The sequence below is a fragment of the Microcoleus sp. AS-A8 genome, assembly GCA_039962225.1.
Classification (GTDB): domain Bacteria; phylum Cyanobacteriota; class Cyanobacteriia; order Cyanobacteriales; family Coleofasciculaceae; genus Allocoleopsis.
In genome coordinates this window covers 1-57671 of the sequence record JAMPKV010000018.1, presented here as the reverse complement: position 1 = coordinate 57671, position 57671 = coordinate 1, and the positions used below count along the sequence as shown (strand labels likewise).

The 57671-nt window shown below is 46.1% G+C and carries 38 protein-coding genes and 1 pseudogene (1 of these 39 running past the window's edge); 17 read left to right on the top strand and 22 right to left on the bottom strand.

Annotated elements, in window-relative coordinates; all coding sequences use genetic code 11:
* Positions 1 to 582, bottom strand: the 5' portion of a protein-coding gene (locus tag NDI48_23810) for a class I SAM-dependent methyltransferase (protein ID MEP0834195.1). The gene continues 336 nt to the left of window position 1, outside the view; 582 of the gene's 918 nt are visible here — the first part of the coding sequence; its start codon is at positions 580 to 582; the stop codon falls past the left edge of the window.
* A gap of 250 nt (positions 583 to 832) precedes the next feature.
* Here NDI48_23810 and NDI48_23805 point away from each other — a divergent pair, with 250 nt between their 5' ends.
* Complete coding sequence (locus NDI48_23805) at positions 833 to 3442, top strand: M1 family metallopeptidase (protein ID MEP0834194.1); 2610 nt, start codon at positions 833 to 835, stop codon at positions 3440 to 3442.
* Positions 3443 to 3621: 179 nt separating this feature from the next.
* On the opposite strand, the gene NDI48_23800 is transcribed toward NDI48_23805, so the two are convergent.
* The 7 genes from NDI48_23800 to NDI48_23770 all read right to left on the bottom strand — a co-directional run bounded on the left by NDI48_23800 (position 3622) and on the right by NDI48_23770 (position 15224).
* Entirely contained in the window at positions 3622 to 5754 is a 2133-nt protein-coding gene (locus tag NDI48_23800; GenBank protein MEP0834193.1) for a response regulator, read from the bottom strand.
* 18 nt (positions 5755 to 5772) lie between these two features.
* The gene (locus NDI48_23795; GenBank protein ID MEP0834192.1) at positions 5773 to 6168 is read right to left on the bottom strand and encodes a response regulator; all 396 of its coding nucleotides are present in this window, start codon (positions 6166 to 6168) and stop codon (positions 5773 to 5775) included.
* Between the two features lie 25 nt (positions 6169 to 6193).
* Positions 6194 to 8128, bottom strand: coding sequence for an ATP-binding protein (locus tag NDI48_23790; protein ID MEP0834191.1), 1935 nt, complete (start codon positions 8126 to 8128; stop codon positions 6194 to 6196).
* An 818-nt stretch (positions 8129 to 8946) separates the two neighbouring features.
* A complete protein-coding gene (locus NDI48_23785; protein ID MEP0834190.1) occupies positions 8947 to 10629 on the bottom strand; it encodes a protein kinase in 1683 nt (560 codons plus the stop codon).
* A 524-nt stretch (positions 10630 to 11153) separates the two neighbouring features.
* Positions 11154 to 11726, bottom strand: a complete 573-nt coding sequence (locus NDI48_23780; GenBank protein MEP0834189.1) for a DUF3611 family protein — start codon at positions 11724 to 11726, stop codon at positions 11154 to 11156.
* Between the two features lie 273 nt (positions 11727 to 11999).
* On the bottom strand, positions 12000 to 12770 hold the full coding sequence (locus NDI48_23775) for a Uma2 family endonuclease (protein ID MEP0834188.1): 771 nt from the start codon (positions 12768 to 12770) through the stop codon (positions 12000 to 12002).
* A 378-nt stretch (positions 12771 to 13148) separates the two neighbouring features.
* Positions 13149 to 15224: a BamA/TamA family outer membrane protein gene (locus tag NDI48_23770; protein MEP0834187.1), complete on the bottom strand. Its 2076-nt coding sequence runs from the start codon at positions 15222 to 15224 to the stop codon at positions 13149 to 13151.
* A gap of 545 nt (positions 15225 to 15769) precedes the next feature.
* Here NDI48_23770 and NDI48_23765 point away from each other — a divergent pair.
* The 3 genes from NDI48_23765 (at position 15770) to NDI48_23755 (ending at position 24496) form a co-directional block, all read left to right on the top strand.
* The gene (locus tag NDI48_23765) at positions 15770 to 17056 is read left to right on the top strand and encodes a lipid-A-disaccharide synthase-related protein (protein ID MEP0834186.1); all 1287 of its coding nucleotides are present in this window, start codon (positions 15770 to 15772) and stop codon (positions 17054 to 17056) included.
* A gap of 429 nt (positions 17057 to 17485) precedes the next feature.
* Entirely contained in the window at positions 17486 to 22957 is a 5472-nt protein-coding gene (locus NDI48_23760; protein ID MEP0834185.1) for a trifunctional serine/threonine-protein kinase/ATP-binding protein/sensor histidine kinase, read from the top strand.
* A gap of 48 nt (positions 22958 to 23005) precedes the next feature.
* On the top strand, positions 23006 to 24496 hold the full coding sequence (locus NDI48_23755; GenBank protein MEP0834184.1) for an adenylate/guanylate cyclase domain-containing response regulator: 1491 nt from the start codon (positions 23006 to 23008) through the stop codon (positions 24494 to 24496).
* A 39-nt stretch (positions 24497 to 24535) separates the two neighbouring features.
* Here the strand turns inward: NDI48_23755 and NDI48_23750 are convergent, their stop codons facing one another.
* The 4 genes and pseudogenes from NDI48_23750 to NDI48_23735 form a co-directional block, all read right to left on the bottom strand.
* Positions 24536 to 25909 carry an adenylate/guanylate cyclase domain-containing protein gene (locus tag NDI48_23750; protein ID MEP0834183.1) on the bottom strand — a complete coding sequence of 458 codons (1374 nt, stop codon included), beginning with the start codon at positions 25907 to 25909 and terminating at the stop codon, positions 24536 to 24538.
* Between the two features lie 417 nt (positions 25910 to 26326).
* A complete protein-coding gene (locus NDI48_23745; GenBank protein MEP0834182.1) occupies positions 26327 to 29104 on the bottom strand; it encodes a zinc-dependent metalloprotease in 2778 nt (925 codons plus the stop codon).
* A 132-nt stretch (positions 29105 to 29236) separates the two neighbouring features.
* Complete coding sequence (locus NDI48_23740; protein MEP0834181.1) at positions 29237 to 29590, bottom strand: hypothetical protein; 354 nt, start codon at positions 29588 to 29590, stop codon at positions 29237 to 29239.
* 106 nt (positions 29591 to 29696) lie between these two features.
* Positions 29697 to 29882: pseudogene (locus NDI48_23735) on the bottom strand (hypothetical protein).
* A 219-nt stretch (positions 29883 to 30101) separates the two neighbouring features.
* Here NDI48_23735 and NDI48_23730 point away from each other — a divergent pair.
* The 3 genes from NDI48_23730 (at position 30102) to NDI48_23720 (ending at position 35344) form a co-directional block, all read left to right on the top strand.
* Positions 30102 to 30344: a helix-turn-helix domain-containing protein gene (locus tag NDI48_23730; GenBank protein MEP0834180.1), complete on the top strand. Its 243-nt coding sequence runs from the start codon at positions 30102 to 30104 to the stop codon at positions 30342 to 30344.
* Between the two features lie 174 nt (positions 30345 to 30518).
* Positions 30519 to 34253, top strand: coding sequence for a chromosome segregation protein SMC (smc, locus tag NDI48_23725; GenBank protein MEP0834179.1), 3735 nt, complete (start codon positions 30519 to 30521; stop codon positions 34251 to 34253).
* 74 nt (positions 34254 to 34327) lie between these two features.
* Complete coding sequence (locus NDI48_23720) at positions 34328 to 35344, top strand: PRC-barrel domain-containing protein (protein MEP0834178.1); 1017 nt, start codon at positions 34328 to 34330, stop codon at positions 35342 to 35344.
* A 43-nt stretch (positions 35345 to 35387) separates the two neighbouring features.
* Here NDI48_23720 and NDI48_23715 read toward each other — a convergent pair whose 3' ends face one another.
* Together NDI48_23715 and NDI48_23710 are read right to left on the bottom strand one after the other, a co-directional pair.
* On the bottom strand, positions 35388 to 36167 hold the full coding sequence (locus tag NDI48_23715) for an anti-sigma factor (GenBank protein ID MEP0834177.1): 780 nt from the start codon (positions 36165 to 36167) through the stop codon (positions 35388 to 35390).
* A gap of 12 nt (positions 36168 to 36179) precedes the next feature.
* Positions 36180 to 36860 (bottom strand): sigma-70 family RNA polymerase sigma factor, encoded by a 681-nt coding sequence (locus NDI48_23710; protein ID MEP0834176.1) that lies wholly within the window; start codon positions 36858 to 36860, stop codon positions 36180 to 36182.
* Between the two features lie 184 nt (positions 36861 to 37044).
* Here NDI48_23710 and NDI48_23705 point away from each other — a divergent pair, with 184 nt between their 5' ends.
* From NDI48_23705 to NDI48_23695, 3 genes are all read left to right on the top strand, one after another.
* Positions 37045 to 37413 (top strand): hypothetical protein, encoded by a 369-nt coding sequence (locus tag NDI48_23705; protein ID MEP0834175.1) that lies wholly within the window; start codon positions 37045 to 37047, stop codon positions 37411 to 37413.
* 279 nt (positions 37414 to 37692) lie between these two features.
* A complete protein-coding gene (locus NDI48_23700; GenBank protein MEP0834174.1) occupies positions 37693 to 38301 on the top strand; it encodes a cytochrome b/b6 domain-containing protein in 609 nt (202 codons plus the stop codon).
* A gap of 9 nt (positions 38302 to 38310) precedes the next feature.
* The gene (locus NDI48_23695; protein ID MEP0834173.1) at positions 38311 to 39033 is read left to right on the top strand and encodes a molybdopterin-dependent oxidoreductase; all 723 of its coding nucleotides are present in this window, start codon (positions 38311 to 38313) and stop codon (positions 39031 to 39033) included.
* A 43-nt stretch (positions 39034 to 39076) separates the two neighbouring features.
* On the opposite strand, the gene NDI48_23690 is transcribed toward NDI48_23695, so the two are convergent.
* Positions 39077 to 40408, bottom strand: coding sequence for a murein transglycosylase A (locus tag NDI48_23690; GenBank protein ID MEP0834172.1), 1332 nt, complete (start codon positions 40406 to 40408; stop codon positions 39077 to 39079).
* 229 nt (positions 40409 to 40637) lie between these two features.
* Positions 40638 to 44279 carry an NB-ARC domain-containing protein gene (locus NDI48_23685; GenBank protein MEP0834171.1) on the bottom strand — a complete coding sequence of 1214 codons (3642 nt, stop codon included), beginning with the start codon at positions 44277 to 44279 and terminating at the stop codon, positions 40638 to 40640.
* Positions 44280 to 44688: 409 nt separating this feature from the next.
* Here NDI48_23685 and NDI48_23680 point away from each other — a divergent pair, with 409 nt between their 5' ends.
* From NDI48_23680 to NDI48_23665, 4 genes are all read left to right on the top strand, one after another.
* The gene (locus tag NDI48_23680; protein ID MEP0834170.1) at positions 44689 to 45120 is read left to right on the top strand and encodes a DUF2809 domain-containing protein; all 432 of its coding nucleotides are present in this window, start codon (positions 44689 to 44691) and stop codon (positions 45118 to 45120) included.
* Between the two features lie 30 nt (positions 45121 to 45150).
* Complete coding sequence (locus NDI48_23675; protein ID MEP0834169.1) at positions 45151 to 45870, top strand: transaldolase; 720 nt, start codon at positions 45151 to 45153, stop codon at positions 45868 to 45870.
* Between the two features lie 46 nt (positions 45871 to 45916).
* Complete coding sequence (locus NDI48_23670; GenBank protein MEP0834168.1) at positions 45917 to 47008, top strand: glutathione S-transferase family protein; 1092 nt, start codon at positions 45917 to 45919, stop codon at positions 47006 to 47008.
* Between the two features lie 722 nt (positions 47009 to 47730).
* Positions 47731 to 49134 (top strand): cytochrome P450, encoded by a 1404-nt coding sequence (locus NDI48_23665; GenBank protein MEP0834167.1) that lies wholly within the window; start codon positions 47731 to 47733, stop codon positions 49132 to 49134.
* Positions 49135 to 49237: 103 nt separating this feature from the next.
* Here NDI48_23665 and NDI48_23660 read toward each other — a convergent pair whose 3' ends face one another.
* Both NDI48_23660 and fetB read right to left on the bottom strand, forming a co-directional pair.
* Complete coding sequence (locus NDI48_23660) at positions 49238 to 49477, bottom strand: hypothetical protein (GenBank protein MEP0834166.1); 240 nt, start codon at positions 49475 to 49477, stop codon at positions 49238 to 49240.
* 178 nt (positions 49478 to 49655) lie between these two features.
* Positions 49656 to 50390, bottom strand: a complete 735-nt coding sequence (gene fetB, locus NDI48_23655) for an iron export ABC transporter permease subunit FetB (protein MEP0834165.1) — start codon at positions 50388 to 50390, stop codon at positions 49656 to 49658.
* 393 nt (positions 50391 to 50783) lie between these two features.
* On the opposite strand from fetB, the gene NDI48_23650 reads away from it, so the two are divergent.
* A complete protein-coding gene (locus NDI48_23650) occupies positions 50784 to 51923 on the top strand; it encodes a DegT/DnrJ/EryC1/StrS family aminotransferase (GenBank protein MEP0834164.1) in 1140 nt (379 codons plus the stop codon).
* Positions 51924 to 52007: 84 nt separating this feature from the next.
* On the opposite strand, the gene NDI48_23645 is transcribed toward NDI48_23650, so the two are convergent.
* The gene (locus NDI48_23645; protein MEP0834163.1) at positions 52008 to 52757 is read right to left on the bottom strand and encodes a DUF561 domain-containing protein; all 750 of its coding nucleotides are present in this window, start codon (positions 52755 to 52757) and stop codon (positions 52008 to 52010) included.
* A gap of 187 nt (positions 52758 to 52944) precedes the next feature.
* Between NDI48_23645 and NDI48_23640 the strand changes: the two genes are divergently transcribed.
* Positions 52945 to 54057, top strand: coding sequence for a serine/threonine protein kinase (locus tag NDI48_23640; GenBank protein ID MEP0834162.1), 1113 nt, complete (start codon positions 52945 to 52947; stop codon positions 54055 to 54057).
* Between the two features lie 256 nt (positions 54058 to 54313).
* Here NDI48_23640 and NDI48_23635 read toward each other — a convergent pair whose 3' ends face one another.
* The 3 genes from NDI48_23635 to NDI48_23625 form a co-directional block, all read right to left on the bottom strand.
* Positions 54314 to 55366 (bottom strand): fatty acid desaturase, encoded by a 1053-nt coding sequence (locus NDI48_23635; GenBank protein MEP0834161.1) that lies wholly within the window; start codon positions 55364 to 55366, stop codon positions 54314 to 54316.
* A 202-nt stretch (positions 55367 to 55568) separates the two neighbouring features.
* Entirely contained in the window at positions 55569 to 55817 is a 249-nt protein-coding gene (locus NDI48_23630) for a hypothetical protein (GenBank protein MEP0834160.1), read from the bottom strand.
* 166 nt (positions 55818 to 55983) lie between these two features.
* The gene (locus tag NDI48_23625; GenBank protein ID MEP0834159.1) at positions 55984 to 56502 is read right to left on the bottom strand and encodes an isoprenylcysteine carboxylmethyltransferase family protein; all 519 of its coding nucleotides are present in this window, start codon (positions 56500 to 56502) and stop codon (positions 55984 to 55986) included.
* Positions 56503 to 57093: 591 nt separating this feature from the next.
* On the opposite strand from NDI48_23625, the gene NDI48_23620 reads away from it, so the two are divergent.
* Positions 57094 to 57282 (top strand): helix-turn-helix domain-containing protein, encoded by a 189-nt coding sequence (locus tag NDI48_23620; GenBank protein MEP0834158.1) that lies wholly within the window; start codon positions 57094 to 57096, stop codon positions 57280 to 57282.
* Positions 57283 to 57671 lie beyond the last annotated feature (389 nt).

Here is a 57671-nt window from a genome sequence, read left to right as displayed (position 1 = left end):
AGCCCTAGCATGTTTCCAGTTAATCTTGCTATGGCGTTGGCGAGAATTGTAATTAGCAACTGCCAAAAAGTAAGGCGACAAATCTAAACCCGTAATCCTTGCCGAGGGATACAAATCTTGGAGAGCAAACGTACTCATCCCTACACTGCAACCCAAGTCTAAAATGTCTTGCGGCTGGATAGCGATTTTCTCTTTAATAATGTTGTGGTAACTCTGTCTTAGTTTAGAGTCTCCTTGCACCCCAGCCTCAGGCCAAATCCCTGCATGGACGGATTGAGCAGCCACTTCTACTTCAAAAGCTGCATCCCAACAAAGGTCTCCTTTGTCATAACCATGAAACGATCGCAGATAATAATCTGGATAACTTAACTGGGTATTCTGGACTTGAGCCATTTCACTGTCCCAGTCGTGCATCTGTAACTGTTGTACTTGCTGCCGCCAGGGAACTCCAATTTTCTCCGCTCGCTCAATCATCATCTTACGAGCTTGCAGCTTCGCTAGGTTGGCTAACGGCTTGATCGAGAGTAAGCCATTGATCAGGCGAACGGCTATGCTGGGAAAGGTGTTTACGGCAGTGGTCATAAAAAGGTAGCTTTAAATGTACTTTGAGAGTGAATCAGGATTATTGTCTCAAAGTGCTAAGCAGAAAGCAGCAGAGGAAGCAATTCTCAACCCTTGACGGTGTGGAATAGCCGATTTGAGTCGGATTTTGTGAACACAATTCCCGAAACCGCAGCCAAAGCACTCCGGCTATGGGGGTGAAATCAAATCCATAGCTAACGTCAAGGCTTCATGTAGCCAGCTACACTATTTATCTTTATAGGTTCGCTCAATGTCGCACTTCTATTTTGATTCCGAAACTAACGGTCATAAGTCATTTGAGTTACCCGGTGCTAAACCTCACTACAACCCCGATCGCCCCGGACAAGTCAAGCATATTTTCCTCGATTTGGCGCTGGATATCCCCAATCAAAGCTTCAGTGGAACTTGCACGATCGCACTGGAAGCCATTCGTAATGACACTCACCAGTTAACCTTGGATGCGGTTAACCTGAATATCCAATCCGTACAGGTAGAGGGAACACCCCAACCCTTTGACTATGACGGTGAACAACTGCATATTCGGCTGATTAACCCCACCGAGGCGGGGAAAGAAATTAAAATTGCGATCGCCTACAGTGTAGAAAAACCTCAACGGGGTCTTTACTTCATTGTCCCCAATGAACACTACCCCAACAAACCCACCCAAGTCTGGACACAGGGCGAAGATGAAGACTCTCGCTTCTGGTTCCCCTGCTTTGATTACCCCGGACAGTTGGCAACCTCGGAAATTCGGGTGAAAGTCCCCAAACCCCTAATTGCTATTTCCAACGGCGAACTGATCGCCACGGAAGAAGACGGAGAGGACAAAATTTATCATTGGTTGCAGCAGCAAGTTCATCCGACTTATTTAATGACTTTAGCTGTCGGTGACTTTGCCGAAATTCGGGATGAGTGGCGAGGCAAACCCGTTACCTATTATGTAGAAAAAGGGTACGAGGAAGACGCCCGCCGCAGCATGGGCAAAACGCCTCGCATGATGGAATTCTTCAGCGAGAAGTTTGGCTATCCTTATCCTTTTCCCAAATACGCGCAAGTGTGCGTGGATGATTTCATCTTTGGTGGGATGGAGAACACCTCTACCACCTTACTCACCGATCGCTGCTTGCTGGATGAACGCGCTGCGATCGATAATGACCGCACAGAAAGTTTAGTCGCCCACGAACTTGCTCATCAGTGGTTTGGGGATTTAGTGGTGATTAAACACTGGTCTCATGCTTGGATTAAGGAAGGATTGGCCTCTTATTCCGAAGTATTTTGGACGGATTATGAGTATGGCAACGATGATGCCGCCTATTACTTGCTAGGTGAGGCGCAGAGTTACTTAGCCGAGGACAGTTCTCGCTATCGTCGCCCGATTGTGACTCATGTGTATCGGGAAGCGATCGAACTTTATGACCGGCACCTCTATGAAAAAGGCGCTTGTGTCTATCACATGATTCGCACCGAGTTGGGTGATGAGTTGTTCTGGAAGGCAATCCAGACGTTTGTTCAAGACAATGCCCACAATACGGTAGAAACGGTTGACTTGCTCCGGGCGATCGAAAAAGCAACCGGGCGCAATTTATTATTTCTGTTTGATCAGTATGTCTTCCGAGGTGGACATCCGGATTACAAAGTTGCCTATTCCTGGGATGGAGATAGTCAGTTAACGAAAGTGACAGTTACCCAAACTCAGGCGAAGAATGACAATAATGGGAGTAATAGTGAGCTATTTGACCTGAAAATTCCGATCGCTTTTGGTTACACTCAACCCGAATCCGAGGGAGAGGCGACACATGTGTCGCCCCTACTGAAAACGTTTACGGTGAGGATTCATGAACGGGAACAGAGTTTTTACTTCCCCTTAGAGAAAAAACCTCAATTTATTAGCTTCGATCGCGGCAATAATTATCTGAAAACGGTTGCTCTGGAATATCCCATCTCGGAACTGAAAGCTCAGTTACAATCTGACCCAGACCCTATTTCCCGCATCTATGCCGCCAAGGCATTGGCGAAGAAGGGGGGTTTAGAAGCGGTGAAAGCACTTGCTGAAGCGTTGACAAATGACTCGTTTTGGGGTATTAGGGCAGAAGCGGCAAAATGCTTAGCCCAAGTGAAGCTGGATCAGGCAACAGACGCTTTAATGGCGGGTTTAAACGACAAAGATGCCCGTGTGCGTCGGTCAGTGGTACAAGCGTTGAGTAAAATCAAGACATCCCAAAGCTACGATGCCCTGAAACAGGTACTCGAAAAGGGCGATGCTAGCTACTATGTGGAAGCGACAGCCGCCAGTGCTTTGGGGAAAATGGTGTCCGCGACTCTCAAAGATAAAGAGGATGAAGTTCTGCAATTGTTGAACAACGTCCTGAGAGAGAGGGGTGGATGGAATGAAGTGGTGCGGAGTGGTGCGATCGCAGGTTTGAGTCAGATGAAGTCGTCACCGATCGCACTGGAGGTAATTTTGGAATACACCACACCTGGTAATCCTCAACCCTTGCGCCTGAGTGCAATTCGTGCATTGGGTACTATTTCCACCGGTCAGACTCCGAACAATACCGAGTGGATTTTAGAACAATTAGAAGAACTGGCTGGAGAAAGCTTCTTCCTTACTCAAGTGGCTGTTGTTGCCGCCTTGGGGCAAATGGAAACGGTTAAAGCGATCGCGGTTTTACATTCCCTTGCCGATCAAACTCCCGATGGGCGAGTCCGCCGCATGGCTGAGGAAGCGATTCAGAGAGTACAAAAGAATGTGGGTTCCGATCAAGCCGTTAAACAACTCAGGGAAGAACTCGATCAGTTGAAAAAAGAAAACCAGGAACTCAAAAGCCGTATGGAAAATCTCGAAGCGAAGTCCAAGTAGCTGATAGGATGTCCGGTTGATTCCCCTTAATCAAACCCTGTTTATAGTAGGGGCTTAACTCTGGGCGTAACGATGTGTAGGGGCACGGCATTTCAAACATTCTTCTTTAACCGGGATGTTACTGTCGCCGTGCCCCTACTGCAACTCCACATATTATGGTTCTATTGCCGGACACCTTATCAGTGATTATCTTCCAGTGTCCGAATTCCTGCCGCTTCCATCAAATCGATCAGACGATCATAACGAAAGCCTTTGATCAAGCCGACTATCGATTGGGCTAAAGGGGCATCAGCAGGAGGGATTTGCTCAATCAGCCGAAAAATTGCCTCATCATCCACCGAATTCACCGCCTCATACAGCTTATCCGTCCACTCCAGTGGCATGACTTGGAAAGAAGTAGGCTGTAGAACAAAGGATGAATCCAATTTGCTGTCTTCCAGTCCTCCAGGGACGGCAATTTGCTCGGTGCGTCCCAAAGCAGGTAACTCTTCATAGACATAACGCACACCCAGGTATTGAGCCATCTTTTCAAAAATCACTTCTTCTCGAAAGGGTTTACGCACAAAGTCGTCACAGCCTACGGATACAACCAGGTGACGTTCCTCCTCGAAGGCACTGGCGGTAAGGGCAATGATCACCGTTTTGCGGATTGGCGCTGAGGGATTGCTGAATTTTCCCTGTTTCTCTCTCTCCTTCTCCCTGGCTTTAATCTGTTGGGTGGCTTCATACCCATCCAGGATGGGCATTCGCATATCCATCCAAATCAAGTGAGGTTTAAACGTGTTCCACTGCTCCAAGGCTTCTTGCCCATTGACGGCTTCCTGCACGCAGAAGCCCAAAGCTGCTATGAGTTTAACCAGGAGCAGGCGACTTTCTGGGGCGTCGTCAACCACCAAGATGCGATAGTTGGGTTGCCCAGGTTCTAAGCCGATGACTCGACGAGTGGGTTGAAGGAAAGGAATTTCAGTGGCAAAACTGAGACTCACCTCAACCTCAAACTGAAAAATAGTTCCCTTCCCGAACATGCTACTCACGGTAATGTCCCCCCCCATCAGTTGCACAAATTTTCGGCTGATGGGTAAACCTAAGCCAGTTCCTTCCGAGGATTTCCGACCGGTTGCAGTTTGTGTAAAGGCTTCAAATATAAGATCTAGGTCTTCGGGTGCAATGCCAGGACCAGTGTCTTCTACTGCAAAATAAAGGGTTACAGGTTGAAGGTTCAAAGAGGGTGAATAACTTTCAACCTTCAACTTTTCAACTGGCAACTCATGAGAACCTTCAACCTTAAATTTCCTGCCGACTCGTAAGGTAACACTTCCGGATGCTGTAAATTTGATAGCATTGCCGAGGAGGTTGATTAAGACTTGACGTAACTTATTTTCGTCTGTTTGCACATATCGGGGAAGACTTGGGGCATAATCAAAAATTAACTGTAAGCCCTTCTTTTGAGCGGGCAACTGAAACATGGCTTCTAAACTGTCCAACAGGTGGTATAGATCAAAGCTTTGTTGATCGAGTGTTACCTTACCTACCTCGATTTTGGACATTTGCAGAACGTCATTAATGAGTTCAAGTAAATGTTCGCCACTGCGATTGATGATTTCGATCGATTGCCGTTGCTCAATAGTCAGGGAGGAGTCACGGATGAGCAATTGGGTAAAACCGAGGATGGCATTGAGGGGTGTGCGGAGTTCATGACTCATATTAGCGAGGAATTGGCTTTTGGCGCGATTGGCTCGTTCAGCAGCTTCTTTCGCCTCCTGCATCGCGGCTTCTGATTGGCGCAATTCGGTCTCGGTTTTAGCTAATTCAGCCGTGCGTTCAACGACTTTTTGTTCCAAAGAAGTGTTTAATTGTTCCAACTCCTGATTCATTTGCTGGAGTTGCATAGTTTGCTGGTCTAGTTTTTTTTCCTGAAGGTAACTATTGACGGCTTCTCGAACTGTTAATTTAAGGTCTTCAAACTGCCAGGGTTTGGCAATATAACGATATAACTTGGCATATTTAATCGCATTTCCCACAGCCTCCAAATCGGCTTGCCCTGTCAGCATAATTTTCAGGGTTTTGGGCGACAGGGCATGGATACGTTTTAATAATTCATCTCCTTTAATATAGGGCATGAGATAATCGGAAATGACTACAGGAACTTCATACTGTTCATCTAGTAATTCTTCCAATAACTCTAAAGCTTCTTCACTTCCGGCGGCGGTTTCTATCAGATATTCATCGCCCAAGCTTTTTTCCAGCTCGATTTCCAGGCTATCCAGGATTGTCTGTTCATCATCAACACATATAATAATCGGTTTCTTCATGGTTTAATCAAGAAATACTTATATCTTTTTTAGACCTGAATTAATGGCTTTAATTAATTCATCAGTCTGCCAAGGCTTATGCAAATATGTATGTAAATTAGCTTGTTGTTTGGCTCTCTTTAGGGCTTCTTCATCCGCTTGACCCGTTAGCATAATTGTAATGATTTGGGGATATTTTAGATGAATTTTTACCAGCAATTCATCTCCCTTCATTCCAGGCATCAACCAATCCGAAACAATCGCTAATATATTTACCTTGTCTTCAACCAATTCATCAATAATTTCTAAGGCTTCATTCGCACTTTCAGCAAATTCATAGAGATAAGTATCTGCAAAAGCTCTGCGGAGTTCTATCTCAAGACTCTCCAATATGACTACCTCATCGTCAACACATAAAATTGCTGGCTTAGGCATCGCTAATTTCCCTTTTATTCGTTGGTTATAGAGGTAATGATACGGTAAAAGTCGTTTTACCCGGTACCGAGTTTACTGAAATCGAACCCTGATGTTTTTCAATAATCTTCTTGACAATGTCTAATCCTAATCCGCTGCCTTCCCCTAGGGGTTTAGTCGTAAAAAATGGCTCAAATATTTTTGGCATAATCTCCGCAGAAATACCCTGACCACTATCCGTGATACTAACGATCAGATTGGTATTTTGCTTGATAGCATCAATTCTTAAAGTTCCCTTGTAGTCCATTGCTTGCAGAGCATTATGAACTAGATTAGTCCAAACTTGATTGAGTTCATCAGGATAGCACAATAACAGAGGCAATGGTTCATAGTTTCTCCTCAATTCCACACCTTGTTTAATTTGGTTATGATAGAGAGTTAATACGGTTTCAATGCCCTCTGTAATATTAGCTTGTACTTTTTCACCCGAGTAGTCATAACGAGCATAGTTTTTCAGCGCAAACACAACTTTGGCTGCACGTTCGGTTGCGGTGCTGATGGTTCGGGTACTTTTCTGGACACTCACCAAATCATAGACAGTCTTGAGAATTGTTGGGCTATTAGGGTCTTGTAACAAGGGCAAAAGAGGGTGAATCTCATCTCCCACAACACCAATATTGACCAAAATACTGGCGAGACTATCGGCATTATTTATGGCATAAATTTGGAGCTGATACTTTAATTGTTTTTTTATTTTTCGTTTTTCTTGACTTGATAAAACATCCGTTTTTTGACTTGATTTAGACACCAGATTAAAAAAATCTGGCTGACGTTCTTTAGATAGATTTTGTAAAAAAATCGGTAATTGTTCTAGGTTATTATTAAAAAAATCAGCAATATTGGCGATGGAGGAACGAATGGCTCCCAGTGGGGTATTGATTTCATGAGCAACGCCAGCGATCAATTGCCCAAGAGCTGCCATTTTTTCGGATTGAATCAATTCTTCCTGAGTCGTTCTCAGGTGCTCAAGAGCTTGTGAGAGTTCTTGGGTACGTTGCTGGACTTGAATTTCTAAGGTGCGATTATATTCAGCTAATAATTTGGCAGATTTTTTGCGTTCTGTAATGTCTTGAAAAGCCGCTATAGCATACACAACTTGACTCTGTTCATTAAAAATTGGCGTAGCCCAAACCTCCAAGGGGATAATCTTATCGCCTTGGTGGAGTTCCATATCATCGGTGGTTGTTCTTTCGCCGTTCAATGCTCGCATCAGTGGCTGTTGCTCACTAGGGTATAATTGATCGGTTCCCTCCATATAAGCTTGATAAATTTCCGGCAATTTCTCTGCCGTAGCATCGGCTGCAATTTCTTTGGCGAGTAACTGCTGAGCCGTCTGATTGGCGTAATAAGTTTTGCCACTCACATCAACTACAAACACGCCAACTGGCACCGCTTCTAAAAATTGCGTGAGCCTTTTTTCACTATCCCGTAATGCCTCTTGAACCCGTTGACGTTCGGCAACTTCTTGCTGTAAATGTTCCAATAATTCAGCTTGAGCTTGCTGAGCTAAACGCTCTTTTTGTTGCATCTCTCTCATGTGCTGCACATGTCGCAGAGTTTTGTTCGTCGTAATTTCTAAATCTTGCAAATTGAGCGGCTTCATTAAAAAGTCAAATGCACCCCGATTCATGGCCGCTCTGATATTTTCCATATCCCCATAAGCGGAAATAATAATAGAGTGGATCGTGGGATATTGTTCAGAAAGATTCGTGAGCAACGTTAGCCCATCCATTTTGGGCATATTGATATCCGTCAATACGATATCGATATCCGGTTGGGCTTCTAGCTGTAAGAGTGCTTCTAACCCATCGTGAGCAAAAAAAAATTCAATTTCTTTTTGCCGGATTTTCCGTCTAAATTTTTGGCAGATTAGGGGTTCTAAGTCTGACTCATCATCTACAACTAGTATTTTGGCTGACATAGTATTTTCCAGAGAGCGAGGTTAGCTACAAATTAAAGAGTTTGGCTGGCGATCGTCAAGTTATTTGACAGCCTCAGGAGTTACGCATCTGTCACATGCGATCGCCAACCCCATGAAGTAAGAGATATGGCGAGAAGCTCACTGCGGTAGGTATCTAGGAGTTCAACAGGACAGGCTGTGTTGATGCCATATCAAGTTTTATTAATTGTCCATTATGACAATGCTATAAAAACAAGGGTTTCAGGCATTTTTATTAAGGGTGTTTGACCGGACATGATATCAATCCCGAAACCGGACAATTTTGGATAATTGATTACCGAATCTACGACTAAATGGGGATGGCAAAAGTAAGCTATAGCCTGTGTTGGAGATGAGGCAAAGCCTTATCTACTATCAGGTTTTGCCTTTTGACACAGACTTAATGGATAGACAAAAAAAGTGAAGCTATTCCGGGAAAAAATCTCTACCGACAGAACAGAATTTGTCGTTACTAATGACTTAACTCAAGATTCGACGAATGTCGTGTAAGAGGTGTGTGCTCTTCGCGCTCAGAATTGAGGAGTTTCACAGAGAACTCAAGCCATTAACTGGCATTAAACCTTGTCAATGCCGCAAAGCTCGTATCCACAGAACTCCTCCGGTGCCCTCTGCCTTAAAACTCTCAGCCTTGTACCTCATCTAAATGCAAACCGCTATAAGCATCACTCTGGCATAAGTCAAACTGACGCTCGCGTGTGACAGTAGCGTAAGTCCTGTGCAAGTTAGATGCGCGACAGTTTAATACATAGGTTGTGGTGCAAGATATCAGGGTACTAATCTTAGTTAATACCTCCCGAAGCATCTTCTCCACTGCTGCTCTGGTTGTCACCACTAGCATTATTTGGTGCGGATTTCTTGGGCTGTACGGCTTCCGGTGGAGGTAGCGGTACTGAGTTTTCAACGGGTTTAGGTTGACTGATGGGTTCTGGTGGCAGTAGTGGTGCCTCAGATGCAGGGGCTTGGGTTTGCCCCGATGGCCTTTGGACTTGTGGCTGCGGTTCTTTAGGTGGGGACACCGGAGCCGGCTTGGATACGGGAGGATAGGATTTACGGGTAGGTTTGGACGGTGATTCTACCCGCTTGCGACGAGAACTCTGAGAACGGGAGGATGATGACGAAGCAGGTGTAGATTGCGATTCCTTTTGTGGGTCTGATTTTTGGCGGTAGGATTTTCTGGGGTAAGTTCTGCGAACGGGTTCTTCTTGAGAAGTGGTAGAGGAAGAGGAGCGATTCTGCTTCTGCTTCACAGAGGGTTGAGATTGAACCGGAGATGGCGATTTAGTAGACTTCTGCGGAGTCTCGTCATTATTAGTAGAAGTCTCGTCATTACTAGTAGAAGTCTCCTCCTTATTCGCATCCGTACTGGGAAGAGGAACGGGCGAGGCGGAAGGCTCAACAGTGGCTGTAGGTGTGGCGGTGGGGGGTTTAGGCTTAGACTGATGCTGAACAGCGCCCAAGGCGACTAAACCCGTAGCGATCGCAGCCACTCCGCCCATGGCAATACCCCGAACCCCCAAGCGATTCAATACGGGCAGATGAGGAGAAGACAGCGATTTTTTCTTTAATTGAGCCAGTTGCTGGGCATTGATCGGAGCTGTTGTGCCGGTGTGGGTGGAGCTGGAGATCGGGGTACCATTAACTTGAGCAAGCTGCGGGTTGGGTAACAGCGACAGCCATTCCTCCACATTGGCTGGTCGAAAACGCGCTTCTACAGACATGCCGCGCATAATGGCTTGATTCACCGCAGCACTCATCTGAGGTTGCAGTTCGCGGGGGGCTGGCATGGGTTGGCGATCGCGAATGACGGCGGGAGTTGGGACTTGTGCGGTTAGAAGGGCATAGAGAGTTGCCGCCAAACCGTAAACATCCGACGCCGGGGTGCGCTTTTCTTTAACTAAATACTGTTCCAACGGGGCATAGCCATCCGACACCAGATTGGTATGAGTCTGTGTTGAGTCGGTATTAAACCCCCGTGCAATCCCAAAGTCAATCAACACTACTTCCTGAGTGCCTTGACGGAGGATGATGTTGGCTGGTTTGATGTCCCGATGCAGCAAGCCCTTTTGATGCACAACCTTTAACGCTTCGCCCACTTGTCGGATATAATAAATCGCTGTCGCTTCATCCAAGGGGCGTCCTGGAAACACAAGCGCTTGCAACGTTAAGCCAGCCACATAGTCCATCACCATGTAGGGCCATTCCGCTTCCACGAAAAAATCGCTAACGCGGACAATATTAGGATGGACACACAGCGCCAAAGCTTTCGCTTCATCCTGAAATCGGTGCTGGAACCGAGGAAACTCTGGGTGTAGCTGAAGGGACTCGTTGAGGGTTTTAATCACCACTACCTGATCCAAGTAGTGATGGGTAGCTTTATACGTGACGCCGAAGCCGCCGCGTCCCAGTTCCTGCTCTAGAGTATATTTGCCACCCTGTAAGGTTTTACCGACTAACAAGTTCATACCTCTCACACCGTTTTTCCTTTTTGGTTGTTAGTTTAGCGAGAGAGTCTAACCACTAAGATATAGAAGACGCACTCGTACCTAAGTCGCAATTAAACTCTCGGTTTTGTGCACATATACTCAGCCTGTGGCAATTAACTTTTCACTCTAACTCAGAATGGAGGGAGATGTTCAAGGTTGTGTGCAGGAAGTTGGTTGATGCAAATATTGCCACTATCGAGCGACACAAAGTTGTACAAAGACTCTACAGGACTCACAAAGCCCCATCCGGCAAAGTCACCAGACAGAGCTAATTAATTTATCGGTTTTAGGGGAAGAACCTGTCCACCCGGTTCGATACTCAGCCGTTGGCACTCAATCTACACTCATAATACTGATGGACTGATTGCAGCTAGCTTGCATGGGTCGCGTTACATGGGCGATCGACACTTTAGCTGGTTGGGATTGCGTCCAGTTTCCGACACCGTAGTCGAACTCGATGAATTTACTGATGATTATGAAACTGCTGATGGATAGAAGCGCTTCTATTGATCTAACCAGTTAAACAGTCCCAGTGCAGTCACACTCCCTACAAAGTGAGCACCGATCATATTGACGTTTGCCAACACTACAAAAATATCCAACGGACGAATGAAATTTATAGAGGTATAAGCTGTCACTCCTGGAGGTACTGCTAAAGCTTTTGCTGCTACGACAGCAATGGTCACTTCCGATGCAAAAAAAGCTAACAATAGACCGATTAAACTGATGATTAATCCAGTGCTTAATACTTGAAGTATGTCCTCTTTTTTGGGATGTAATTCCCGATTAGGCAACTGTAAAAGTTTGGCTAAACGCCTGTAACGGAAAGACAAATAGAGCCTGAAGCACAGCAATAAAATTCCAATAATACCTAAAAAGACGCCAAACCCCATGACCGGATTCGTCGTTGTTTGGGCAGTGACATTACGGCTAAATATAGCCAACAACAAAGCCAAGCCAGAAACAGCCCCTAGTACTAACTGTACGGTGAAGCTAATCCGCCTTACTACGCGAAAAGTAGCTGCAAATCGTTGTTTAGTGGGTGCAGGCAAGTAGAAATTTAGCTGATTTGACATATTCGTTCTTGTTAAGGTTGAGATGGTTTGGCTGGGTAAGCCATAACTAACTTTAATCTAATTTGCTAAAGTGAAAAGCTAGTATTGATGCAAAAAATATGGGGTAAAAACTTGATAAATAGAGGCTTTGCTAACAGCCAATCTAGCGCATCCTGTCTAGGTACTAAATATTTAGCTAAGTGAAGTCAGTCTTTAGAAGGGTCTTTTTGCGCGATCGGAGTGTAGGGTATTGTGAAAGTGCAGGAACCTTGATGAGATACTTTGCGATCGCACTTACTCCAACTCGTCTGGATTAACCCCTAATTCTCGCAATCGCGCCGCTAGTCGATCTGCTCGTTGTTCTGCTGACTCTGCTCGTTGCTGTGCAGTCGTCGCTTTTTCATCGGGAGTTAAAATCAACTCTCCCTCAGCAGTAAACCAGCGCAACCACAATCGATTAATTTCACGAAAACTCCCTTGCCACAACCCCAAACTTAACTCCAACTCCGGAACCAACAAGCGTCCATCCGTTAGAGTCATCAGTTCATAGTGACCGCCAACCAGATGAAATGCTCGGAGTTCGTTGGTATAACGGCTAAAAATAAAGTAATAGGGAATCCGCAAAATCTGCTCATAAACCTGCCACTTCGTTGGTGGATTCCCGGATTTTTGCACAGTCCGACCGAAATCTTCTTCCTCCGTACCAGGAGACAATAACTCTACCACCACAAACGGATTGACCCGTTCCTGCCAAACCACATAACTCAACCGCAAGTCTCGCTCTTCATACAACCGAGACACACCCACAACCCCAAACCAATCTGGGCGCTTGTACCAGTTGGGATGAGTGACATCGTAGTAGAGATTCAAGTCACAAGCGGCAAAAACCTGCTCCGCACTCCAATTCGCAGGCCCAAACGTTAAAAACAGCAGCAGAGGTTGCAAGAAATGAAACTCGTCAGGCAATCCGGGTTCCTCCGGGTTCTCGCTCGGTAAATCATACATCGTCGGCAATGTTTGCCGGGGTGAGAGCGGCGGATCGGATTGAGCAGGAAGGCGAACCATAGCGATGCAAGGATTTTAGCTCTTAAATTCTGGATTAAGCTGACAGGCATTCAGCCTAATTTGGACACTTATAGCAGTCGCCAAGGCGACTCTTGACTCTCGTCAAATACTGAAACCTTTACCAGTCAATCTTTTCCCTTCTGTCCTCACTAAAGCTCCGGTTTGCCTTCTGCCTTCTGCCTTCTGCCTTCTGCCTTCTGCCTTCTGCCTTCTGCCTTCTGCCTTCTGCCTTCTGCCTTCTGCCTTCTGCCTTCTGCCTTCTGCCTTCTGCCTTCTGCCACATATTTAAGTTAAAAGGAGGGATTTGTCAATCCCCCCTTCCTTACTCTCCGCCAGACTACATCCGGCTACACCATCACACCACACTCCACCCAATACTTAGAACCGCTGACCCAAACCAAACTGAAGTCGGCTATCACCTTTATCCGTAAAGGCGTAGTCGGCGCGAATGATGCCCACGGGGGAGTTGACCCGCACACCAGCACCGTAACCAAAGCCTGTTCCCGGCTTACCGCGCACGACTCCTGGCTCACCGAGTACACTGCTACCTGAACCTAAGTCAGAACCAAAGTCGGCAAACAAGACGGCACCGACTGGGTTGAAAACAGGGATGCGATACTCCGCCGAGGCCAACACAAAGCTGCGACCACTGGCTACGTCACCCGTACCATAACCTCGCACCGAATTGATACCCCCCAGGTTGTAGGCCATGTATGGAGGCAAATCGCCAATGGTTGTTCCACCTTGGACGTTAAAGGCTAGCACTTGCGGGTCTTTCGTACCCAATATATTAACGGGCGTGTATTGGGAATAATTGGCCTGAACTCGGTTCATCAAGATATTGCCGCTCCCCACCGGGATTGACTGTTGAGTCGTCAAGCTGAGGAGGGAACCTTGGGTGGGATTATAGGGATTGTTCCGTTCATCTCTAGTAACTCCAGCCGTTACCGCTAGCAAGTCATCAACACCAGTCCCGCTGAAGGAAACGGGATTACCGAAGGAATCTGTGGAGATAATATTGCCATTGCGATCGCGAATGCTGGTGCGGGTGTAGTTTAAACCCAACGAGGCATCCCACTCTCCCACCGGTTTGTTCAACGAGATGCCACCGCCAATCTGTCCTTCGCGGGGTTGCTCATAATTCCCTGCTTCATTCGTTTGGTTTTGGAAATCATCATCGAACGTCTGGGATATACCACGACGCCTAAAACCATTGACGCTATATCCCGGCATATCAGGGTTGCTCGCCTGATACGGGCTAGTGAAATTGCCGTCAAACTGGAAGTCTTTAGCCCCAATCTGGGCATTCAGCCCTAGCTGTTTGTTCACGCCGCCAAAATTCTGGTCTTTGTAGTTAATCGTACCGAACAAACCAGAGCTGGGGCTGTAGCCACCGCCCACATTGACGCCACGGGCAGATCGTTCGATCAGGTCGTAAGTCACATCGACTTGTCTAGCATCGCCGTTCAGGGAGACGTTGGCATTATCGAATAGTCCCAATTTGTACAGTTGCTGCAAGTCCTGCCGCGCTACATCCACACGGAAGACTTCACCGGATTTGAGTTTCAACTCACGCTTGAGGAAATCTTCCTTAGTACGCCCCTGAGTCGGCTTACCCTCTTTATCCAAGAAGCGGAAGTTAATGTCGCCAACCATGCCTTCAGCCACATCAACAGCCAGAACCCCGTTGCGGTTGGGTTGGATGGTGGCGACTTGTGCCAAGACATAACCGTTGTCTTTATACCATTGACTTAACTGTTCAAAGCCTTGGCGCAGGGCAGTGGGACTGACCGGTTGTCCGAGTTGAGATTGGAAAATGGTGTTGGCAACGTCTGAGGTGAGAACCTGGTTACCGGAGAGTTGGAGCGATCGCACTACAACCGGTTCTACCTGAAAGACGACATTCCACCCCTCTCGGTTAACGGTTTTGCTCACACGAGCGTTGGCAAAGTAACCTGTATTGAGAATGGCCGCGACATCTTTTTCCAACTGGCTTTGATTGGTTGAACCGCCGGAACGAGTGCCAATGGTGTTCAAAACCAATTGCTGTAATTCTTCCGTAGCACCCTTAACCTCAACATCGGTGGCAGTGACGGCGAGATCGTTGCCATTGGTGGACTGGGCAACAGCGTTAGTAGGTTTTGTTGATGCCTGATTGCTGGCGCTAACCGATGTTTTCGCTGGCTGAGGAGAGGCGGATGCAGTGGGAACCGCCACCGTTTTACTGGTAGTGGCTGGGTTGGACTGGGAAAATACAGGTGTTACAGACGCTTCTGGTGAAGCAATTGCCACCGCTGACTGGGATGCTGGGGACGCCTCAACAGGAACGACATAGTTACTCGCCGTCGGTTTCGCCGTCGAATTCGGGAGGTTTGGATTGGCGATCGCTTGGTTGGTTAACTCCCCAGCCGCGAGGAGCGCTAATGTAGAAAGTAAAACGATTCTGTTTAGCATAAAATTAGCCTCATCGCTAGTCAGCTTTGTTACAATTTTCTTTGCTTTTGATTAACCAGACCGTTGCGGGAATTGACAAGTTCCAAGGGTTGTGCCACAACTCCATCTGCCACATTCAGCAACGCTGACTGAAAATTTTGGATATGGGATGATTGAGGAGTTCAATCCCATCCGGTGCGCTTGTAGGATGGGCAATGCTAGGGCGACAGAGCGCGTTTGCTCAAGCTATTGAGATTCATTTTGCTATTTGTCCCAGATTTTCCCTAAAAGCTTTGAAAACTATTCACAGAGGTTAGGTTCTGTACTTTCTTCCCTAACCCTCCGTGCAGTGTGACCGAAATAACTGACCCGCTCAACTCACGTTCTCACTCTGTGAGACCCTTTCTCTGGGGGATTTTGATGAGTGTAATTACTTAGCCACTTGCCAAGACAGACATTGATTTATTCCTAGCGATCCTGCACAATGCAGGTTTCTACAGTGGTGCAATTCCACTGCGGGTCAGGAGCCATTTTTTGTTGATACAAGGACTAACCAGATACTAATGATGCGTCTGCTCTGCCTCAGCAATGGTCATGGCGAGGATGTGATTGCCGTCCGAATTTTGCAAGAATTGCAGAAACACCCAAATGCTCCAGAACTAGCAGCATTGCCTTTAGTGGGTGAAGGACGCGCTTATAGCCAACTCGGTATCCCCATCATTGGAACCGTGCAGACGATGCCTTCCGGGGGTTTCATTTATATGGAAGGGCGTCAGCTCATGCGAGATTTGCGGGGTGGTTTACTGCAACTCACTTGGTCACAGTTTAAAGCGGTTCGTCGTTGGAGTAAACGAGGTGGTGTCATTTTGGCGGTGGGAGATATTGTTCCCCTCTTGTTTGCGGGGTTGAGTGGCGCACCTTATGGGTTTGTGGGTACGGCTAAATCTGAGTATTATGTGCGGGATGAAGCTGGAGAGTTGCCCAAGCGCTCATTTGCGGAAACTTGGTCTGGTTCGGTTTATTATCCTTGGGAACGCTGGTTGATGAGTCGTCGGCGCTGCAAGGCGGTGTTTCCCAGAGATAAGCTGACAACGGAAACTTTACAAAAGTGGTCTATTCCGGCGTTTGATTTAGGCAATCCGATGATGGATGGGATTGCTCCAGAGCATCCTGCACCCGTATTTTATGAAACGAATGCGGAGCTCAAAGAAATGCAGCGATCGCTAGTTGTGACGCTTCTACCCGGTTCTAGAGTCCCGGAAGCCTATGACAATTGGCAGCAAATTGTGCAAGCCACGGATGGATTTTTGGATACTTTCACGGAGAGAACGCTCTTGTTTCTCGGTGCGATCGCTCCGGCTGTAAGTCTCGACCTTTTAGGAAAAACTCTGCAAGGATATGGGTGGCGTCAGCAATCGTTGGCAGCGATGACATTGAACCTTGAGTTCCAGGACGAAAATGCGATCGCGTTTACGAAAAAGAATGCCACGTTGATTTTGACTCAAAATGATTACAATCTCTGCTTGCTCAAAGGCGACTGCGCCATTGCCATGGCAGGGACAGCTACAGAGCAGTTTGTCGGGTTGGGAAAACCTGCGATCGCCATGCCCGGACAAGGGCCACAATATAACCCCATCTTTGCCGAAGCTCAAACTCGCTTGTTAGGGCCATCTCTGATTTTGGTTGAACAGCCAGGGAAAGTAGCGAGTGTGCTACAGCAGTTGTTACGTGACCCAGATTGGTTACAGTTAATTGCAGATAATGGTTTTCAACGCATGGGACAACCGGGAGCAGCATGTCGCATTGCAAACTGTTTGATGGAGCGATTTGAGGGATTGAAAGCTACGGACTAACTCTATAAAAGTCCTCAATGATTCCGGAAGCATTAAACCCAGACTTCTCTAATAAGTTGGAAATAGAAATGAGTTATCAACGTATTACACGTAATATTTAGTATTACCAATAAATCTTGAAAAACTACCTCTATGAGAATAGTAAATAAAGATTAAAGTTGTATAATTCTAAACGAATAGTTGAGTTAAATGTTAGCAACGCTAGCCATACTTTGCAGGGTGCTAGCGAAGGTCAATATGGAGTACAGGAAGGATTGACGCTCCCGACTCATTGCAAAAATACACAACAAGCCTCAAAGCTCAGGCTATACCAACCTATCTTACCTGTATGGAATTAAAGAAAGTCCGCACAGGCTGATTTTGTGTATGTAGTCACCTCAAGCCGAGGCTGAATCTTTTGACAAAACAATTCTCAATCAAACCTAATTTATGATTACTCTTCCTGGATATCAAATTTGTACAAAAATATACGAAGGTACTCATTCAGAAGTTTATCAAGCTATTCGAGAACGGGATAAAAAAGCAGTAATTCTCAAAGTACTTAAAGAAGACTATCCCACACCTTCAGAACTCACCCGTTATAGGCAGGAATATGAAATTACCTGCCAGCTAAATCTAGATGGTGTGGTTAAAGCGTATGGGTTAGAACCTTATCAGAGAACTTTAGTCATTATCTTAGAGGATTTTGGCGCGTTATCTTTAAAGCAATTGATAAATGGATATAAGGGGGTAGGCACGGGGACACTACCTTTACAGGAATTTCTCAACATTGCTATTCAGATAGCTGAGATTTTGGCGGCTATTCACAGCCGCAATATTATTCACAAAGATATTAATCCAGCCAATATTGTCTATAACCCAGAAACCGGACAAGTCAAAATTATTGATTTTGGTATTGCCACCCAATTAACTCGCGAAAATCCAACGCTAAAAAATCCCAATGTTTTAGAAGGCACCTTAGCCTATATGTCGCCGGAGCAAACGGGACGGATGAACCGTTCCTTGGATTATCGCACAGACTTTTATTCCCTGGGTGTCACCTTCTACAAACTGCTTACAGGAAAGCTACCCTTTGAAACCAATGATGCACTGGAATTGGTGCATTGTCATATTGCTAAAGTGCCGATATCGCCCCATGAGGTTAATACAGAGATTCCTTTACCGGTTTCAAATATTGTAATGAAACTGATGGCGAAAACGGCTGAGGAACGATATCAAAGTGCGTTCGGAATTAAAGCGGATTTGGAATTATGTTTAACTCAGTTAAAGTCTGATGGAAAAATAGTAGAATTTCCCCTCGCCCAGAGTGATATTTCAGATAAGTTTCAAATTCCCCAAAAACTCTATGGACGTGAGGCAGAAGTTGAAACGTTACTAGCCGCATTTGAACGAGTTGCAGAGGGAACAAATGCCAACCCCCTGAAAGGTGCGGCTACACAAACGAAGTCTGCGGGTGGGGGAGGAATTGAAATGATGCTTGTTGCTGGTTACTCTGGTATCGGAAAATCAGCGTTGGTAGCCGAAGTTCACAAACCCATGACAGAAAAACGGGGCTATTTCATTTCCGGAAAATTTGACCAATTTCAGCGCAATATTCCCTACTCGGCTGTTGTCAGTGCTTTTGACGGATTGATGCAACAACTGTTAACTGAGAGTGAGGCAAAACTACACGAATGGCGAGAAAAAATATTAACTGCCGTTGGTTGTAATGGGCAGATTATTATTGATGTAATTCCGGAAGTGGAACTCATTATTGGCAAACAGCAAGCTGTACCAGAGTTGGGCACGACTGAGTCGCAAAATCGTTTTAATCTTGTCTTCGGTAACTTCATCCGGGCATTTTGTACAAAAGAGCATCCCTTGGTAATCTTTCTGGATGATTTGCAATGGGCAGATTCTGCTACTCTCAAGTTAATCGAACTGATGATGATGGATGCTGAGAGTCAATCTTTATTTTTAATTGGAGCGTATCGGGATAATGAAGTTAGTCCTGCTCATCCCTTAATGGTGACTGTTGATGGACTACAAAAAGCAGGGGCAACTATTAATTTTATTACCTTAGCTCCTTTAGGAGTAGACCCAATTAGCCAACTGATTGCCGAGACATTGCACGATGATATCGCCTCAGTCAAACCCTTAGCCAAACTGGTGGTGAAGAAAACTGATGGCAATCCTTTCTTTGTTAATGAATTTCTTAAAACCCTGCACGCTGAAAATTTACTCAGGTTTATCCCCCCTCAATCACCCCTAACCCCCCTTATTAAGAAGGGAGTACAAAAAGAATCATTCAATTGCTACCCTTGGCAAGGAGGGAGTACGGGGGGGTTCTGGCAGTGGGATATTGCCCAAATTGAAGCCCAAGATATCACGGATAACGTAGTAGAGTTGATGATTGGCAAAGTTAAGAAGCTGCCAAAAGTCTCTCAGCAGATTTTACAGTTTGCAGCTTGTGTAGGTGCTGCTTTTGACTTAAAAACTCTTTCCATTATTACCAAAAAATTAAATAGTGAAATTTCTTCTGCACTAACTCCAGCAGTTCAGGCAGGGTTAGTTATACCGACATCTGAGTTCAATGACAATTTGTTGATTCAATCTTATAAATTTCTGCATGACCGAGTACAACAAGCGGCTTACACCTTAATTGATAAGACTCAAAAAAATTCTATCCATTTACAAATTGGTCGATTGCTATTGCAGAACACTTCACCAAAGATGTTGCATGAAGAAATATTTAAAATTATCGATCATCTCAATCTGGGAATTGAATTAGTAACCCAACAAAAAGAACGAGACGAAATTGCCAATTTGAATTTAATAGCCGGTGAGAAAGCCAAGGCAGCAACCGCTTATGGGGCAGCATTTGAATATTTGAATGTGGCACTAAAGCTCCTGAGTGCAAAAAGTTGGAAAAATGCGTATAACCAAACCTTAACTATACATGAAAAAGCCGTAGAATCGGCGTACCTCAACGGGGATTTTCTCGTAATGGATCAATTGACGGAAATAGTGTTAACCCATGCCAGAACTGTCATAGAAAAGGTGAAAGTCTATGATGTCAAAATTCAAGCGGCTGGATCACAGGGCAACTTTAAAGAAGCGATTAAAATTGGACTAAAAGTGCTAAATCTGTTGGGGGTGATATTACCAGAAGAGCCAAGTCAATTAGATATTCAAAAAGGATTTCAGGAAAATACTTCACTTTATGAGAGGCAAGAAATAGAAGAGTTAATTAACCTGACAGACATGACTGAACCCGAACCGCAGGCCGCTATCCATATCCTCTCTAGTATCAGTGCTGCCGCCTATATCGCTAATCCTGAACTTATGATATTGATTGTTTCATCAATGGTTAATTTATCTATTAAATACGGTCATACTACTTGGTCAGCCTTTAGTTATGCCTGTCAGGGATTAATTTTGTGTGGAGTGGCTCAAGACATTGAGTTGGGTTATAAATTTGGCAAATTGGGTTTAACTTTGGTGGAACAGTTAAATCCCAAAAGAGGGAAGGCTAGGGCATTAGAGGTATTGGGTACTCACGTCATGCATTGGAAAGAACATGTCCGGGAAACACTACCGATTCTCAGAGCAGGCTATCGAAGTGGAATCGAAACCGGAGAATTTGAATTTGCTGGTTATTGTGCCTTTTTTGTCTGTGACCATTCATATTTTATTGGTAATAAACTTACAGATTTAGAACAAAAGATGGCGACTTACGGTAACGCCATAAGTCAAATTAGACGGGAAAACCCTTTGAATTGGGTTTCCATGTTTCGGCAAGTAATCCTTAACTTACTGAGTCGTTCTAAACATACCAACTGTTTAATAGGTGATGCCTACAATGAGGAGCAATGGCTACCTCTTGCTATTCAAGCCAATGACAGATTAGGAATTCACTTACTTTATCTAAATAAACTTATCTTATGTTATCTGTTTGGTGAGGAGCATCAAGCCATAGAAAATGCTCTTCAAGCAGAACAGTATTTAGATGGTGTGACAGCCATGGTCGTTGTCCCTGTATTTCATTTCTATGATTCTTTGGTACATTTAGGCGGATTTGTCAATGCTTCAATCTCTGAAAAACAGGTTATCCTCGATCGGATTCATACGAACCAAAAAAAGATGCAGAAATGGGCGAATCATGCCCCAATGAACCACCTGCATAAATTTTATTTAGTCGAAGCCGAGAAAGCGCGAGTCTTGGGTCAATTCATTGAAGCAGAGGAGTTTTATGAACAAGCTATTGCCGGAGCAAGGGAAAACGAATATATCCAAGAAGAGGCATTAGCTTATGAGTTAGCCGCCAAGTTTTATCTAGCTCGTGGCAGACTCAAGATTGCCCAACTCTATATGAAAGAGGCACACTACGCCTACACCTGCTGGGGAGCCACAGCTAAAGTTAGGGATTTAGAAGTAAAATACCCGCAGCTATTGCCTCAATCATCTGCCACCAAAAGCCTTACTTCCACTCGCACGACCACGAGCCATTCCACAAGTGGTAGTAACTCAGCATCATTATTAGATTTAGCAACTTTGATGAAAGCTTCCCAGGCAATTTCTGGTGAAATTGTGTTGGATAAATTATTGGCTTCTTTGATGGAAATTCTCATCGAAAATGCTGGGGCACAATCGGGTTTTCTGATTTTGCCGTCCCCTTCAAAAAATGGTCATGAAAACTGGGTCATTCAAGCATCAGGTTCAGTTGAGGAAGAGCAGAAAACGATACTGCAATCGATTGGCATAGATTCTGTAGAAGTATCTACCCAACTGCCCCTTTTGTCGGCTGCGATTGTTCACTATGTCATCCGCACGAAAGAAAATCTCGTCTTAAACGATGCTGTCCATGCCGGAAAATTTACCCAGGATGCTTACATTCTCACGAAAAAACCCAAATCAATTCTCTGCATCCCACTGCTCGATCGTACTAAACTCAGTGGTATCCTCTATCTAGAAAATAATCTCACCACCGATGCGTTTACAAAAGACCGCGTTGAACTCCTGAAACTCTTATCGGCTCAAGTTGCCATCTCCATCGAAAATGCCCAACTTTACACCAACTTACAGGATTTCAATGAGAATTTAGAGCAATTAGTCCAGCAGCGCACCGCAGAACTGTCCCAAGCCCTAAACGACCTGAAAGCCACGCAAACAAAACTGGTAGAATCCGAAAAAATGGCATCTCTCGGCGGGTTGGTGGCTGGTGTCGCCCATGAAATCAATACCCCCGTTGGCATTAGCATTACCGCCGCTTCTCTGTTAGCCGACAAAACCACAGAGTTTTTCGAGACGTATAAAAGCGGACAGATGAAGCGATCGCAACTCGAAAAGTTTCTCGATATCGCCATGCAGAGCAGTAGTATGGTCTTAAGTAACCTCAACCGTGCTGCTAATTTAATTCAGAGTTTCAAACAGGTAGCCGTCGATCAGTGTACGGAAGAACAACGCACATTTTATCTTAAACAGTATCTATCTGAGGTATTGATTTCCCTCAAACCCACACTAAGAACCACTCATCATCAGGTGGAAATCAAAGGGGATGAAGCGATCGCACTCAACACTTATCCAGGTGCATTATCTCAAATTATCACCAATCTAGTGATGAACTCCCTCACCCATGCCTACTCCCCCGAAGACGCTGGACATCTAGTTTTTGACTTTAAACAGCAAGGTGAGCAGATTATCTTGGCCTACTCCGATGATGGCAAAGGCATTCCCAAGGAAAACTTAAGTAAAATCTTTGACCCATTTTTTACCACAAAACGAGGACAGGGGGGAAGCGGATTGGGACTTCATATTGTCTATAACTTAGTGACTCAAAAACTCAATGGTACCATTGAAGCAGAGAGTCAAGTGGGTGTAGGAACGAAGTTTATTATTAAGCTGCCTATGGAAAGAAAGTAGAGAGTAGGGATATCCCAATTTACAATTTTTAATAAGAAATAAATAACAATGTTAGAAGAGACTAAAAACCAGACCTTTAATGAAAATGACGATAAAATAGTCTTTGCTGATGAAGACGATGAGGAAATAGTCTTTGCCGATGAAGACGATGAATTAATTTATTCAAATCCTGAAGATAAAAAAACTTTTTTTACCAATGCCAACGACTTCCCCCTATCGACAGGAGACAGCTGGAAAATTCTTATAGTAGACGATGAAGCCGAAATTCATCAGATTACTAAATTAGTACTCAGTGAATTTATATTTGACGGCATTCCCCTGAGATTCATTAGTGCTTATTCGGGAGAAGAAGCCAAAACATTAATCGAAACACATCCAGATACGGCTCTGATTTTGCTCGATGTAGTCATGGAAAGCGATGATGCCGGATTGGAAGTGGTAAAATATATTCGGGATGTTCTGGGTAATTCATTAGTGCGGATTATATTACGCACAGGTCAACCAGGCCAAGCTCCGGAAGATGTGGTAATTATTCACTACGATATTAATGACTATAAAACCAAAACTGAACTAACGACTCGCAAATTATTTACTACAATTGTGACTGCATTGAGAGCTTTTCGTGCCCTCAATAAGCTAGAAGAAAGTAGAAGAGAACTGGCAAAAATTGCCCAAGCTTCAGCACGATTTGTACCCCGTCAATTTTTGCATTTTCTCAAAAAAAACAGTATTGTTGACGCCAAGCTAGGGGATTCAGTACAAGCCACGATGTCCATTTTGTTTGCCGACATTCGCTCTTTTACCACTTTATCGGAAACGATGTCTCCCCGCGAAAATTTTGATTTCCTCAATTCCTACTTACATCAAGTTTGTCCCATTATCCGACAGCACAACGGCTTTATTGATAAGTATATTGGCGATGCCATCATGGCTTTGTTTCCTGAAACCGTCGATGATGCCCTGACAGCTGCAATTGAAATGCAAAAACAGGTGGCAATTTATAATGAGTCTCTTCAAAATAGAGGTTGCCTGCCCATCAGTATCGGCATTGGCATTCATAGTGGCAGCATGATGCTGGGTATTATTGGGGAGGAAGAGCGACTATCAAGTACGGTAATTGCCGATGCGGTGAATCTAGCCAGTCGCTTGGAACAGTTAACCAAACTCTACGGAGCAGGTATCATTGTTAGTGGTGAAGCTCTCTCTAAACTTGATGATCCCCAAACCTATACCTGCCGATTTCTTGACCGAGTTCAGGTGAGAGGGAAGCAGTCTTTTGTAGCAGTCTTTGAAATTTACGACGGTGACTCTTCCTTGATTCAAGAGTTCAAAACCCAAACCAAGCGCGATTTTGAACAAGGGGTTTGGCTTTATTTTCAGGAAGAATTTACTAAATCCCAGCTATACTTTGAGCGAGTTTTGCAAGTTAATGACCAAGATTTAGCTGCTCATCTTTATCTAGAACGAATCAAAGTATCCCAAAAAGCTGGAATCGCTCTAAAGTGTGAAGAATTTGACGTTTTTCATAAGAAACGATGAATTTGACCCTGATTAATCAGGCTGATCACCTCAACTGATCTAACTCCTGCTAACCAACAAACAGTCTCCTTCAATTTCAAGGGTAGCGGGTTCAATTCCCGCATAAACTTGCTGCCGTTTCCCACAAAACCGAACGTGTACCTTACCTTGACACATCGAGCTTAATGATAACTCCATCACCTGCTCAACAACACCCACTGCTTTGAGATAGAAAATGGCTTGGAGTCGCGCCTTTTCTAAGAACGCCTTAGGTTGATCTTTGTATAGCGGATACAACGATTGGAGCACACAGTTTTCAATGCTAATGGTAGTTGCACTGCTTTGAATTAGTTTCTCCAACACGGCCCGTTCAGCTAATGCAGGACTGAAAACTTGAGCATCTTGCAGCATTTGCAACTTGGGTGGGTCATTGAATAACAACCGCCTCGCTTTTAAGGTCGCAATATCATCAGCTGTATAGAATTGCTTGCGTCCTTTGTAAGATTGCTCCAAGGTCTTATTATCTAGCTTGACGGGTTTGGGTTCAAGTGTAACAGTCCAGAGTTTACAATCCGCTCTAGATATTAATTCTACACTCTTAACTTTAACCAAGAAACCATCATTTTGATAGGCGAATTTGAGCAGAGGTGGCTGTTCATTCTTAGGACGAAGGGCTTGGATTGCCGCATCATCTTGGGTCGTTCTAGAGGGAATTTGGATAATCAGCTTGCCATTGGCATTTTGACTATACGTTTCGATTTGGAAGAAATGTTCGTGTAACAGAACCCATTGCCCAGAGGAGTAGATGACTAACTCCGACTCTTGGCTATTCCCTTCTGAATCCATCGATTCCAGCTCGAATGGAGCTGTAAAAGGTGTAGGGTGGATCGGGGGAATTTGGTAGACCAACACTGAACCGGGAATATTTTTTAACTTTTTGGGCACTAATTCACTAACGCTTAGAGCGAGGGGAGTTTTCACCACGTCATAGACTGTATGAGACATACAAATCCCACCGGGTTGGGCTTCCGATTGCAGGCGTGCCGCCACATTCACCCCATCACCCATGACATCGGTGCCATTGAAAAACACATCCCCTAAATGAATGCCAATCCGATGAATTAGAACCTCTTCTGGAGCGAGTTTAGCGGCTAATTCAGCAAAACGGGATTGAATTTCTTTGGCACAAGCGACGGCTTTAACCGCACTAGGGAAGTACATCAGCAGCGCATCGCCAATGGTTTTGAGGACTTTGCCTTCAAACTGCTGACACAGTTGCTTCATGACTTGGAAGTCCCGGCGGAGCAAGTCCAGGGTGTACTCTTCGTTGGCTGCCATCATTGCACTATAGCTGACGACATCTGTAAAGATAATCGCCGCCAGAGTGCGTTGTCCTTTGAGCTCCGTGGAGAGAGTTTTTTCTTTGGTAAACATATATCCTGGAGTATGCGAAGCGTCCTTAAGGCACAATGGTCTACTGAATGATCTACTGTGTGCAGTGAATGACCTGAGTCCCTATCTATATTGAAAACGACAAAACCCCACTTATTCGACGCTTTATCTAATCTAGTCAGAAAATTTATCGGAACTTTGAACTCTTGTTCCTGGTTTCCTAATGCAAATATGTCTCAGGTACCCTCCCAAATCCGCTTTGATAAGCCCCTTTTCAGCTTAAGTATTTTTTCCTTCTGCCATCTGCCATCTGCCTTATGCCTTGTCTACACCAAAAAGGGGGTAGTTAACCCGGATTTGGTACCCTACCAAAAACAGCCTGGTGATGGTATTTTTATATAAAAATTGTTAGCCGATGTCAGGGGAGAATGCTCTTCATTAGGGCTGGCTCTAAGGGCATTACTGCGATTGGAGCTGGGCATCCAACGCTTTAGTGATACGCGATCGCGTTTCTTCCAAGTGAGCTTTGGTGTAAGTGTCCATCTCTCCACCGTGCCTTCTCAGTGTACGATTGAGGCTTCCGTGTAACTGGCGTAATCGATACCAAGCGAGGGTTCGGGCATCTTCAGGCACATTAGCCGTCCGCAATACCATACTCGTTAATTGGTTGAGATAACTCCGTTGCAATGAGCGACGGACACTGGAGATCGAAAGAGATTTGTCGTTGGGTTGGAGTACCTCTGTCCAAATACTATCCTCCAAGGTTTTAAACAGTTCTGGCAGCGTCAACGCCTGATTGGAAGGACTCTTGAGTTCAATATCTTGTAAACGAGTGAGGCGATCGCCCGAAAGCAAATCTCCCAACACCTGACTTTGCAAAAAGAAAATACTCTCGTGAATTGGGTAATCTAATCGCTCGATCTTCAAGTCATTGCCCCAATCTCTCCACCGCGATGGAGCTAACTTATTCAACAACTGAGGTGAAAATTTGAACGCATCTGCCGCAAATACATATTTTTGCAACACTGAGAGTGCCTCTCGTTGCTTTGCCACTGGCACCGGTTCAAAGGGTAATCTCCCATTCGGATCTCCCGCGTGGTTGCGGTAAAACGACTGTCCACCAATATATTTAGTGATGAAATATACGTTTTGCAAATAATGCCAGAACACCGTATCAAACAGTTCGCTGAGTTCGCTGTAACTTTCACCACTGCTGGGATAACGCTTTTCCAGACGTGCCCACATAGCTCTTGCATTGTCCAATTGTGTTTGAGAATAAGTCAGCACATCGCTGCTCATATCCCAACGATTGGCATCAGGGTTCAAGTCAAAGATATCTTCATCCGTGGCATAGGCGAGATCTGGGTTCGTGGAACGCTTGGCAATCTCCTCTAAAAACCGCCGTTCCGCTTGCGCCACAATGGCACCACTGGGTTTATAGCCATACTCGATCGCCCACTCATCATAAACACCAACAGCAACGGGAAAATAGTCTCCTTGGGGTGTCCCTTGGGGTGCCAGGTTGATCGGCAAGTAATCCATCACCGAGTTAACCAATCCTTGTGTCTGCGTGACATTGCTATTATTCAATTCCTGTGGTGCCAGGAGTGTGCTACCCCGAAAGTTGTGACGCAAACCTAGGGTATGTCCGACTTCGTGAGCAATCACCCAACGCAATCGCTGATGCACATATTCTTTCATTTGCTCACTCCTGAGTTGGGTATTGGCAGAAAACACAGACAATCCCAATCGATCAATCGCAGACTGCTGAATCGACTCCCTGCTATAGCAAAGATCGTGGTCTTTCGCTAATTGTGATAAAGCAGACGGTTTTTTGGACGTAGATGAGCGATCAATCACGGATGGGCAAAGATTACCCGTTCCCATCAAAGTTGAGAGCAACGAATTCTTTGAATTCTTCTGCACTTGATTTTGATCCACCAAACGCCGAAAATCTTGCTGAATATCACGCACTAAACCACTATCTACGACAATATCAGCATCTAAGATTTCTCCGGTTAAGGGATTAACTCGTGCCGGCCCTCTAGCAAAAAATCCATCTAAAGAATTGAACCAGCGAATGGTGTTGTAGCGCACATCTGCCGAGTCCCAATCGGCATTATCTGGCATTTGTTCTACTTGAATGGCATCTTTAAATCCCGCCTTCTCAAACGCTTTGTTCCACATCAGCACCCCTTCCCGAATGGCTTCGCGGTATTCCAAAGGAACGGCGTTTTCAATCCAAAATACAATTGGTTTTTTTGGGGAAGATAAGGGCGCTTTTGGGTCTTGTTTTTCTAAATGCCAACGGTTGATATAGCGTACAAATACATCGCGGCGTTTAGCGTTAGAGAAGTCTTGATAAGTGGTTAAGAAATAGCCAACACGTTCGTCAGCTAGGCGCGGACGGTAGCTGTTGTTTTGCTCAAGCTGAGAGAGACTGTAGCGAACGCGAAGAGTAAGAGCACGGTTATCTGGAAGCGTTGGCAAGTAGTCCCCTTGACCAGAACTTAAAGAAAATCCATAAATTGATTCAATCTCGACATTCGCTGGAAAGGCTTTGGCCGTTCCAAAATAGGACTTATTGGTGTCGAGTTGGTAGTTTCCTTTCAAGGACTCTTCTAAGAAGGGGGTTAATCCTGGAATATCAGTGAGCATCAAGTCACCCAAATCAATGAGAATCGTCTCTTGAGTTGGATGAATGCTTTTAATCGGAAGGGAGTAGAGAACGGAATCGCTAAATGAGCGATCCAGCGATCGCTTTTGGGGATCGCCCGGTTCAGCACGAAAATTCACATTCCGCACAACGAAGTGTAAGTTATTATTCATGCGGCGGAAGTAGAACAGCCAAGTTTGTAGCGGAACTCCACTGTATAGCCCCCGTTCACCGATGCCCGATTCCATCGTCACGCTGGCAAGGTAGTTTTTGTTCAACTGTTGAGGCTTTACTTCCAGGTAAATTTTAGCCGTCTCTGGATTGCGGTAAAGGTTAAACAGCCCTTCCAACTTTTCCGTGTCTGCGACTAGCTTGTCAAACGACTCTAATTCCGAATCAGAGCTAGATTTTACCTTGGCCTGAGACAGTACTAAAGCTGTATGGGTTTGAGTCGCTGGGAGCGTCAAGGGCTGTTGCGCCCTTAAGGGAAACGTTTGCTTGATAGCAATCAGCCCAGTCCATAAGAATAAGCCCAGTAAGAACAACACCCACAACGGCACTCGTCTCATCCAATCAATCACCCTATAATTTTCTAGTCTATCAAGATGCCTAGATGCCTTATCAAGGCAACGAGTGTAAAGGTAGATTCTACTTTAGCCTTTGAGGCATGGAACTTGTGGCGTTCTTAAAGAGATTTGGTATTAGCGATCGCTCTAGTTCTGTTGACGGCTGTATAAATAAGTGTATCGTTGCTGCCAGATGGCTTCAATTCGGGATAGGGCGTCTTCAGTATATCGTTGGGCTTCTTGCAGGATAGCTGACCAGAGGGCGTCGAGCTCTGGCAGATTTGAGCAACTATGAATCAAGGTGCGGCAAGCGGCAATCCATTGTTCGAGTTTGCGGTAACTGACGAAGTAACCACCAAGTCCTTTGATGTGTACCCAAAGGACGTTATGCCATTTTTCCCAGTTGATAATGCGTTCTTGGTTGATTTTCAGGTGTTTGGCGATTTGCCTGAGGGTAATGACAAAGGTTTGGGGGTTGATGCGATAGCGTAGCGGTTGCATGGTTGTAGCGGATTTTAGCATTAGGTACTGCAATTCCCTGGTAGATCCCCCCAACCTCCTCACTAAAGCTCCGGCTTAAAAAGGAGGGCTAGGGGGGATCGACTCTTCACCTGAACTGTCGTGGATTATCCTGTGCTTCTTCCTCAAGAGGAGCGAAGATAATCTCAAACGCAGCCGCAGGAATGAACCGCCGTAAAAGTCTCAGATGATCGTTAGCGTCTTGGCGATTGCGGAAACGGGCGACGGTGTAGTGTCGAGCATCGGGCAAAATACGCACAATCGTCCAAGGGCGATCGCTGTGTTGGCTCAGTAGTTTTATCATTGTTAGAGTCTCCTGGTATTAGGAAGCCAGAAGCCAGCGTCAGCCCTCGCAAAGTTGAGCGCTGGCTTTTGGTTTGAGATTTGCTAGAAGGTTAATTAGTAGCCTTAATGGACTACTAAATGCAGTTTATCATAGTAGTCCATTAAGAAGTCGTTTACTCAGTTATGAGCCTCTGACACAATCAGAGGCATGGGACAAGCAGGCAAAGCCCTTAAAAAGGTCTTGGAAACTTATGACATCAGCCAATATCGATTAGCGGCAGAATTGGGAGTTGGACGTTCCAATGTTTACCGCTGGGTTAATGAGATTAGAGATCCAACGGCTGAAACTGTCAAAGATTTTGTGGAAGTGCTGCGGAAGATTAATCCAGAGGCGGCGGCTGAGTTTATTCGCCTGTATTTAGGTGGTGGCTCAATTGAGAATGAGGAGTAGTCGTAGGGGATGAGGAGTGCGATCGCACCCCCTCTTACACTTCAAACTCGATCGCTTCTCGCCTCCCAGTTATGGCGTCAACCACCTTTCATCTCCACGACACCCGTGCTAACCTGTTGAGAATTGTTACACTGATACACGCGTATCACTTAAATCCCAGCTTTCCCAGCGCCTATGGTGCATATTAAGCGCGTGGAACTCACGAATTTTAAATCCTTCGGCGGCACGACATCCATTCCCTTGCTGCCAGGATTTACAGTGGTTTCCGGGCCAAACGGGTCAGGTAAATCGAATATCCTAGATGCTCTGCTTTTTTGCCTTGGTCTTGCCAGTTCCAAGGGAATGCGTGCTGAACGTCTTCCCGATCTAGTTAATCACGATAAAGAGCGTCGGGGTACTGTTGAAGCTAGCGTTACCGCCACGTTTGATTTATCCGATGCACCCGATGCCCTCTTAGACGACGAAGAGGAGAACGACGACGTAGAGGAGGTGTCCCCGTACCTGTCTCAAAATCAGGAAAATCCCGAATCTGACTCTGGTGAACCTTTCGATCCCCCCCAACCCCCCCTTAAAAAAGGGGGGCAAGAGAAGGGAGCAACAGAAACAGAGTGGAGTGTAACTCGCAGACTTCGGGTAACTCAGCAAGGCACCTACACCTCGAATTACTACATCAACGGCGAACCTTGCACTCTCACTGAACTTCATGAACAGCTCAACCGCCTGCGGGTGTATCCAGAAGGTTACAACGTGGTGCTGCAAGGCGATGTCACCAGCATCATTTCCATGAACTCACGGGAGCGCCGGGAGATTATTGATGAGTTAGCAGGGGTTGCTGGGTTCGATCGCAAAATCGTCCAGACGAAAGAAACTCTAGCTCAAGTGAAGGAGCGAGAGGATGATTGTCGGATCATAGAACAAGAACTGGTAGCTCAGCGCGATCGCCTCGCTTCGGATCGCCTCAAAGCTGAGAAATACCAAAAGCTGCGAGCTGAACTCCAAGAAAAGCAGCAGTGGGAAGCCGTCCTCAAATGGCGCTTTCTGCAACAACAAGAGGGGAAACTTCGGGAGCAAATCGAAGCAGGCGACCGAGAAGAAGCTCAACTTACCTCCCAGCTTACCGCCCTAGACGCAGAAATCCGCCAAACCACAGGCGAACTCGACCAACTAAACAGCCGTGTCAAAGCCTTGGGCGAAGAGGAACAGCTTGCTGTTGCTTCTACCCTCGCCACCCAGGAAGCCGAACGGCGTCAGTTGCAAAATCGACAACAGGAACTCGCCGAAAACATACAGCAAACAGAACATCGCCTCAAACGGACACAGGAGGAGATTCAGCAATACGAGCAAACCCTGCAACAACTGGCGGAGCAGAAACAGCATGTAGAAACCCAAAATTTAGAGGAGCTACGTACCGCACGGGATGAGGTGCAACACAGCCTTAACCAAAGTCGGGAACAAGCGAATGTGATCGCCTCTGCCTCCGAAGCTTGGGTACAGCAACAAACGGTGCTCAACCGCCAAATCGAAACATTACTACAAAGCATTGACCCCCAACGCACCGAGCAAGCTCAACTCCGAGAGCGCCACAATCAGCTCAGCCGTCAAATCGAAGAACAAACCCAACTCTTGCACCGATTAGAGCCAGAAATTGCCACAAAACAGGCTCAAGCCGCTGATTTAGAAACTCAGTTAACCACCTTTTCGCAACAAGCTCAAACACTCGCCCAATCCCTCGTTACCGCTGAACAAGAACTCCAAATTCAGCAGCAGACTCAAACTCGCCTCCTAGCTGAACAACGGGACAAGCAACGCCAACTCGATAAACTCGAAGCCCAAGCCCAAGCCCAACAAGAGGCTCAAGGTACCTACGCCACCAAAGTCATTCTCCACAGTGACTTACCCGGTGTTTGTGGCCTAGTTGCCCAACTCGGTCGCGTCGAACCCCGCTATCAGCTTGCGTTAGAAACGGCGGCAGGTGCGCGTTTGGGAAATTTGGTGGTTGAAGATGATGGTGTGGCAGCGGCGGGAATTGAGCTGCTCAAACAAAAACGAGCAGGTCGAGCTACATTCTTACCCCTCAACAAAATCCAGCCTCCTCGATTCACGGAAACGGCTGCTCTGCGTTATGTGAACGGCTTTATTGATTATGCGGTTCACCTGATTGACTGCGATCCGCGCTACAGGGACATTTTTGCCTATGTGTTCGGCAATACGGTCGTATTTGAAACCCTCAACACCGCTCGTCCTTATCTAGGAAAACACCGCATCGTTACCTTAGAAGGCGAAATTCTGGAAATCAGTGGTGCTATGACTGGCGGGAGTAGTAGCCATCGTTCTGAATTACACTTTGGCACCAGCGATGCAACAGAATCCGCAGAAGTTGCGTCGTTGAGAAACCGTCTCCAGGACATCGAGCAGATTCTATCGCGTTGTGGCGAGTTAATTCATCAGGGAGTAACCAGGGTTAAACAACTGACGCAAGAACTGACAGAAGCCAAGGCGAAACGCTCGGAAACTCATTTGCGATTGGAACAGTTAAATAAAGAGATTAAGACTTTAACAATTCAGTTGGAACAAGTGCGATCGCTTCTGGGGAAAAATACCCAAGAACTGTCTACAGCCAGCGATCGCCTCCAAGCTCTCAGCCTCAATTTACCGAGTCAAGAAGCCCAACTCGTGGAATTACGCCAACAGTTAGCACAGTTAGAGCAATCTCAAACGCCTAACGAATGGCAACAAATTCAGCGCCTGATCAAAGGCTGGGAAGCGCAGTTAAGTGAGCGTGAACAAGCGCTTCGAGCCGCAGAAAAACAGCTTGTGGATTTAGACAGTCAGCAGCAGCGTACCAAGGAAAAAATTACCGAAGATTACCGCCGGGTAGCCGAATACCAAACCCAAAACCAATCTTTGCAGGAACAGCTTTCAACCGTCAGTCATCAGCTAGTGGCGGTGAGTGAAGCAATTACCAAAACTCAAGGTACGTTAACCCAGTTGGAGCAGCAATTAGGGGAAGTGAAACAGGAACGCGATCGCGCCGAGCAACACTTGCGAGAACGGCACCTTTTCCAACAACAGCAATCCTGGCAACGGCAAAAGCTCCAAGAAACTCAAGTAGCACGACGCGAAGAACTGAGCAGCTTACAAGCTCAACTCCAACTCCAACAAACCGAGTTACCCGATCCCCTGCCAGAGTTACCCGAACATTGGCAAACTGAAAGCTCCCATCTCCGCACCCCTGACCTTCCCAGCCTACTCGAACACCTGCAAAAAGAAATACGGAATGCTCAAAAACGCCTCCAGGCGATGGAACCTGTGAATATGTTGGCGTTAGAAGAATATGACCGCACCCAAAATCGCTTATCTGAACTCTGTGAGAAACTAGCCACCCTAGAAGGGGAGCGTACCGAACTTCTACTGAGAATCGAAAACTTCACCACCCTGAGATTTCGTGCCTTCAAAGAAGCCTTTGATGCGATTAACGAGAACTTCCAAACTATCTTTGCCGAACTCTCGGACGGCGATGGTTATCTACAATTGGATGACCCCGAAGACCCCTTTAACGGTGGACTTAATCTGGTGGCTCATCCTAAAGGCAAACCCGTGCAGCGTCTGGCTTCCATGTCAGGGGGCGAAAAATCCCTCACGGCTCTGAGCTTTATCTTTGCGCTGCAACGTTACCGTCCTTCGCCGTTTTACGCCTTTGACGAAGTTGATATGTTCCTTGATGGGGCAAATGTCGAGCGATTAGCTAGAATGATCAAACAACAGGCTACTCTAGCCCAGTTTATTGTTGTGAGTTTACGCCGACCTATGATTGAGTCTTCGGAGCGCACGATTGGTGTCACGCAGGCTAGAGGAGCGTATACTCAAGTGTTAGGACTAAAATTACCGCCTAAAAGCGCCATTCGATAGATAAAAACTTCCGGATTTAGCGTTCAATATTATTGATATTCCAGCAGGAGTCGAGAGCAGGATCACAAGAAATAATGACAACTGAACAAAATCGTCAACGCTCCGATATTTTAAATACTCAGGTCGTCACGATCGACACCGCTAAGCGACTTGGAGTCGTTAAAGAGCTATTAGTAGATATTGATCGGCGTGAGGTTGTAGCACTGGGTTTGCGAGACAATCTGCTGGCGCTCGCTGGGATGCCACGTTATATGCTCTTGAGTAGCATTCGACGGGTTGGGGACACCATTCTAGTCGATGATGAAGACGTGATCGAAGATATTGAGGTGGAAGCCTACAGCACCCTGATCAATAGCGAAGTGATTACCGAAACCGGTGAACTGCTAGGACGGGTAAGGGATTTCAAATTCAACATTGAAGACGCCAAGGTTAGTTCTCTGATTATTGCCTCGATTGGGTTGCCACAAATCCCTGACCAGGTGATCAGTACCTATGAGCTGCCGATTGATGAAATTGTCAGCAGTGGCCCAAATCGCTTGATTGTCTTTGAAGGAGCTGAAGAACGCCTGGTTCAATTGACCGTAGGCGTTTTAGAACGTTTGGGGATTGGCAGACCCCCTTGGGAGCGGGAAGAAGAGGAAACTTACTACACCCCCGTTACCCGACCTGAAAATCAATTAGGAACTGGGATTCCCGTTCGTACACCCATCTCTCAGCCGCTCCAGACGGTTACACCTGTCGAAGAGCGCTGGGACGATGACGATTGGCGAGAAGAACCAGAACCAGAACCTATCCCTCTGCGCCGAGAAGCACCACCGCCGAAGTACGCCAAGCAAGAATTAGAACAAGACAACTGGGGCGATGATGAATGGGATGATGCTCCTGGTCGGTCTACCCAATACCAGAAGCCAGCGTATACTGAGCCTCCACGTTATGAACGGGAACGGGATTACGCAGACGATTACGATGATTACGAAGTAGAGGGTGATGCTTGGGATGACGATGTAGAGTCTGAACCTTACAAAGCTCCACGCGTCAATATCCCTGAAAAAACCAAAGCTCCCGAATACGAAGAGGAAGCTGGGTACTAAGAAAAAGGGTTGAAGGTTAGCTGATTAAAACCTTCAACCTTAATTATTGGTTATTGATGGTCAAATTCCCCGCCATCACCATCGGACCCGCAGGTGTGGTCGGCTCAGGCGTTACTTCTACCGTGATGGCTAACGCGGTGACCTCAAAGTCAGAAGGCCGATAAAGCTTAACAAAAACGGTTCCCTGCTTATTGGTTCTAAACTGTCCCCAAGGGATTTTTTCGTCATTTTGCACAGACCAAAGCTGATAAAACTCACCCTGCGGTAAAACGGGAAGGTTCTGTAAGATTAGAACCGCTTGGGATTCGCTCGGTGTCATCAGCATACTTCCGGTCGCCGCAGAAGCCTGAGCCATGCCTTTGAGCGGAACCACATGGGTATCAGGCTTTTGCAGCATGGCAATAACATCTTTTTGCCGAGCGACCTTAGCCTGCATGGTCGTGAACTTGAGCCTAATTCGGTAGTTATCTAAACCAAGAATTAACACCAATAGAACCACAGCGCTACCAACTAGGCGACTCCAGAAAAGTGGAGAACGCCTTAGTTCTCTCCAGCGTTTTGGTTGAGGAGCCATGGGCACCGCCGTCGGATGAGGCGAGGTTGTATTCAGAATGGCCTGACGCAGGTGTTGGGGTGGTTCTACTTCAGGTAAAGCGTAAGGCAAGACTTCTAGGACTTCCTGCAATTGCTGCACTTCAGTCGCTAGTTCAGGATGTTCGGTCAACAGCTGATTTAACTCCTCAGCTTCTTCAGAACTGAGATTGCCGAGGACGTAACCTGCCATCAATTCTTCTAATCGTTCCGGAAGTAGAGGCCCAGTCATAGGTACAACAACTTATTCAATAAAGTCTCGTAAGTTTTTTCTCAAGTTCAATAGACCTTGGCGAGACCAAGTTTTGATCGTTCCCAGCGGTATACCCAGTTGAGCGGCAATTTCGGATTGGCTCAATCCCTCGTAATAAGCCATTTCTAACACCTGCCGCTGTTTTTCGGGAAGTTGGGTCAAGGCATGACGGACTTGGTGCGATCGCTGACTTAAAGCCGCCGACTCGAAAGGCGTGAGAGAAGATGTTTCATTAACCATCATCTGACTCCATCGCTGGATAAATTTCAAGTTGGTTCCACGGGAGCGAAGTTTATCAATCGCCCGCGAACGAGTCAGAGTTGTCAAAAAGCTGCTCAAAGAGCCACGAGACGGATTGTAAGAGCCACTACGCCAAAGATTTAGAAAAATCTCTTGGGTCAAGTCTTCTGCCTCTTGAGGATTGGTCAATATTCTCAATGCTAATCGGTAGACGAGACTAGCATAACGATCATAGAGAATACCTAAGGCAGAGGACTGACCGGCTTTGAGCGCCTGAATTAATTCTTCATCACTTTGGAGGTCGTGGCAGTCCTCTGTGGTTCCAACACCTTTAATATCCGTCGGCTTCTCATAGAACAGACCTGAACCCATAATTTTCGAGTAGATTCCACTCATGGCAACAAGCGCATCTCTAGAAAAACCGAATCTCATTTTAATTAAGTACGGCTCCCAGAGCGAATTGGATGTGTATTGATCGAATTTTCATCTGTCCCTCTGGCATTTCAGGAAATTGTAATCCAAAACAGTGGCGCATCCGTATTAAAAGAAGAACCCCCAGCAGCCCTGAGCTGGTGAATGTGTTGAACAAGAATCTCTAAAGGTTGGAATGAGGAATATGAACTGGAAAGTACTTTGCGTCATCGCTGGTTTGGCTCTAACGACAACTCTGTCTGCTTGCTCTAACTCGTCCACTCCTGAAGCCGCCCCTGGCAGTTCCCCTGCGGCTGAAACTTCTCCTGCTACTGGTACCGCTACCGAAAAAAGCGATACAACCAAGACCGACGACGCCGTGAAGAAAGATGAGAAATCTACCACCGGCGACGCCGTGAAGACAGATGAGAAATCCACCACCGGCGACGCTGTGAAGACAGATGAGAAATCCACCACCGACGACGCCGTGAAGACAGATGAGAAATCCACCACCGGTGACGCCGTGAAGAAAGAGGATGCCACCAAGAAAAAAGGCAGCACAACCCAACCCTAGTGGCCTCTAGTAGCTACCTGAGTCCGACAGGAGCCTCCAACACAGTTATTGAGAGGCTTTACAAGATAAATCTATAGTCTGCTCTAAACAGCCATCTGATTCCACTCCAGGTAAACGCTGCCCAATCCCCAAGGTTGGGCAGTTGTTGCATGGTATGGTGATGAACAGCGCTGGGCGCAAGACTTGGGCTTGAACTGGATTCTGTTAAAGTTAGCCATAAAATTTTTTCATCTAAAAATAGTTGGTATTGCGAATTAGCCCTATCACTCATCAAGCGATATGGATTCCTCTGTTTCCTCTCCAGCCTCTCAATTTCGACCTTGGCCGAATCAAGCCATTTTGGCAAAAATATTTCACTGGGTGAATCTGATTAGCCTGTGTTTGATGATGACCAGTGGACTTCAAATTTACAACGCTAACCCCGTGTTTGGTGGACGTGCAGGCTGGCATTTTCCACCCATATTTTTGCTAGGAGGTTGGCTAGCGGGTGGTCGGCACTGGCATTTTGCATCGATGTGGCTATTCTCGCTCAATTTATTTTGGTACGGTCTTTATATTGCCATCACCCGACGTTGGAAGCATCGATTTTTAGGGTCTAATGACCTGAAAGCATTGCAAAAGACTAAGAATCAAAAACGTATTGCTTATGCTTGGCATCGATTAATCTATACCGCCATTATTCCAATTTTGCTGCTGGCTATATTGAGCGGAATTGGTATGTATAAACCCGCCCAATTGCACTGGATTGTTGACTTTTTCGGGAGTTGGCAGGCCCTGAGAATCGTTCATTTTACGTCAGTACCCATCGTCATTATCTTTGCCATTATTCACTCCTTACTCGGTCTTAAGGTGGGGGGACAACGCCTTCTAGAGTCCATGTTTTGGTAGAAATTTTCTATGAGTTTAATCCAAGTCCCTCGTCGTCCCTTGTCACGCCGCCAATTTCTTCAGCTATCTGGGCTTTCGAGTATGGGTCTACTTTTGGGCGGTTGTGCGTCACCTCTGTTTGAAGATTTAGTGGGTAAAACCGTTGAACCCCTTAATCAAAGTTTTGAAGGTTTATTACTGAATCCTCAAAAACCCGTTCCCGAATTCCCGGCTAGCGCGATCGAGCCAGATGCCCTCATCGTTAATACCTTTGACTTTACACCGAAAATTGATATCAATACATTTCATTTAACAATTGACGGTGAAGTGAATCATCCTCTGAGTATGAGTATGGAACAAATCCAGCAACTGCCTCTGACTGCCATGACGATTCGTCATGTTTGTGTTGAAGGTTGGGCAGCAATTGTGCAATGGGGTGGGGTACGATTACGGGAATTAGTTACCCTTGCCCAACCCAAAGCGGATGTTAAATATATTTACTTTCAGTCAGCGGATGGGTACTACGAAAGCTGGGATATTGCTTCAGCTTTGCACCCCCAAACATTGATGGCGTATCAGAAAAACAGCCAGCCGTTAAGTATTGATAATGGTGCGCCTCTGCGTCTTGCTTCTCCCATAAAACTGGGTTACAAGCAGAGTAAGTGGGTGACTCGTATTACCCTAGTGAGTCATTTGTTTCCCCGTAGGGGTTATTGGGAAGATCAGGGTTATGAATGGTTTGCGGGGTTGTGATCAGGAACCATGAATAGTCCATTGAGACAAGCTCACGGGTCGCTTATTTCTTCAGTAATAAATAATACAATTGTCCATCAGCAACCGTTACCCCAGCGCGATCGCCGGCTTCATCTCCTGTTCCCAAAAAATAATCTACACGACCTGGCCCTTTAATCGCCCCTCCTGTATCTTGGTCAAGTACGTAGCGGCTGACAGTACGAAAATCCATGCCGCCTTGGGGATTCTTAAACGGAAAAGGCGCACGAATCAGCGCTAATGCACCCGGTGGCATCAAAGATTTATCCGTGGCAATGGAGCGTGAGGCGGTTAAAGGTACGCTAATACTCCCCATTGCAGGTTCACCATGATTTTCCTGGAAAAACACAAAGCTTTGATCACGCGGTAGATAAATATTCAGTTCCCCAGGATTATCCTTAAAATACTGAAGTATTTTTGGCATCGTCATACCTTCTAGAGGTAATTTGCCATCATCCGCCAGTGATCGCCCAATGCTGCTATAGTTGTACGCTGTATGTCCCGCATAGCCTACGGTTGTTTGTTTGCCATCCGGTAGAACAAGCCGCGCAGAACCTTGGATGTGAATCATGTAAGCTTGGAGGCGATCGCGCAGCCAAACTAATTCTAATCCCCGCAATTTACCCTTGGAACTTTGCAATCCATCCTTGCCTTCGAGTTGTTCGCGAGTGGGGTGAGGTTTAGGCCAAGCCTCTAAATTGGAGGGGCGTCGATAGAGGGGATAGCGATACTCCGGAGTCGGCACACGACTAGCGGCATAAACGGGTTCATAATAAGCAGTGAACAATACATTCCCCAAACCGTCTTTGCCCACAGACTGGTAAAACACAAATTCCAGCTTTACAGCCGCCTCTAGTTGTTCCGGGGAACGGGATGAAATTACCAGTTGCCGGAAGCGTACAAGGCTGCGATAAACTCGTTCGCGAGTCACCTCCGCCACCCGATATCTCTGGTATGCAGCCGCAGCGGTACTACTTTGCAGGTAACGCAGACTCTGATCAATCGCTGTTAACAACCCCTGTTTGTCTCCAGACTGACCCAACTCTCCCCAAAGCTGCTCATCTACACCTAAATTCTGGGTAGAGCAATTTTGGAAGGATATTGCTGCTTTTTTGGGCTGCACGGGTTCCCGAAATCGCTCCTGGTCAGAAATTGGCTTATAGTCATTTTGGAACCAGTTGGGAGAGGAGGTGAGTAACAGACAAGGAAGAGTAGACATTTCTTTTAAAGAAGAAGTCGCGACTTTCCCCTGTTGCCCAGCATGATCCTGATCTCTGGATGATGGAAAGAGAGTGTAGAGAATGATCCAAATCCCTACTCCCAGGCTGAGAGTGTAGCAAACAAGAGTTCGTTTCATACGTCAATTCTGTGCAGCTAGATGAGGGAGAAGGCAAAAGTGATGTAACTTTTCAACTATATAAAACTATAAGAGGATGGAGTGCTGGGGTGAACCGGAAAACTAGAGGGGTTAGGTCAGTTCTAATCCCAATTTTTCCTGACGCATAGAGCGATATGCGGAAGACAGTAACAGATAGATGCACCCTGATGACTGTCCGAGAGCGGATTTCTTTTCGCTCTCGGTTTTTTTATGGGTTGGCAACATCAACGGCTCCTAATGCTTTCAAAGTTGCGATCGCAACTTCTGTTAACCCTGTCACGCCTGTGATATTCATCCCCTCGTAGGGGCGATTACTTGTGAGTGTCTTGAGGCACTCACCTGTTTGAACATCCCAAAGTTTAATCGTGTCATCTCGACTGCCACTGGCTAATCTGTGACCATCGGGACTAAACGCGACAGAAAATAATCCCTGATCATGACCCTGCAAGACGTTGATGCATTCTCCCGTTGAGGCATCCCATAACCTCAGATTTTGATCCGTGCCGGCACTGGCTAAAGTCCAATCCTTCGGACTAAAGGCAATCGACCAAATGCCATACCCATGAGTATCCTCTTGCCATCCTCTGAGACACTCACCCGTTTGAACATCCCAGATTTTGATGGTTTCATCGGAACAACCACTCGCCAGAAGTTGCCCATCGGGACTCCAAGCTACGGACTGTATCCAACTGATATGTCCCTGCAAAACCATCAGGCATTCACCGGTTGCCACATGCCAAAGTCTGACCGTGCTATCTTCAGAGCCACTGGCTAGCATGGAACCATCGGGACTAAAGGCCACCGAAAAGACGATATCGGCATGTCCCGCCCAGGTTTTCAGGCATTGTCCCGTATCAACATCCCATAATTGGATGGTGCGATCGCTACCCGTCGCTAAATATTGACCATCCGGACTAAAGGCAACTGACCAACCACCGCCATTTAATCCCTGTACCGTTCTTAAACATTGACCCGTCTCAATATCCCATAGCTTCACCGTCTGGTCATAACTGCCACTGGCTAAAATTCGGCCTTTGGGACTAAAGCGAACGCACAATACAGCATTTAATAAGGTATCGCTGTGTCCCTGAAACGTCTTGAAGCATTGTCCCGTGGTCGTATCCCATAACTTCACACCCTGGTTATAGCTACTACTGGCTAGAATCTTACCGTCTGGACTCCAAGCCAGTGACCGAATCCAACGACAACGTCCCTGTACAGTTCTCAAACAGCGACCCGTTGCAACATCCCAGAGTTTGACCGTTTGGTCGATGCTACTACTCGCCAGGATGTAACTATCGGGACTATTCCCATGAAGTTGGGGTGCAAAGGCAATCGACCAAATCCAACTGATATGACCTTGCAAGGTTTTCAGACAATAACCCGTCTGGGTATCCCACAACTTGACCGTGTGATCCGTACTACCAGTGGCGAGAAGTTGGCCATCGGGACTAAACGCCACCGACCAGATCCAATTCGTATGACCGTGGCAAACTTGAGTACAATCACCCGTAGCAACATCCCATATCCGAATAGTATGGTCTTGACTACCACTAGCAATTGTTTTGCCATCGGGACTAAAGGCAACCGACCAGACCCAACGCGTGTGACCTCGGTAAACGTTGAGGCAGCGACCGGTGGCGACATCCCATAACCTGACTTGGTGATCGATACTACCACTGACCAGCCTTTTGCCATCGGGACTGAACGCCACAGACAACACAGACTGACTATCGTCGTGTAAAACGTGGAGGCACTCACCCGTCGCGATATCCCACAGTCTAATGGTGCTATCTACAGCGCCACTCGCGACCATTTTCCCATCGGGGCTAAAAACTACTGACCACACCCAAAGGTCGTGACCCGTCAAAACATTGAGGCATTGACCTGTAGCCACATCCCATAATCTCACGGTATGGTCATAGCTAGCGCTGGCTAAGGTCTTACCATCGGGACTGAAGGCAACGCAGAGAACTCCCCCCCCATGTCCCTGGCAGTTCAACAACCTTTGACCATCAACCACCTGCCACAGGCAAATGTCCCCATTTGCATCACCCGTGGCTAAAATTTTCGCATCTGGGCTAAAAGTGACGGATAAGACATTGTCTAAATTTTCTGCAAAAACGGATTTGGACAAGTCTGAGTAAGCAAAATTAACATGGTGCAAATCCGTATCCGATAGATAGGCTTGCCAAACGGTTAAATGAGAGAAGTCTTGTCCTCTTAAATCCATTTGCAGTTGATTCATTAAATTCAGGGCATTACCTGCTGCATATCCCGTTTCAATGGGTGATTTCCCTCGTAACTGGCTGAGAATTTGGCAAAGCTGATGTTGAATATGACTGGGGGAACCGAGGAGACAAAGTAATGGCTGAATCATCGGATTCAAAATCAGACGAATCTGAGCCTCTCTGACATAATCTTTCGCCGTCGCTTTGATGAAAGCATAATCTTTAAACTGTCGAACATAAGACAAAGAATTATTTTCAATATAGGTAATAATTTCTTGGATGGAGTCTTCGATAAATTTTTCAGTCAGATACTCCATGACCACGGGTTGCAGAGTAAACAGTAACTGATTTTTGGCTAAAAGTGCAGGTGTAGCCTTTTCAATCAGTGAGCGTCTCAACAAAGATTCCAAGGCTTCGAGTAACTTAGCCTGAGAACAAGGAACGACAATATCCTCTCGTAATTCCTTAAGAGAAATAGGCTCTCGATTTAAGGCCAACCAATACATAATTTGCATCTCTAAAGGGGATAACCGCTGAAAATGTTGGTCAAGTAAATCGCGGATATCCCCAAAAACAGTTGTTCCTTGTGCTAAAAATTCTGATATACTATTATTAAATAACTCTTGAATCGTTGTCGCCACAATTCTCAACGCCAAGGGATTACCGATATAGCGTTGAATTAAAGTTTTCCAATCAGACTCTGAGCCATGAAAATGATTTTGTGAGCGAAATATTTCTTGTCCTTCTATAACATTTAAGCCCATCAGGGGTAAGGAACGAACTGGAAGATTTCCCCCTTCCAGACAAGCAATTTCTTTAGGTTTTTCTCTTGTGGTTAACATTAGACAGCTTTGATGGGATGCTTCTCCTACCCGTCTTAGTAACTCGCCATACTCTTCATAACCGTCTCGGTAGCGTCCCACATGAGCGCCACTGTCTAGAATGGACTCAACATTATCTAGAATTAGCAGGCAACGCGAGGAACGCAAATAATCAATCAGTTGGGAAATATGCTGATTCTTCTGTTCAGATAAATCCGTTTCTCCATCAGACAAACACTCAATCCAGTGAGCGAGAATTTCCTGAAGAGGCGGCGCATTCCGTAGCGATCGCCAAATCACAAATTCAAATCGATCCTGAAGTTGTTCGGCAAGTTTCACCGACAAAGCGGTTTTGCCAATTCCCCCCATCCCCACCAAAGCAACCAGTCGGCATCGCTGTTGCAAAATCCAGTATTCTAATTTAGCAAGCTCGTCCGTGCGTCCAAAAAAGACAGAAACATCAATCGCTTCTCCCCAACTACAGCGCGTTGGCAGAGTCGTTGTCTGATTGGGTTCTTCGCGTTCAGACTTCAGCCTGTCATAATCAGCATGAGCCAATTCTAAGTTGAAAGCTTTAAAGAAAAGAACCAGGGTTTGCTTATCCACCCCCTCTTCACGTGCCAAAACCTTTGCCACCGTATAAGGTGCCAGTTGAGTGCGATCGCTGAGTTCCTCAAGGGTATACCTTTCCCCTCCATTGTCCCCAAATTCAGCTTGAGTTCGTGCCTCTTGCAGCTTCTTAAAGCCAACAGAGGTAAGAACTACACCGCGTTTGCGTCTTTGCTTTTGCACAGCCATGCCTTGTTAAAGGTTAACTTCTATCGTGGCGGTACTTTTGCTAATTTTATAGCAGTCGCCAAGGCAACTCTTGACTCTCGCAAAATACTGAAACCTTGAACCGTCCATATGCATCCCTTCTGCCTTCTGCCTTCTACCTCCTCATCCTCACTAAAGTCCTCGTATGAGTTCCGGCAGTCGAGTCGGTGCCTTTTGCTATAAATAACGATAGCTATTTTTTCTTAATTTTAAGGGGCAGGGGCAATGAATTATAGTACCAGAATCCGCAAAATTCAGGAATAGCCAATCACCACTTGCATGTTAATAGAAATTTCCAATAGATTGGCAACCGATCAAGGTTATAAAAATAAACTATTGTGTGATTTTATACAGCATCGAACACATCCTACTTTGAAGTTCATCCCTTCCCATGGCATCCTTAAAATCCCAGCAGCATCGTTTTTTTAAATATCGGCTTGCTCTGCTCATCAGTCTTTTAATTATTCTTCCTTTAGGTTACATGATTCGGTTTCATGGAGCTACACCAGAATGGATGAATGACTTGTTTGGAAGTATAGCGTATGAAATTTTTTGGATTCTACTGATTGCTCTTTTGTTCCCCAAAGCTTCTCCTCTTTGGATGGCGATAGGAGTATGCTTAGCTACTTGCGTTGTGGAGTTTCTTCAACTCTGGCATCCTCCATTTTTAGAAGCAATGCGAGCCACTTTACCCGGTCGTCTTGTACTAGGAAACTCCTTTACTTGGTCAGATTTTCTTTCCTACTTCATCGGTAGCTTTTTCGGTTGGATGTGGATGTGGGGGCTGCGCCAGCAAACTCTAGTACGATCAGGTGTACTTTAGTTAGTGTCCAATTTGTCTCCAAGCACCTTCATGATTTACAGCGATTACCCTGTACTACCCGAAGCTTGCACGCCCAGAATTCGCCTGTTTTTGGATACCGCCGATATCACTCACTGGCAAAATTGGCTGCCAATGGGACTATTTTACGGGGTGACGACTAATCCACTTTTGTTAGAGAAAGCTCAAGTTACCTGTTCTGTTGAGTCGTTAAAAGAGTTAGCCCAAGAAGCATTTAATTTAGGCGTGAAAGAAGTCCAGCTTCAGACGTGGGGAACTTCGGTTGATGCCTTAGTGAAAACAGGCGAACGTTTAGCTGGAATTGATGATCGCGTTGTCGTTAAAGTACCCATTACTCAAGTTGGCACACAAGCGGCTTCTCGACTGATCGCACAAGGAATTCAGATTACGCTCACTGGCGTCTATGCGATTCCCCAAGTCCTAATTGCAGCCGCTTTAGGTGCCAATTATGCAGCTCCCTATCTGGGTAGAATTAACGACTTGGGGCGCAATGGATGTGACGATTTAGTGGCAATGCACAGAGCCATTGTGGGAGTTGGCAGTATAACCCGAATTCTAGTTGCCAGTATTCGGAGTGTTGATGATCTGGCGTTTCTCGCGACTCAAGGATTGGATACCTTTACCTTTTCAGAAGCGATCGCCTCCGCCTTTTTCGACGTTACGGCAACCCATCAAGCCGCCACTGACTTTGAACAAGCGGCTCGTCGCATGGGAGCAGAAGAGATAAGTTGAGATTAAGAGCGATACTCAACTTTCCGCTCTCGTCAATTCTAAAACTATGCCACAACTCACCACTCCCCCCAAAGACAACGCAATTCTCACCGAACCCCAAACCGAAACTGCCAAACCCAAGAAAAAGAGCAAATCGCTTCCTCCCAAACTAATCATCAAATTAGGTAAGTTTGTCTGGACAACCCTGTGGCACATCATGATGTCCAATCTTGCCCCACGCAATAAACAAGGAGCCTACATTCGCCCCAGCAGCCAGTTTCGGAACTGCATCGGCACAGAAGAAGGCAACCCCTACCCACCAGAAACAGGACGCTACCATCTCTACGTTGGACTTAGCTGTCCTTGGGCACATCGTACTCTTGTTATTCGCGCACTCAAAGGACTCGAAGATGCCATCTCGGTGTCCATCGTCTCTCCTTCACCGATTGAGGGAGGTTGGGTATTCAACGAGGAAGAACAAGGTTGCCGCACGCTGGCTGAACTGTACCAACTGGCAAAACCAGGATACACAGGGCGTTCTACGGTTCCCGTACTGTGGGACTCTCAGACAAAGACGATCGTCAATAACGAGAGTTCTGAGATAATTGTGATGCTGAACTCCCAATTCAACGAGTTCGCCAAAAATCCCAGCCTCGATCTTTACCCAGAAGAACAAAGGGACAAGATTGATGAGTGGAACGATAAAATCTACCACTCAGTCAACAACGGTGTGTATCGTTGCGGCTTTGCCCAAACTCAAGAGGCATATAACCAAGTCTGCAATGAACTCTTCGCCACCCTTGATGAGATTGACGCAGCGCTGGAGACAAGTCGATACCTCTGTGGAGACAGGGTGACGCTGGCAGATATCCGTTTATTCACTACATTATTCCGCTTTGATGTAGCCTACTACGGGATATTTAAGTGTAACCGTCGGAGAATTCGGGACTATAAGAACCTGGGAGCTTATCTGCGTGACTTGTATCAGCTTCCTGGAGTCGCGGATACTTGCAACTTAGAGGCGGTGAAGCAGGACTATTATGGCAATCTGTTTCCTCTCAATCCCGGTGGTATTATCCCTTCTGGCCCTGATATGACCAATCTCCTAGAACCACATGCTCGCGAAAATGTCGGTAAGATGTCGGCTTTGCCCGGTTAAAACTGACAGATAAAGTCTGATTGAAAGAAAATGGCACTGGCATCAGCCCTGAATTCAAATTCGGGCTTAGAGCTAAAACCCGTTAAAACTGACATCTTACACCAGTTGCAATAACCCGCCAGGGGTTTAAACCCCTGGCTCACAGCTAAAGTCGTCTAAAGACGACTGAGTAAGAGTTTCAGTCCATTTCAATGGACTTTAGCTATGAGCCAAGAAATTAATTTCTTGGCGGGTGTGAAGGCTTACTGACAAAGATGCAATATCTCAGTTAAAACGGGTTAAAAGGCTGATGGAGTAAGCTTTAGCTTGACCTAGCTTTAAGCCTGAAAGTTATTTGAAGCCTCTTATGTCAGTGACATTCCTCTTAAGTTAGCAGCTTAACGCCTTGATCTTTACTGGCATAGACGCGATCGCACGGACACACTGAAAGTAGTCTCTCACTGCAAGAGGTTGACCCCACATTCCCCAAACCCTACAGGGCGGATGTGACAGCCAAGAACAGCTTTGAGGGCTATTCAATCAGGACTTAATCGTTCGGGAGATTGTGCCTATGGCGATGATTGTGCAGCAGGAATGTTCAACGAGGCAATTACCGTTAACGCCCCAGAAAAATTAGCCGATAGATAAAAACTCTTTTCTCTTCTCTTCTCTTCTCTCCCCTTTCCCTCCTCAGTGCCCTCTGCGCCTGGAGTGGTTCGTTCACCCTAAAAAATTTTGCAATAATGACATTTCAACTCATGAAAACCAGCAATTTACCACCTGCTCCAAAAGGTCATTTTCTATTCGGAATTCTGGAAGAATACGTCCGCGATCCCCTAGGCTTCTTAACTCTATGTGCCCAAGACTATGGTGATATTGTCTACTTTCCTGGCATTCGATTTGTAGGATACAAAGCCTACTTTATCAACCACCCGGATTATATTGAAGATGTGCTCGCGACCAAAACTCACCAATTCGGCAAATTTAACCAAGGTTTAGGGATTATTGGCCGAATTTTAGGCAATGGACTCGTTACCAGCGAAGGCGACTTTTGGCGTCACCAACGTCGCTTGATACAACCCGCTTTCCACCGAGAAAGAATTGCAGCTTATGGAGAGGTAATGGTTGCTTATACCAACCGAATGCTGACTCGTTGGCAAGCGGGTGAAATTCATGATGTCCACGAAGACATGATGCGCCTCACATTGGAGATTGCTGCCAAAACGCTGTTTGATGTGGATATGGCGGATCAGGCTGATGAGGTGGGACAAGCACTCGCGTTTGCGATCGCTTATTTCGACCAATGGCAGCGCAATCCCATCGCCATGTTACTCCCAGAGAATGTCCCAACTCCAGGCAATCTACGTTCCCGAAAAGTGATTCAGCGCTTAGATGCGATCGCTTATGAACTCATCCGCCAGCGCCGAGAAAGTGGTCAAGATACGGGTGACTTACTCTCGATGCTCCTGCATACTCAATACGAAGATGGCAGTCAAATAACTGACCAACAAGTGCGGGATGAGGTAATGACAATCCTTTTAGCCGGTCATGATACCACCGCCTTAGCCATGACTTGGATGTTGTATCTTCTCTCACAGCATCCAGAGGTTGAAGCCAAACTGGTAATAGAATTGCAAACCGTGTTAAATGGACGTGATCCAACTTTCGCCGACTTACCCCAGTTGCGTTACACCGATAGGGTGGTGAAAGAAGCTTTGCGACTTTACCCGCCTGTTTGGGGGATGGCACGCAGAGCAAACACGGATAGTGAAATCGGTGGATATCCCATCCCCAAGGGTAGCGTGATTATCCTCAGCCAGTGGGTTACACAACGCAATTCCCGCTATTTTGACCAACCCGAAGACTTCAACCCCGATCGCTGGGCAGATGGCTTGGCGCAACGGCTACCCACCTATGCTTATTTTCCCTTCGGTGGGGGGCCACGAGTCTGTATTGGCAAGTCATTTGCTCAGATGGAAGCTGTGTTACTGTTAGCTACCATGGCTCAAAAATTTCAGTTTACCCTCGTACCAGGGCAAGAAGTTGAACCTTGGCCTGCTTTTACCCTGCGCCCAAAACAGGGAATCAAAATGGTACTCAGTGAGCGATCTGTTCAAGACACTCCAGTACTTTCTGCAAATTTATAGCACTATTCCAATGAGCAGCCAACGCGTTGTTTTAACTCCCTAGGATTCACTGGGTGGCGGGTTTGCTTCTATCAGCTATTCACGTAATACTTTTAGGAGCGTATTAATGATCGACTCCGTTGCCCCTAACAATGGACTTTCTCGTCCAAGTCAGAAGAATTTCTAAGCAATCGATCGCTTCGTCTCTTTCATGATTATGAGGGCAATACTGTAAAATACTTTCCAGCATTTGTGACCCCATTTGTTCCAGGATACGAATACTTTTTAAGTCGTCTACAGTTGGAGATTGCCAATTGAGGATTCGATCGCGCAGAGCTCTCTCTTGAGGAGATAGTTTATCCATGTTGTTATCCTGATAGGTTGGAGAGAAATTCTCTCTAAGGAATGATTTTTTTCGATTTTGGCCTGATGTTCTCAATGTTAATCGTGGAAAAACTCACTTTACAGATCAATTAACTGACTTCATGAAATCTTCCTACGCAAAGCAATAGTAAACTTTTCTGCTCATCCCTAGATAGCGATTACGGTAACTGGAGCTGAGCTTGTGCGTTAAAAAATTGACGTGCAACGCCTTGAGTAACCAAGACAGTTGTTGTCAGGTTGGCAAAGGCAATCATAAACATGATCAAAATCTGGTAAGATGCGGCATTCAACGGGTCAATCCCACTCAGTAATTGACCTGTAATCATCCCTGGTAGCGTCACGACTCCCACAATCATCATTTGATTTAGGGTCGGAATTAATCCAGCCCGGATCGCCTCTTTGCGATAAGTTTCCACTGCCTGCTGGGGCGTTGCACCCAAGCTGAGATGAGTTTCAATTTCCAGGCGGCTGCTTTTCAGGCTGCTGACGAAGCGTTCCCCAGCGATCGCGGCTCCGTTCATGGCATTACCCAGTACAATCCCCGCTAACGGAATCAAGTACTGTGGCTCATACCAAGTTCTGGGGTGAATAATTAACAGATTGGTATAACTCAAAGTCAAGGCTGTACTGAAAAATAGTGCACCAAACACCACAGGGATGAGTCGGGGAATCTTTTTCCCGACACGATTGCGAGTGGTAATGGTGGCAATCGTCAGCATCACCATTAAGACCCCTAATACGCCTGGAATGGCGACTGGGTCTTTTAAATCAAAGATTACAGCTAGGATAGAACCAACGACCAACAACTGTACTACGGTTCTGCCAGTGGCGATCGCAAGCTGAAATTCTAGTCCCAGTTTTTGCCAGCTCGATAAGCCAATGGCGATTGCCATCAAGCCCAATGCGCCAACTAAGTCAATCGGGTCAAGTTCAATTAAAGAATTTTCCACTCCACAACTCACTCACTTGGTTGAATAAGGCCAGAAGCTGGTCAAAAATCTGGGAAAAGCAGCCGTTCCAGCCCCTACCTTCTCTCTAGACTATTCTGTCTGAGTCTCATGTCACAAGGAAAGTCTAAGCTTTTGAACTGAAAAGGTGAATAACTTAGAGGGTTCAGGGATAATGATTACTCCTTATCTACTCAACTCTCCTATGACGCCCATGATCCCCAGCTATGAAACAATTTGAGAACTTCAGCATTCTCAGGGAATAATGAATGGGAACACCTGGATTCCCTTTTGCAGCAAAATTTGGTTTATTTAAGTAAAAATTCTAGGTGTAAGCGAGTGACAAATATTCCTCCTATTGACCTGAAACGGCAGTACCAAATGATTGGTGAACAAGTAAGTGCTGCGGTTCAGGATGTCCTAACCTCCGGACGTTATATTGGTGGCCCAACCGTCGAAAGCTTTGAACAGCAGTTTGCGGCTTACATGGGTGTGAGTGAAGGCATCGCGTGCAACTCTGGTACTGATGCCCTTTATCTCGCCCTACGGGCGTTGCAGATTGGCCCTGGGGATGAAGTCATTACAACACCCTTTACCTTTATTGCCACGGCTGAGGTGATTACAGCCGTCGGTGCAACGCCAGTGTTTGTTGATATCGATGCCCAAACGTTTAATTTTGACGTAACTCAGCTAGCCGCCGCCATTACTGACAAAACGAAGGCGATTATCCCGGTTCACTTATTTGGGCAACCTGTGGATATGACTTCCGTGATGGATCTAGCACAGACTTACGGATTGGCTGTTATTGAAGACTGTGCTCAGGCAACCGGTGCAGAATGGGCAGAACAAAAAGTAGGAAGCATTGGACATGTTGGCTGCTTTAGTTTTTTTCCCACCAAGAATCTAGGTGCTTGTGGGGACGGTGGGGCGGTAGTCACTAACGATAAGAATCTTGCTACATCCATCCGTCAGTTGCGAGAACACGGTATGGTCAGCCGCTATTACCATGAAGCTACGGGTATCAACAGCCGATTGGATGCCTTACAAGCTGCCATCCTCAAAATTAAGCTGCCTTATCTAGATCACTGGAATGATGCACGTCGTGAGCTAGCTGCCATTTATCACCAGCTATTGAAGCCAGTACCCGGAGTGGTGCTTCCTCAAGAACAACCAGGGAGTTGCGCGGTATGGAATCAATACACCATTCGTCTCACTCAAAACAACAGCAGTGGTCACTTTCGAGATGAAGTTCGCCGCCAGCTTCAGGAGTTAGGCGTCAGTGCAATGGTCTATTATCCCCTACCTTTGCACTTGCAGCCGGTTTATCAGAAATTAGGCTACCAATCGGGTCAGTTTCCTGTGGCTGAGACAGTCTGCCATGAGGTACTATCTCTGCCCATTTTCCCAGAACTTTCCTTGGAGGAGCAGCAACAAGTGGTCTATCGTTTGAAGGATTGCTTAATTTTAGAGCGAGTTTAGCTATAGGTGTTGCTGCTTTGTGGCATGAGGTAGGGGTACCCACAAGGGGTACCCCTACACGCTGAATCATTAATCTAGAATGAGTTAGACCTGAAGGCTTCGAGGGCTAACCGTCGCCAAGGCTTCAACTAAACTGCGGACAGCGGCAACCATGGCAACTTCGTTATCCAACTGATTGATGGCAGAACCAACACCAACACCCCTGGCACCGGCGGCAATAGCCATGGGTACAGTTACGTTGGATAGGCCAGAGGCACACATCACTGGTACTGACACCGCACGGGAAATCTCATAAGCGGCCGCCAAGGTGGGGGATGCTTTTTCAATTAATCCTAGGGTTCCGGCTGAGCGGGGTGTACTGCTAGTTCCGCCTTCGGTTTGGATGATGTCGGCACCAGCTTGGACTAAGTCTTCAGCCAGTTGTACTTGCCGATCTAAGGTCAGAATGTGGGGGACGGTAACGGATAGGGTGATGTGAGGCAGGAGCGATCGCGTTTCATGCGTCAGCGCCAACACTTCTTCGGCCTCAAACCGCCTTCCCTGAGCGTAAAAGCTATCAAAGTTACCAATTTCGATCAGATCGGCACCGGCTTTAACGGCAGTAACAAACTGAGCGGGTTCCACTGCGGATACACAAATTGGCATATTTGTCAATTGACGAACCAACCGTACCAAATCTGGAGCGGCGGCGATATCCACAAACGTCGCACCACCTCGATCAGCGGCTTTTACCGTCGCGGCAACGCTTTTGGCGTCAAAATTATGCAAGCCGCTAATGACTTTGAGGACTTGGCTCTGGTCGAATGCTTTTTGTAGGGTCGGATGCATAGTCATAGTTGCTCTTCGATAACCTGATTATCAACGAAGTAGGGCAGCACGATTTAATAGTCAAACTCTAGATGGATGCCCATATACTTACCCTTGTCTAATTTTTCTTCCTTGAGAGCTTAGACGAAGGGGAAGACTTTTGCCTAGACTAAAAGCATACTGGAGATGTGTATCATCCTGCTCCTGAAGACGCATGAATTTTGCACCCGGAAACTTGTCTTCTTTTCACTCTGATGTTTTGCAGCAAACACAGTTGGGTCAACTGTGTGGCCAACAACAGCTATTTCGCAATCGCTACGAAGTCCTACGGATGCTTGGTCGAGGTGGGTTCGGTGTCACATTTCTAGCTAAAGATGTGTTATTGCCGAGTGAGCCGTTGTGTGTAATCAAGCAATTGTGTCCTAAGGTTGCCGACCCTTCCGCTTTAGAAAACGCCCAAAAACGCTTTGAACGGGAGGCAAAAATTCTCGGCAAGTTGGGCAGCCATTCCCAAATTCCGAGGCTGCTGGATTACTTTATCGCGGACGGGGAATTTTACCTGGTTCAGGAATACGTGCGTGGCTCGACCTTAGCAAGGCTTGTGAGGCGTTCTGGTTGTTTTTCGGAAGAATGGGTTACACGCTTCCTGCGCGAGATGCTGGTGCTGTTACAGTACGTTCACAAGCAGCAGGTGATTCATCGGGATATCAAGCCTCAAAATATTATTCGCTGTCAGGATGATGGCCGACTGGTACTGATTGATTTTGGAGCCGTTAAAGAGCTAGTGGCTCAAGCCGGAGAAACCAGCATGAAAGCACCCACCACTCATTTTATTGGGACGGTGGGGTTTGCGCCGCCTGAACAATTTTCTCTACGCCCTGTGTTTGGCAGCGATATTTATGCACTAGGGATTACTTGTCTCTATTTGTTGACGGGGAAAGCACCCTTGGATTTTGATAGCGATCGCCATACCGGTGAGTTACTCTGGCAAAATTCCGCCCAGGTAAGTGAACCCTTTGCTAAGGTTTTGAGCAAAATGCTCAAAATTTCTCTGAGTGAGCGCTATCAATCCGTTGGTTCCATTTTGCGAGCGCTCGATCACGAGTCCACTCCAGATAATCTCGCTCGGTGTCTGTTGACTCGCCACCAACCCGATCCAGAAGCGTTGGCAAACAGAAATGAAACCAGTACTCACAGCCATCACTCTCCTGCTGCCAAAGCGGCGATTGCAATTCGAGACTGGAAATACCGGATGCAAGCCAGACAGCAGCAGCGTCAAAAGGACAAAATTAACCACCTTCTGAGTGAATCTAACAATTCCAAATGAACTCAGCCTTTGTCCAAATCAAGGCCATCCTACTTCCCTTGGTTATAGATTGCTAATTATCTCATTGAGTGTGGTCTTTAAGTCAGTGAGCTTGTTTACAGAGATTCTACTGGCAAGCTCTCTCATTTTTGTAATCAAAAATATTAGGAATTTTGCCGATAATTTTACTTTAAATAAACAAGCACCTCTCAGTATTTTTGTAAACTGAAAGGCGCTTAATTTTTATTGCTAAAGCTCAATTTTGGAGAGTTATAACCTAGAGTTTAGCTTGATAGTCCTTAAAAGACTGATAGTAATTATCTGCCCTGTGAAGGTGACACTGGTCTGTAATTTGCTTCATTAAAGACCAAGAGAAACGACACTCATAAAGTTTGTCACCCCAATTTTCTTTTAGGGCGCTATGAGCCAACCGCAGATTGTAAGAAGGAATAGCGGTGGAAATGTGATGGGGGATGTGGACGTTGATGTCGTGGCAGAGGAATTCGACCCAACGGGGATATGTGCAATGGACGGTGCCAAAAAGCTGAGCTTCAGCTTCATTCCAGTCACGAGTGGGTGTGAAAGGAATGTCGGGGGCTGTGTGGTGAACGATAGTGAAGGTACTCATCCAGAAGTGGTACACCATCCAAGGCATGAGCCAGAATTTGACAAAGCCCCAGATACCAGTGGTAGCCAAGAGTAAAGGAAACGCGATCACAGCAAAACCGAGCGTCACTAAAACCGAAAACTTCACCTGAGAGCGCTTTTTCCCCTGAAACTGAGTCCAGTTAAAGTGCATCAATCCCCAATGGGCGATCGAGCCAATCCACCAAACTCGACCCCGGATGAGCTGGTAAAAAAACTTTACCCAACCTGGACTGCTGGCATAAAATTCGGGTGTAAAGGGGTGCCACGCATTGTCTTCTTCCAGCTTATTGGTATGGGCGTGATGATGATTGTGTAGCAGTCGCCAGCTATGGAATGGATAAATCAGGGGTAGAAAGGCCAAATGTCCGACAAGGTCATTGACCCAACGCCGATTTGCAAAAGAGCGGTGCCCACAATCATGGCCAATCACAAAAAAACCGGTCAACGCTGTACCGGTAAAAATCCATAAAAGGGGTAAAAGAAACCAGGGCACCACAGATAGACCCCAGTAGCCCAAGCCAACCATTAAGACATTAATGATTACCAAAGTCCAGGCTTTACGACGGTCTTTTGTAAAAACCTCTCGCGGGAAGGTTCGCAAAATGTCCTTCAATTTTAAGGACGAAGCCGTTTCGAGGGGGGCTGTGTTGGAGCCTGGTTCTTTAATTGCCGATATAGTCATGAAAAAATTGTTTTCTCCAGGGTCAGTATTGGTAGAGGACGCATGTTTCAGTCATGTTAAACAACCCGCCAGGATAAAAGATACTGGCAGGCAGTGCTTTTGCTCTGCCCGATATTCGAGTCAGAGACGAAAAGTACTATTACACCCAGAGCGATGCCCAGGGCGATCAGCGTTTTACTGACGACAAAGTATTCTATTATCCTTAATTCCCCGTGTCTGAGTTGACCGACGAGCCTTGCCGTTGCTGCTTCAAAATTTGCAGATGCTGCAAGAGGGATTCAACTTCCGCTTGCAAATGCAAATACTTGACTTGCTGGTCAGCCTGATAAAGAGACTTCATCAATGCCATCAGACGGGGGTTGTCAGTTGAGGCAGCCCTTGAAGTTCTCATGAACTGGGAGTTATCAACCGAACGAGGGGGAGCGATGAGACTAGATGAACGAGTTGACATCAGCCGTTTGGTAGTTATTTTTGCTTACTCACACCAACGGACATTGTAGCTTGAATGTCAAGGTTAGTTAAGTTTAATGTGTCGCTTTTCGGAGTGGTTGAGTTTTAAGTGAATTCATGCTATAATAGCATAGCAGTAAAGACTATACAAAATTAATTGCTGCCCCTTAATACAAACCGGGGATTAATTTTTTGACCTGTTGCTGGTACTCTGCATAATCTGGATATTTCTGAGTTAACCAGGCTTCTTCTCTACGGGCTTTGGCATCGAAAAAGGCGAATAGAATAGCGGTTGCCAGGAGGTGAGAAAGACTACCCTGGAAGACAACCCAGCTCATGGCGATCACAATCACTCCACTGTATAACGGATGACGCACAATGCTGTAAATACCGGATTGTATGAGTTGTCCATCCTCTTTCGGGTAAGGCAAGGGTGTCAGGTTTCGCCCTAAGTCCAGCAGTCCTTTGCCGATGAGGATAGAGGCTCCTAGCCCCAGCACAGTGGCGATACTCCAGCGTAGAGACAAAAGCAGGGGTGAGTCAATGACCCAACCTGTTGGACGGTAAATCGGCAAGAGTACAAAACCAATCAGCAGGGCAGCTTGAAGTAGGACTAAGTACTCTCCGCGTTCACCACTGCGCCATCCTTGACGCGAGAAGCCCCACTCTTGCAAGAGTTTCATCATTTGCGAACCCTCCTCCTCTTCAGACTCATGACACTTCCGGATGCTCTAACCTCAAATACCCGTCAATGAAGAGTATTACATTTTATAAGTAGGTGGGCATTCATATTTGTCGTTGAGGCAAGGCAGAGGGCTGAAGGCTGAAGGCTGAAGGGAAGAGGCTTTTAGGCTCTTAACATTTGTTGACATATCTGCATTTATTTGTGCCTACCTACTGACGCAACCGTTTAGGATGCCTAAACGAAACCGAAGAGAGATTTAGAAAAAATTGCCAAGAAAGAGCCCTCTCAGAGCTTCCAGATGAGAGGGCACCTCAGTAGTCCAAATGCTTACATATCAAAAGGTACTGAGAAAGTGTGAATAATTTGTGAAATAAAGGGCGAGTAATTACTCTAGCGATACATCTGTTCCCGTAAAGTTAATTACTCCCGAACTCGTCGTTACTCCTAATGAGCCAAACACCGCACTTCATGAGTCTGAATATTAAAAATTTGTAGCACGAAGCCTAAAGAAATTCGCTTCTTAGGCTGCGACTGGCGGACTCTACCGTAAAGGCGAGTTCAGTCCAACCCAAGCGATCGCAGACGTGGTGGAATGGTTACAGAAGTTTACTCTCTTCGCTACCTGGTTGAACGCAGGATTGAAGGAGCGAAGATATTGCGGAGCCAAACCGATTTATCAGTTGCACAGATTGCTACCCGTGTCGGTTTCGCAACGCCAAGTCACTTCACAAGCGTTTTCCGCAAACACCTGAAAACGACACCCAACACCCAACACCTATAGGCGATCGCTTTAAACCCCAAGGTTTTCATTTGCGATCGCCCCGCGCGAAAAAGTTCCCGCAAGATTAAGAGACTTTCCGCAAAAACTGAAAAGACACTAGCGACACACTGTTGCTAGGCTTGGTTTTATCAACCGAACTTCCTAATACCAATTTCATAAATGCTTGCTACAGATGTTGTTCTGACTCCCCCCTTACTAAGGGGGTTGAGGGGGTTGATGGTAGCGATATTTTAGGAAATTGATATAAGGTTCCCCTCATAACCAGCAACTCGTTAGTGGGACTCAAACAAAAATCAAGCCCAAATCAAGCCTAAACTCGCTTTATAAGCGGCGAATACGTCCTTGTTTTGGTTGAGCCATTCAACAAATCGATAAGACATCGCCGTTCT

What these genes read in the sequence shown, in the direction of transcription:
- NDI48_23805 (MEP0834194.1), top strand. Translation starts at nt 833, where the DNA reads ATGTCGCACTTCTATTTTGATTCCGAAACTAACGGTCATAAGTCATTT.
- NDI48_23800 (MEP0834193.1), bottom strand. Translation starts at nt 5,754, where the DNA reads ATGAAGAAACCGATTATTATATGTGTTGATGATGAACAGACAATCCTG.
- NDI48_23795 (MEP0834192.1), bottom strand. Translation starts at nt 6,168, where the DNA reads ATGCCTAAGCCAGCAATTTTATGTGTTGACGATGAGGTAGTCATATTG.
- NDI48_23790 (MEP0834191.1), bottom strand. Translation starts at nt 8,128, where the DNA reads ATGTCAGCCAAAATACTAGTTGTAGATGATGAGTCAGACTTAGAACCC.
- NDI48_23785 (MEP0834190.1), bottom strand. Translation starts at nt 10,629, where the DNA reads ATGAACTTGTTAGTCGGTAAAACCTTACAGGGTGGCAAATATACTCTA.
- NDI48_23780 (MEP0834189.1), bottom strand. Translation starts at nt 11,726, where the DNA reads ATGTCAAATCAGCTAAATTTCTACTTGCCTGCACCCACTAAACAACGA.
- NDI48_23775 (MEP0834188.1), bottom strand. Translation starts at nt 12,770, where the DNA reads ATGGTTCGCCTTCCTGCTCAATCCGATCCGCCGCTCTCACCCCGGCAA.
- NDI48_23770 (MEP0834187.1), bottom strand. Translation starts at nt 15,224, where the DNA reads ATGCTAAACAGAATCGTTTTACTTTCTACATTAGCGCTCCTCGCGGCT.
- NDI48_23765 (MEP0834186.1), top strand. Translation starts at nt 15,770, where the DNA reads ATGCGTCTGCTCTGCCTCAGCAATGGTCATGGCGAGGATGTGATTGCC.
- NDI48_23760 (MEP0834185.1), top strand. Translation starts at nt 17,486, where the DNA reads ATGATTACTCTTCCTGGATATCAAATTTGTACAAAAATATACGAAGGT.
- NDI48_23755 (MEP0834184.1), top strand. Translation starts at nt 23,006, where the DNA reads ATGTTAGAAGAGACTAAAAACCAGACCTTTAATGAAAATGACGATAAA.
- NDI48_23750 (MEP0834183.1), bottom strand. Translation starts at nt 25,909, where the DNA reads ATGTTTACCAAAGAAAAAACTCTCTCCACGGAGCTCAAAGGACAACGC.
- NDI48_23740 (MEP0834181.1), bottom strand. Translation starts at nt 29,590, where the DNA reads ATGCAACCGCTACGCTATCGCATCAACCCCCAAACCTTTGTCATTACC.
- NDI48_23730 (MEP0834180.1), top strand. Translation starts at nt 30,102, where the DNA reads ATGGGACAAGCAGGCAAAGCCCTTAAAAAGGTCTTGGAAACTTATGAC.
- smc (MEP0834179.1), top strand. Translation starts at nt 30,519, where the DNA reads ATGGTGCATATTAAGCGCGTGGAACTCACGAATTTTAAATCCTTCGGC.
- NDI48_23720 (MEP0834178.1), top strand. Translation starts at nt 34,328, where the DNA reads ATGACAACTGAACAAAATCGTCAACGCTCCGATATTTTAAATACTCAG.
- NDI48_23715 (MEP0834177.1), bottom strand. Translation starts at nt 36,167, where the DNA reads ATGACTGGGCCTCTACTTCCGGAACGATTAGAAGAATTGATGGCAGGT.
- NDI48_23710 (MEP0834176.1), bottom strand. Translation starts at nt 36,860, where the DNA reads ATGAGATTCGGTTTTTCTAGAGATGCGCTTGTTGCCATGAGTGGAATC.
- NDI48_23705 (MEP0834175.1), top strand. Translation starts at nt 37,045, where the DNA reads ATGAACTGGAAAGTACTTTGCGTCATCGCTGGTTTGGCTCTAACGACA.
- NDI48_23700 (MEP0834174.1), top strand. Translation starts at nt 37,693, where the DNA reads ATGGATTCCTCTGTTTCCTCTCCAGCCTCTCAATTTCGACCTTGGCCG.
- NDI48_23695 (MEP0834173.1), top strand. Translation starts at nt 38,311, where the DNA reads ATGAGTTTAATCCAAGTCCCTCGTCGTCCCTTGTCACGCCGCCAATTT.
- NDI48_23690 (MEP0834172.1), bottom strand. Translation starts at nt 40,408, where the DNA reads ATGAAACGAACTCTTGTTTGCTACACTCTCAGCCTGGGAGTAGGGATT.
- NDI48_23685 (MEP0834171.1), bottom strand. Translation starts at nt 44,279, where the DNA reads ATGGCTGTGCAAAAGCAAAGACGCAAACGCGGTGTAGTTCTTACCTCT.
- NDI48_23680 (MEP0834170.1), top strand. Translation starts at nt 44,689, where the DNA reads ATGGCATCCTTAAAATCCCAGCAGCATCGTTTTTTTAAATATCGGCTT.
- NDI48_23675 (MEP0834169.1), top strand. Translation starts at nt 45,151, where the DNA reads ATGATTTACAGCGATTACCCTGTACTACCCGAAGCTTGCACGCCCAGA.
- NDI48_23670 (MEP0834168.1), top strand. Translation starts at nt 45,917, where the DNA reads ATGCCACAACTCACCACTCCCCCCAAAGACAACGCAATTCTCACCGAA.
- NDI48_23665 (MEP0834167.1), top strand. Translation starts at nt 47,731, where the DNA reads ATGACATTTCAACTCATGAAAACCAGCAATTTACCACCTGCTCCAAAA.
- NDI48_23660 (MEP0834166.1), bottom strand. Translation starts at nt 49,477, where the DNA reads ATGGATAAACTATCTCCTCAAGAGAGAGCTCTGCGCGATCGAATCCTC.
- fetB (MEP0834165.1), bottom strand. Translation starts at nt 50,390, where the DNA reads ATGGCAATCGCCATTGGCTTATCGAGCTGGCAAAAACTGGGACTAGAA.
- NDI48_23645 (MEP0834163.1), bottom strand. Translation starts at nt 52,757, where the DNA reads ATGACTATGCATCCGACCCTACAAAAAGCATTCGACCAGAGCCAAGTC.
- NDI48_23640 (MEP0834162.1), top strand. Translation starts at nt 52,945, where the DNA reads ATGAATTTTGCACCCGGAAACTTGTCTTCTTTTCACTCTGATGTTTTG.
- NDI48_23635 (MEP0834161.1), bottom strand. Translation starts at nt 55,366, where the DNA reads ATGACTATATCGGCAATTAAAGAACCAGGCTCCAACACAGCCCCCCTC.
- NDI48_23630 (MEP0834160.1), bottom strand. Translation starts at nt 55,817, where the DNA reads ATGTCAACTCGTTCATCTAGTCTCATCGCTCCCCCTCGTTCGGTTGAT.
- NDI48_23625 (MEP0834159.1), bottom strand. Translation starts at nt 56,502, where the DNA reads ATGATGAAACTCTTGCAAGAGTGGGGCTTCTCGCGTCAAGGATGGCGC.
- NDI48_23620 (MEP0834158.1), top strand. Translation starts at nt 57,094, where the DNA reads ATGGTTACAGAAGTTTACTCTCTTCGCTACCTGGTTGAACGCAGGATT.